Here is a 57,671-nt window from a genome sequence, read left to right as displayed (position 1 = left end):
TATTTTAACAATGCGTCACAGGTTCAGAATATTTTGACGCGGGTGACGGGTAGCTCTGCTTCGGATATTGATGGGACACTCAGGGCGAATGGGAATGCGAATTTATATCTGCTCAACCCAAATGGCATTACGTTTGGGCAAAATGCGAAGTTAGAAATTGGTGGTTCGTTTACGGGCAGTACGGCAAGTAGTTTTAAGTTTTCCGATGGTAGCGAGTTTAGTGCTAAAAATCCGCAAGCACCACCGTTATTAACGATGAGCATTACGCCGGGGTTGCAGTACGGACAGACAGATTCGCGATCTACGCTATCAAATGCAAGTAGTTTGATCGTACGCGAAGGACAAGGAATTACTTTGCAGGGGGGATCTATATCGAGTACGGGGGTGTTAACTGCTCCCGGTGGAACGGTACAAGTATTAGGTAGCCATGTCAGTCTCTTGAATAATGCACTCATTGACGTGTCGGGTGCGAACGGCGGGGGGACTGTCTTGATAGGTGGCGACTATCAAGGCAAGGGAACAGTACCCAATGCTAGCGAAACCCATGTGGATCGAGGTGTTACGATTAGCGCAGATGCGCTCCAAAATGGGAATGGCGGACGAATTATTATTTGGGCAGACAAACTAACGGAGTTTTACGGCACAGTAACGGCAAAGGGAGTAAATCTAACCAATCCAAGTTTTAAGGGAGATGGTGGATTTGTGGAAATATCGGGAAAGCAAAATCTAATCTTTGATGGCAGGGTAGATTTACGTGCAGCAAATGGGAAATTAGGAACGCTGCTACTCGATCCGACAAATGTGATTATTTCCAATGGTTCAACTCTCGGGACAACACTCACTCAGGCATCACTAGAAACTCAATTGAGTAGTGCCAATGTAACTATCGATGCTACTAATGAGATCGTTATTGGAACACTAGATGGAAACACACTGACTTCGAGTTTAGGTTCAATAACCTTTATAGCTGATTCTGATGGGGATAATATTGGTTCGTTTTCAATGAGTCCATTCGATCTCATTCGTGCTTCAGAAAGAAATGTAAGCATCTCAGGGGCGAGTGTGACGGTTGGCAGTATCCAAACCTCCTCATCCATAATTAATGGTAATGCAGGTGATGGGGGGGATATTTCTATTTCTTCTACTGTGGGAAATATCACAACAGGTGCTTTGATAGCATCTTCGTCCACAGTCAATGGCAATGCAGGTAATGGAGGGAATATTACCCTGTCTTCGTTTGGCAATATTTCTACAAATGGGTTTAGTGCCATAGACTCGTCCTCATCGACTAGTAATGGTAGTGCAGGCAATGGAGGAGATATTATGCTCTCCTCATTTACTGGAAATATCTTCACACAAGGACTTTTGAATTCATACTCGCAAACTATCTCTGGAGGCACTACAGGAAATGGAGGGGCGATTTCCTTAATTACCAATACAGGTAATATCTCTACAGATTTTATACAAGCGTACTCGATCGCATACTCATATACCACTGGAGGCAATTCAGGTAATGGGGGGACGATCTCTTTAACGACCAATACAGGTAACATCTCTACGGCTAAGCTAATCTCATGGTCGCGATCTGATAATGGTATTGCGGGAAATGGGGGAGCGATTTCCTTGAGAACTAATGTAGGAAATATTTCTACGAATGATATTCGGTCAATGTCTCAAGGAGTTAATGCAAGTATTGGAGGCACAATCACTTTGGCTACGAATATTGGCGATATTTCTACAGGAAGATTTGAGTCATCAGGCTATGGCACTGGAGGGAATGGAGGCACAATCACCTTGACTGCGAATATTGGCAATATCTCTACGGAGAGTTTAGATGCATCATCCTATGCTATCTATTCCAATGCAAATAATGGAGGAGCGCTCTCTTTGACTACCAATGTTGGTAACATCTCTACTGGAGATCTTTACTCCTACTCGTACGCAAATTCAGCTCAAGGGAACCCGAATGCTGGGGATGGGGGCAATATTTCCCTCAAATCCGATCTAGGCAATATCTTTATAAATGGAAATGTGTTCTCATTTTCTTTTTCGCAAGATAATGCTACTACAAGGAACGGTGGGATTATTTCATTGTCTGCTAGGCAGGGAGATATTATTGCTAGTCCCAATAAATCCATTTCATCTTTTTCTGTTGCTCAGCTTGGTATTGCTGGTAACGCTGGGAATATCTTCATAGAAGCTAAAAACAGCATCGCAAATCTATCAATTTCTACGCTATCTTCCTCTACAGGGGCTGGAACGGTTCAAATAACTGGAACGGGTGATGTATCTATCTTGAACACGAACATTATTACTAGCAATTTTTTGGAGATCCCAGATCCGCTAGCTCCCTCGGCACCAGTAATTCTTCCCATCCCTAATAAACTGGGATCGTCTGGTGCTGTAAGTATTTCGGGGATTGGCAACCTAACATTCAATAATAGTTCTATTCAAAGTGATACCAAAGGAAGCAATCCAGCAGGGAATGTAACGATTATCAGTCAGGGATCGATCTTTTTCGACCGTAGTTTTGTTAACTCCAGCACTAGCAGCACGGGATCTGCTGGCAACATTAGCGTTATGGCAAATCGCGGGATAACAATAACAGGCGCGAATAGCGGACTATTTGCTCAAACGAAGAGTAGTGGAAATGCAGGAAATATTAATGTTACTGCCAATGACCTCACGCTCTTAGGAGGAGCCAGTATTCAAACGACTACGCTTAGCAGTGGTCTTGCTGGGAATATCGAAGTGAGAGTTGCCAATAATTTCTCACTGACGGGCACAGGTACAGGACTATTTTCCGATACCGCCTTTGGCTCATCTGGCAATGGTGGCAATATCTTTGTCGATCCGCAGCTTGTAACCCTGCAAGATGGCGCGAAAATCTCCGTAGGCAGTCTCGGTTCTGGCATCGGTGGCAACATTTTCATCTTTGCCGATCGCCTCATCCTTCTCAATGGCTCCTCCATTACCGCAGAAACCGCCAGTAGCAATGGTGGCAACATCACCCTCAACATCCCCGCATACTTACTCTTACGCAACGGTAGCCAGATCAGCACCACCGCAGGCACAGCCCTCGCAGGTGGCAACGGTGGCAATATCAACATCAATGCAGGTTTCATCATCGGTGTCAAAGGCGAAAACAGCGATATCTTTGCCAATGCGTTTAAAGGGAATGGCGGTAACGTCAATATCACCACCAACGGCATTTACGGACTGGAGTTTCGCCCTCTCTTGACTAGTTTCAGCGACATTACTGCCAGTTCTCAATTTGGTTTAAATGGAACAGTCAGCATTACCACACCCGGACTCGACCCCAGTCGCGGACTGACAAACCTCCCCGTTAACCTTGCCGACCCTTCCAAACAAGTCAGTCAAAGCTGTGCCATTGGCGGCAAATTAGCCAATCGAGACAATCGCTTTACCATATCTGGCAGAGGCGGCTTACCCAAGAGCCCCACCGACGAGCTTTCCAGCATTCACCCTTTAGTAGAACTAGCCGACCTCGTACCCAGTAGCACAAACTCCATCTCTGCAACAGAACAGAAGCAGGAAGTCACTCAACAGGTTCCCAAACGCATCGTCGAAGCAAATACCCTCGTGCGAGACAGCCAAGGCGTTCTGCATTTAGTGGCAGCTTCTAACCCCCTTAGCCCTGCCATCCCCCAACTTTCTTGTCCACAATAACGAATATGACCTAAAATACATTAAAGCGGCTTTTCGGAGCAAAACCTATGACTGCTTACACGATCGACCTCGAACCCATTGTGAAACTGACTAGAGAGCAGTTTTACAAACTCTGTGCGGCAAACCCCGAACTCAAGCTAGAACGCAATGCCAATAACGAACTTGTACTCATGACTCTTTCAGGTGGGGAAACTAGCGCTTGGAATTCTGAAATTAATTACGACTTAGGTTTGTGGAATCGTCAAAGTGCTGCTGGAATAACATTCGGCTCATCCACAGGGTTTTCGCTTCCCAATGGCTCCGATCGCTCCCCCGATGCGGCATGGATTCCGATCGCAAAGTGGAATGCCCTCACCCCAGAGCAGCGTAAAGGATTTCTGCCACTATGTCCAGACTTTGCGATCGAGCTATTATCCCCCACGGACTCGTGGCTCAAAGGCATGGCAAAAATGCAAGAGTACCAAGATAACGGTTGTCGTCTGGGTTGGCTGATCGATCCTAAAAGCAAGCGCGTTGCGATTTATCGTCTAGACAAACCCGTCGAGATCCTCGAAGTTCCAGTCAGTTTGTCAGGAGAAGACGTTCTCGTAGGCTTCGTGCTGAACTTAGAAAACATCTGGTCGTCGTGAAGATTAGTCCATATATTATTTAGAAATTATTTAGAGAGAAGCCATGTTCTTTTGGAATTCCATCTTAAAGCTAAAACCTAAAACCAGTAGATTTCTACGCCACGTCAGTGTCGGAGCCTGTACGACATTACTAGCCCTGCTCTTAGGATGGAATTCTCAACCTAGTATCGCCAACAATCCCGCCCACCGTCCCCAAAGCGCCTCAGTGGATTCCGTTCTGACCCAATCTACCAGCACCAACCCTTCAACGCTCGTCCAGACAGGCAAGCAACACTATCAAGCTGGACAGTATGCTAATGCGATCGCAGTCTGGCAGCAAGCCTCTGACATCTATACTAAACAAGGCGATCGCCTCAATCAAGCTGTGGTATTAGACAACCTTGCCCTCGCCCATCAGCAACTCGGACAGTGGAAAGAAGCCGATCGCTTGATTTCCAAAAGTTTAGAAATTCTAAAATCCGATTCACAACAGACCAAATTACTGGCACAGGCACTCAACATTCAAGGAAACATCCAACTCTCTCAAGGCAAAGCCCAAGCTGCCCTCACAACTTGGCAACAAGCAACAGCAACCTACGAGCAAGCAGGGGACAAAGACGGAGCTATTCGCAGTCGGATTAATCAGAGTCAGGCATTGCGATCGCTCGGCTTATATCCGCGTGCCAAAGAAACCCTCAAACAAGTGCAAGCAGACCTCAATCAACGCCCCGACTCGTCACTCAAAGCTTCTAGCCTGCTGAATTTAGGGGATACTCTGCGCCTGATCGGCGATCTCAAAGAAGCCGAAACCACACTAAAAGAAAGCCTCGCATTGTCGCGGAAACTTAACGATATTCCCATCATGACTGACGCACTTCTGAGTTTGGGTAATACTTCCTCCAGCCAGCAACAACCCACCGCCGCAATTGGTTATTATCAAGAAGCAGCCAACAACGCCACCTCTCCCATCCAAAAAGTGCAGGCACAGTTAAACCAATTGCGGCTTCAGGTGGAAACGAAACAGACCGAGCTAGCCCGAATTTTATTCTCAGACATTCGATCGCAACTTCCCAATCTCCCACCTAGCCGTGCTTCTGTCTATGCAAGGGTAAATTTTGCCCAGAGTCTTATGAAACTCAATTCTGAGAGAAATCCTGAGATAAGCTTAGGAACGAGCGATCGTGAAGTCGCTGCCCAACTCCTTGCCACTGCCGCACAACAGGCAAAAGACATGGGTGACCCTCGCGCGGAGTCCTACGCGATCGGCTATCTGGGCGAACTCTACGAACAAACCCAGCAAATCTCAGAAGCACAGAACCTGACTGAAAAAGCGCTGATCCTTGCCCAAACCAATAATGCATCAGACATCGCCTATCGCTGGCAGTGGCAACTCGGACGCCTCTTGAAATCGAAGGGCGAAAATCCCAAAGCGATCGCTGCCTATGGCGAAGCTGTGAATACCCTTGCTTCCATTCGCACCGATCTCGTATCTAGCAATGCGGATATTCAGTTTTCATTCCGCGATAGTGTTGAACCTGTCTATCGACAGCTTGTCGCTCTACTCTTAACTCCTGAGAATGGTAAACCCGTCAGTCAGGAAAATCTCAAAGCTGCTCGTAAAGCGATCGAATCGTTACAACTGGCAGAATTGGATAATTTCTTTAAGGAAGCTTGCCTGACGGGTCGCTCTACCCAGATTGATGAAGTCGATCGCCAAGCCGCCGTGATTTATCCGATTGTTTTGCCTAACAGTCTAGAAGTTGTGGTTTCCCTGCCAGATCGTTCTTTGCATCACAGCTCGACAAAAATTTCTCAGGACGAACTAGAAAGCCTTATGAGTAAAGTGCGAAGCTCTCTACGCCGTACTGCCCTTGAGTCCGAAACTCAAAGATTCTCTCAAAAGCTTTACGATATCTTGATTGGGAAAGAGATAGAAGCGACTCTAACAGCCAATAAAATTAAAACCTTGGCATTTGTGCTCGATGGTTCTTTGAGAAACTTGCCCATGGCTGTTCTCTATGATGGTCACCAATATTTGATAGAGAGATACAATCTTGCCCTCACCCCTGGACTGCAACTCCTCGATCCCCGTCCCCTCAAACGCCAGCAGCTAGAGGTTTTTGTTGGGGGGGTGAGTAAAGAAACGCAAAATTTCAATGCATTACCAAATGTCGAAAGAGAAATGCAACAAATCGCATCTACGGTGTCAACGCAATCTCTTTTAAATGAGGCTTTCATTAGCGAAGCCATTCAAAAGCAAATCAGTAAGATTCCCTTTCGGGTTGTGCATTTGGCAACTCACGGAGAGTTTAGTTCTGATATCGAAAAAACCTTTGTTTTGACTTGGAATAACCGTCTCAGTGTCCGACAATTGGGAGAACTGTTGCAAAATCGAGAGCAAGAGATTCGGATTCCCATTGAGTTATTGGTACTCAGTGCTTGCAAAACTGCTAAGGGTGATAGTCGCGCCACCTTAGGGCTGGCGGGGATAGCAGTCCGTTCGGGAGCGAGGAGCACGATCGCCACTCTCTGGTCAGTGGAGGACAGCGCTACAGCTACATTTATGGAAGTCTTTTATCAAGAACTGTCAAAACCCGGAACCACAAAAGCGGATGCTTTACGCACCGCCCAAATGAGTCTTCTTAAACAGCCAGCATTTACACACCCCTTTTACTGGTCTCCTTTCGTTTTAGTTGGGAACTGGTTGTAGCCAAAATCCTCAATCTAGTCATTTATCATCGAAAGTAACATCTAAACCGAGAAATTCCTATGTTTTATAAAAAAATCCATCGACACCTTGCACTCTTTGCGATCGCGACATCCTTACAACCCATTGCGTTCTCTATCTTTTCAGCAGATGCTAATGCTCAGAACTTTGAACCTCCTGATGACCAGCCTGCCCCGACTGTAACTCTCGGTGGTGGAAGGCGCAGACTCGATAGCGATGGGAAATGCCCTAAAGATCGCGATATTCAACCTACAGATGTTACCCCTAAACCGAGTGAGTCTTTAGAACAAAGACTGATTCCCTTACTGCCTAGTCATAGCAGGTTTGGGATTACGGTCTTGTCCAACCCGACATTTTTTGTATATGTACCGAAAACCTCAGCGATCGCAGTAGAGTTTACGCTTGAAAATCATCAGGGGCGAGGGATTTATCAGCAACGGGTAAATCTTATAAGTTCCCCAAGTATCGTCAGTTTTCAACTACCTACCACAACATCCTTAGAACTTGGTAAAGACTACAAGTGGTTGGTATCAGTTGTCTGCGAGACTGGCGACCCTGAGGATACCTTCTCCGAAGGCATTGTTCGTCGCATCCAACCCAATACAGCTTTGATGGCACAATTGGATAAAGCTTCAGCAAACGATCGCGTATCTCTTTATAGGAAGTTTGGGATTTGGCACGAAGCACTGACTGATTTAGCAAAATTGCGTCTCGCTCAACCCGGTAGTGCTGAACTACAAGCTACCTGGCAAAACTTGCTCAAAGCTTCTGGTTTGGAATCTCTAGCAAATGCTCCTCTCAAAAACTGATCGGCATAGATAATGCGGGCTAAACCCAGTAAATGTCGATACAATTTTAAAAACCTAGGCTATGGGTGTAACTCAAATCCTGAATTTTCTGCAAATACTCTTGATGCGGGATTTAGGTTGGTAGATTACAGCCATATGTTGAGGAACAAGCTAGGCTTGCTATATTAGACATCAGTCATGTAAGGAAAGCACCATGCAATTTGATTTAAAAGCAGCACTAGATAGCATTCGTTTACCTGCAACCTGGATCGGGCTGAGAGAAGTAACAGAAACTAGTACCACTCGCTATGTAAGGGACAGCAAACCGCAATCTAACAGCAAAAGTCATACCCATGGCGTGATGGTGGAAGTCTTAGCAAACGGGCAGTTTGGCTATGCCAGCACCAATCATCTCGATCTGGCAAATATTCAACTGGCGGCTGAGCGTGCTTATCAACAGGCGATCGCTGCCTCAAAGTGGGCTGTCTATACGTTTACCGAGGCGCAAAGACCCAAAGCGACTGGACAATATTTTTCACCTTTCGTGAAGCCTTCCGATCTGCTTTCAGCCAAGGAAATCAACGAATTACTGATCGAAATCTGCGATACCCTACATACCTCAGATAAGATTGTCAAAACCAGTGCCTATACGGTTGTCACCGAAACTGAAATCAAACTGGCAAGCACCAATGGTTCAGATATTTATCAAAAGTTTCTCTTGGTGAGTACGGACTATGGGGCGACGGCTCAAGAGGGCAATGTCATTCAAAGTCGGGGTGATAATGGGCAGCTAGCCCGTTGCAATCAAGCAGGAATGGAAGTATTTGAAAGAACCGAAGTTTTAAATCGGGCTAGACAAATTGGCGAGCAGGCAGAGGAGCTATTGTCTGCAGAGGAATGCCCAACCACAACCACCAACCTCCTGCTCGCACCCGACCAAATGCTGTTGCAGATTCATGAGAGCGTCGGTCATCCCCTCGAAATCGATCGCATTTTGGGTGACGAACGCAATTATGCAGGTAGCAGTTTTGTGAAGCTCTCTGACTTTGGCAATCTCGTCTATGGTTCAGAGATCATGAATATTACCTTTGACCCGACTGTGAAAGGAGAGTTTGCCAGCTATGGATTTGATGATGTCGGCATGACCGCGACAAGAGAATATCTAATTAAAGATGGCATGTTGTTAAGGGGCTTAGGCAGTTACGAAAGCCAAGTGCGATCGCAAATTCCAGGAGTTGCCAGTGCTAGAGCCTGCTCTTGGAATCGTCCTGCGATCGATCGCATGGCAAATCTCAACCTCGAACCCAGTGAAGCTCCCAGTAGTTTAAACGACATCATTGGCAATGTGGAGCATGGAGTTTATATGCAGTCCAATCGTTCTTGGTCGATCGATGACTATCGCAATAAATTTCAATTTGGTTGCGAGTACGCACAGGCGATCGAAGAAGGGAAACTAACCAAGACGCTTCGCAACCCTAACTATCGGGGCATTACCAATCAGTTTTGGCGGAGTTTGAAACAAATCGGCGATCGCACTACGATGGAAGCCTATGGCTCTCCTTTTTGCGGTAAGGGCGAACCCAACCAAGTAATTCGGGTAGGTCATGCTTCGCCTGTTTGTCTGTTCGAGAATATTGAGGTCTTTGGTGGAGCAAGTTGACACTTAGTTTGTGAAGTCGTTTCCTACTTTAGCCTCAAGTAAAGTGGAAACCGAGGCTAAAGGAGTTTGTGGCAGGCGCATAACCGTTATTGGTTTTGTGTTGATGCTCAAATAATAGAAATTCCCCAGGAACCCATCCTTTTTCTTGACGCGAATCACTTCTGACCAAGGAATTAACAAAGGAGGTAAGAACGGGCTAAAAGGAAAGAACTTACTGAGGTACAGCCCCTGTGGACTCGTGCCAATATTAAGCGTACCTTTAAAGCTAACCCAACCAATTCTTCCATGATTCATCCGAGAAATGTTTGAGGAAGGATCTTGAGTGGTTCGATACTTTTTAAGCATTCGTCCCCAACCACTTAAAATTGGAAGAAGAAAGAGAAAAACAATACTAGAAGAAATGCCTAGTATAATCCAAGTAACAATCGACATTAATACTTAACGAAGAGTGAATAGTGATTCATAATCGAGATCTTAGCATAGCAATCCTAACTCAATAGGAAACCAGCAACTCGTTGTGCAAATATGTCTGAGTTCTCAAAATGAATATTATGACCGCAGTTAGGAATAATTTCCAACTGCATCGAATTCTTGTTAGGGCGTTTATTGCCAGACACACATGTCATTTCAGTATTTAATGACACAAATTTCCGATCTAATCCACCCGCTAACAAAAGCAATGGAACGCTATTTTCTTGTAACTTTTCCCATAGAGATGGCTGCTGCCCAGTACTGAGACTGTACAGAGATTTTGCTAAATTGGTTGGGGAGTTTTGCAATCGCTTTGCCAGCATTCGTTCAAAATCTGGATGTGCTTTCGTGGAGGCAAATAGCGGTTGGTTGTACCATCTGACTAAAAAGGAGAACAGATCGCCAGTTTCCAATTCCCTTGCCAACTTCCGATCGCTTTGCAAACGCTCGATTCTCTCCACCTCCGTTTTGAGCCCAGGAGAGGCTGATTCTAAAACAACTTTACGAAAATATTGTGGAAAGTAAAGTGTGAGGTAGAGAGCCAAACGCCCTCCCATAGAATAGCCCACCAAAAAGCATTGCCTAATATTTAACGCTTCTAAAAGCTGAACGATTCCATTTGCAGTGTGCATCATTGCAAAATTCCGATCGCCACCAGTGACCTGGGTTTCTCCATGTCCCGGCAGATCGATCGCTAGGCAATAGAAGCGATCGCATAAGCTGGCGATTACTTCCTTAAACTCGTAGCGATCGCCCATAAATCCATGCAAAAACAAAATTGCTGGATGACTCGAATTTCCTACCGAATAATAATGGAAAGTATAATTGGTGACTTCGAGCGATCGTTCCATAGTGATTCGTTAGTGCTATCTGAACTATTGGTAAAAACGGTAAGAGGTGTTAATTTAGGTAGGTCAGATGACATGTCAACCCTCAAACTTAGATCGTTGTGAAAATTGGATTTTTGGGAACTGGACTGATGGGTGAGCCCATGGCTCAAAGGTTGCTAGCAGCAAATTTAGCTGTTACAGTCTACAATCGTACACCATCGAAAGTAGAATCTCTAGCAAAGGCAGGGGCAGCGATCGCAAATTCTCCCGTAGAATTAATCCGAACTTCCGACTGCATTATTCTCATGCTTTCAGACGCGATCGCAATTTCTGAAGTCCTGCTCTCTGAGGCTAGTCAAGCTCAACTTGCAGGTCGCACCGTGATTTCCATGAGTACGATTTCTCCGACGCAAAGTCGAGATATCAGCGATCGCATCCTTGCTGCCTCAGCAGAGTATCTGGAAGCCCCCGTATTGGGAAGTATCCCCGAAGCAAAGGCGGGAAATCTAATCGTGATGGTTGGTTCTACGCCCCAACAATTTCAACAATGGCAGGGGCTATTACAGCATCTTGGTTCTGAGCCTCGCTACATTGGAACGGTTGGTATGGCAGCCGCATTGAAACTCGCGCTCAATCAACTGATTGCTTCGCTAACAACCGCTTTTTCCCTGAGTTTAGGCTTAGTCGAACGTTATGGTGTAGATACAGAAGCCTTCATGCAAATTTTGCGAACGAGTGCGCTCTATGCCCCCACATTCGATAAAAAGCTGTCGCGAATGCTCGAAGGGAACTACGACAACCCCAACTTTCCCACCAAGCATTTGCTAAAAGATACCAAGCTATTTCTGTCGGAAGCGGAAACCCTCGGCTTACAGAGTCAGAGCCTTGATGGCGTTCGTCAGATCTTAGAACAAGCGATCGCCCTCGGTTTGGCAGACGCTGATTATTCTGCCCTTTTCGCGGCGGTGAATCCCACTACCTTAAAAGGATAAATTATGCAAAGATAAACAAGATAAGGTGAAATGTAGATACAAATCCTGATAGTACGGATACAAAGTCCTAACATGACTAGATTAATTTTTTTAGGTGCAGCGGGTTCAGGCAAGACCACACAAGCACATCAGCTTTCTGAAATTTTAAAGATGCCTGCGATCTCCTCCGGTGAGATGCTGCGGAGCGCGATCGAGTTTGGTTTGGAGTTAGGTGATGAAGTCCGTCGCTATGTCGAATCTGGAGAGCTAGTACCCGATGAGTTGATGATTAGTTTACTGAGGACAATCCTTACTCATCCCAATTTTGAGCGTTGTTGGGCAATTGAAGGATATCCTCGCACGGCTTTTCAGGCAGAGGAACTCGATTTTTTATTAGAAGAACTAAATCAGCCTCTCGATCTTGCCATTTACTTGAAAGTCTCTGAAGACATCCTGATGCAGCGATCGCTGGCTAGAGGCGATTACGATGACACTCCCGAATTAATTCATAAACGTCTGCAACTATTTCAAGAGCGAACCACACCGATTTTGGACTATTACGAACACAAAAAGAAATTGGTGACGATCGATGGCAGTTTAGAGCCAGCTAGTATCACAGCAAAAATCCAGCAAAAGTTAGCAGGTTAATGGAACGAGCATACTGGTTAGCCTGGTCAACCATTTACGGAATTGGTTCAGTTTTACTGAAGCGCATCTATTTGGGTTTCGGCTCCTTAGAGGCAGCATGGAAAGCCCCGATTGAGGAACTAGCGGAGATCGAAGGCTTAGGGAAACAGGTCTGTGAAGCGATTCAGCGCGATCGCCTCAGCCTCGACCCCCAACAATTGCTAACAGAATACCTAAGCAAAAACCCTGACTTTTGGACGCCCGCCGATCCAGAATATCCCAAACTACTCTGGGAAATTCCCGACCCACCCCCCATTTTGTACTATCGCGGTAATTTAAAGTCTTGGTCAGAACGCTATACCGTGGGAATCGTCGGAACTCGTTCTCCCACAGGCTATGGAAGACGTTGGACGAAAAAGATCGCTCAAGCTCTTGCCGAACGGGGTTTTACAGTTGTTTCTGGACTGGCTGATGGGGTGGATGCAGAGGCCCATCTGGGATGCCTAGGCGTCCAAGGGCAGACGATCGCTGTCGTAGGTACGGGTGTAGATCGGGTCTATCCACCTCGAAACCAATCGCTTTATCAAAAAATTCTTGAGACAGGTTTGGTCTTAAGCGAGTATCCTCAAGGGACGCCGCCCGATCGCGCGCATTTCCCAAAGCGCAATCGCATCATTGCTGGACTGTGTCGCGCCACGATTGTGATCGAAGCCCCAGAGCGATCGGGTGCATTAATTACGGCGCATCAAGCCAATGACTATAATCGCGAGGTCTTCGCACTGCCTGGTTCTCTCGATGTAGAGCAAGCCAAGGGATGCCTGAACTTGATCGATAAAGGAGCACAGATTATTCTCGGCATTGATGAGCTTTTAGCAGCTTTGGGCATGTTACCCCAGTTAGATTCTGGTATTGAACCCGTTCAACTGGCTCTATTAGATCCAACGCAACAAAAGATTTTGGAAGCGATCGGCTTTGATGAAGCTGTGAGTTTCGATCGCATTATCGAACAGGTAAATCTACCGTCAGGAGAAGTATCTGGCGCATTATTGCAAATGGAACTCTTGGGTGCGATCGCTCAGGTTCCAGGTATGCGCTATCAACGCTTAACTTAAGATCTGTTTATTGACACCATAGGCATCAAACTTCTCACCAATACTGATAATTTGCATGTCTTTAAGACCAGCGTCCTACAACTACACGCACCGTGCCATCTGCAAGCGTTGATTGCTCCTCAATGGTAAAGCCTTGTGCTTGAACTGTCGCCAGCAAAGATTTGTGGGCATATCTCTGGCTTACGACATTTACAAAGGACTCAGCGTTAATATTTGCACCCCAAAAATCGGCAACCAACTCATAGCTATCTCCTTGAAGACGAAAACCCAGATCGTAGCCATTAATTTGACGAACTACATACTCTGCATGGGTTTTACCGCCTGCATAGCCTCGCACCATTGTATCTTTTTCGACAGGAAAGCCCAACTCTTGCAAGGTTTGTTGCAAAATCTGACCGTCTTTAATTTGGACTTTGATGGTTGTGAAGTGGGACATGGCAGTAGGCTCCATTAACTATTTTAATTTTACCCTTGATTTTCAATTTCTATACTGGATCGGTTGGATCGATGCCCCTCTCAGTAGCAAATCTTCGCAATTCCTCCAAAAGCCCAGCATCGTTAGAAGCCGTTCTTGCGCCTGCTTCGGCTGCCCAGTATTTCAGTGCCTCGATCTGATCGCGGGCGATCGCTGCCAGTGGAACCGTCTCTTCGATCGCCCGCAAAATATCCTCCGTAGTAAAATCTTCGCGCTTGCCCGTACTGCCGCGCCCAAAGGCACGATGAATGCCATCAATAATCACCTGTTCGATTTCAGCCCCGCTGAAATTCCGAGATTGACGTGCCAAAATTGTTAGATCGAAGTCTCTCATTTTGCTAGGACGCAACTTTTGCAGGTGGACTTTAAAAATTTCCCGCCGCTCTACTTCTGTTGGTAAATTCAAAAAGAAGATTTCATCAAATCTACCTTTACGCAGGAGTTCCGCAGGTAAAATCTGGACGTTGTTCGCAGTTGCGACCATAAACACGGGAGCAGTTTTTTCTTGCATCCAAGTGATCAGCGAACCAAATACTCGCCGACTTGTGCCCGAATCCCCATCAGCGCCACTGGCGAGATTGCCAAAAGCCTTGTCGATTTCATCGATCCACAGCACACAGGGGGCACTGGCTTCCGAGAGGTGAATCATCTGACGCACGCGACTTTCGCTTTCACCGACAATCCCACCAAACAGCCGTCCCGCATCCAGTCGCAGCAGTGGCAGTCGCCATTCGTTTGCAATTGTTTTGGCAGAAAGTGACTTACCCGTCCCTTGAATTCCCACTAACAAAACCCCCTTGGGCGTGGGAATGCCATAGTTCTTTGCCTCTTCCGTAAAGGCATCGCGTCGAATTCTCACCCATTGCTTGAGGTTCTCTAATCCCCCCACATTTTTGAGCGATTCCGAACCCGTAAAAAATTCTAAAATGCCTGTCTGACGGATTGCCTGCTGCTTTTCTGCCAGGATCGCATCGATATCTGATTCGTCAACCTGCTCTTTTGCCGCGATCGCTTTTGCCAAAACCCGCTGTACCCTAATGCGACTCAGCCCTTGACAGGCTTTGACCATCTGTTCCCATGCTAGCCCTGAAATTTTTAACTTATCGGGTGCGACCTTTTGCTTGATTAATGTAGCAATCTCTTTGATCGTCGGTAATGGGAAGTCAATTACCGTAACTTCTTCCATTAACTCTGGTGGAATCTCTAGGGTATAGCTGGTGAGAATGAGCATGCGGCGATCGCTTTTTAAATCGCGTGCCAGATTTTTTAACTCTCTAATCACAGGAAGATTTCGCTCGTGACCGGGATTGCCGAGAATGGCATGAAGATCGCGTAGGACAAAGATTGCATTGTCTTGATCTTTTGCACCAGGGTTGTCTAGTCTACCCACGCGCATTAGGGCTGCCATGATCGAACCCTTATCAGCACCATTATCGCTCCAACCTCGCACGATATCCCAGTAGAGGAGTTTGCGTTTTGGCGTAGCTTGTAAGGCAACCTGTTGTAAAACTTCTTCGATTGGCTCCTCTTCCGCTGCCACAATATACAGTAAGGGAAATTTAGCCCGAATCGCCAGATCGATTTGGTCGATCAATTTCGTATGAATATCTGTTGGACGCATAGATTCGGACTGTTGAGTGCTAAATCGAACTCTACCTCAATGCCAAGCGAATTCAATGATTCTCGACGAGTTGCGACTGAAGGTGCTTGAGGATTGCTTTTACACCCCGATCGCGAATTTCCACAGGCACATTGGTCAAGGGATTTCCGCCAATTTCCAATCTAGTTAAACTGGTGAGCTTACCAATTTCAGGCGGAAGTGCTGTCAGTTGATTGTTTGCTAAATCTAATTCCGTTAAACTTGTAAGATTGCCAATTTCTGATGGCAATGAAGTAAGCTGATTGTCCCCCAAATAGAGTTCGGTTAGACCTGTGAGATTCCCAATTTCTGATGGCAATGAAGTAAGTTGATTGTTTCTTAAATCTAATTCTACTAATTTCCTGAGGTTGCCAATTTCGGAGGGGATTGCAGTGAGTTGATTGTCACAAAGATCGAACCATTTCAACCTCTCTAATTTACCGATTTCAGGGGGTAAGGATTTCAGGAGATTTTCATTAAGATCGAGTCGCGTCAGCTTCTTGAAATTGCCAATTGCAGAGGGGATCGATGTGATTTGATTGGCTCCCAACATGAGTACGGTAAGACAGGCAATTTGGGTCAAGGCGATCGGCAATTTGGTTAAGCGATTTTCACTCAAGTGCAACCACATCAGCTTTTCCAGCAGCCCAATTTCGTCGGGTAGGTCAGAAAGTTCATTTTCACTAAGATACAACCATGTTAGTCCGTGAACTTTCCCAATTTCAGGCGGTAATGCTTTAATCTGATTATCATTAAGATACAGAGAGATCTCCATCTCATTTGCAGCCTTTTCAATCACTTGTAAAAGTTCTCGCTCGTTCATAGGGGCTTCTAGGTAAGGATTTACTTGTATGGGTTAGGACTTACACATGGAGATTTGGTAAGCTTGAATCAAAATTTCATGCTAGAAATTTCACTTCTTTTTAAGTATATTCGCTCAATTTGCCAATAATGCAACAGGATTTGACAAGGCGACGTTTTTTAAACCATATTTCTATCGCGATCGCGACAGCAGGGGGTATTGGGGCATGGCAAGAAGGCTTGCAAAGTACCCAAGCAGCTACGCCCGATCGCGATACACCTATACCTATTAAACCACCCATGCTGCGATCGGGCGATCGGGTCGGGATGGTCGCCCCTGCTAGCAATGCCTACGAGCCAGAGGAGATTCAAATTGCCAAGGAGACCATGGAGCAATATGGTTTCAAGGTGGAACTCGCACCCCATATTGCTGCCCAGAACGGTTATTTGGCAGGGCAAGATCGAGACCGAGCCAGCGATATCAATGAGATGTTTCGCCGCCCAGATATTCGGGGCATTGTGACTTTTTCGGGTGGGTATGGCTGTAGTCGATTGCTGCCCTTTTTAGATTACGACCTGATTCGGCAAAATCCTAAGGTGATTGTCGGACATAGCGATATTACTGCCTTGCTTTTGGGCATTCATCGCCAAACGGGGTTGATTACGTTTCATGGGTCTTCGGGGCTGACGGGGGTGGGGGACTATGCGATCGAGCATTTTCGACGTGCGATCATGTCCAACCAGCGGATTGGGGAAATTGCTAAGCCACCCAAGTATCAAGGTCGAGAAGTTCAAAGAGAGAATCGTCTGATTACGATCGCAGGGGGGCGAGCGACAGGGCAACTGGTGGGTGGCAATTTAACCTTGGTGACAAATCTGTTAGGGACGCCCTATGAGCCTGATACGAGGGGGAAAATCTTTTTTCTTGAAGATATTGGGGAGGAACCCTATCGCATCGATCGCATGTTGACGCAGCTATGGTTGGCAGGAAAGTTTCAGCAGGCAGCAGGGATTGCCTTGGGGCATTTTAAAGACTGCGTTCCTAAAGACTATCAACCTTCCTTTTGGCAAACGATCAGTTTAGAGAATGTCCTCCGCGATCGCTTTGGCGACCTAGGGAAACCAACGCTCTATAACCTGATGTTCGGGCATGTGACTGAGAATGCAGTTTTACCGATTGGGGCGATCGCAACGCTCGATGCCACAGCCAAAACTCTGGTCGTTGATGAGAGTGCTGCGATCTAATATGGTCAACGTTACCATCTGCCAGATGTCAACCAGAAGCCCAAACCCAATCGAGGATGCGATCGCATCACGAATTTCATCAAATGCAGGTTAACACTGATTTCTCAGTTTTTTGGTCATTTGAAGAGCCTCAAACGCACTAACTTCGTACCCCCCTTGCATTAACCGCGAAGCGACTTCCCGCAGGGTAGGGGGGAAACTTAAATTCTTCCCCTTTGCAAGGGGGAGTTAGAGGGGGGGAAGAACTTCTCAAACACACTCTTAAAAACAAAGCCAGCTAAAAATCTGTTCGACTGTTAGTTCCAATTCTAGGTCTGGCAGTATTGGCAGTTGACTAGATCCTTGAAAAATTTGGACGTGGCGATCGCCAAACACAACCAAAATATTCTCATCTTCAGGATCGAGCAGCCAGCCCAACTTTGTACCATGTTCGGCACAGTGCAACAAGTTCGCTAAAACCTTATTTTGTCTTTGTTCTGGAGAGAGAATTTCGATCGCCCAGTCAGGATAAATCTCGAAGCGGTTAGAAATCCTTCCTGATTCATTACGGGGAATTCTATCCCAACGAAATATAGATAGATCGGGAACAATAGAAGCTCCCCCAAAAGTACAGCGTAGCTCTGGGAAAGCGATCGCAAGCTTGTTGGGTTGTGTAGCTTTGTTAATCGTTTGGCAAAGCGTTCCTTGCAATAGGCTATGTTCTCCTTGGGACATCGGCTTTTGGTTGATTTGTCCGTTGAGAAATTCGGAAGCAGGCTTGGTCTCAGGCAGATTGAGAAACGTTTCTAAGCTTGTAGGTTTTGCGGATGTGATTACCATATTTCACCTTCGCTCCATATTGCATTTAACATAACACGCAAAGATTTGTTTTTTGAACGGCACGCGATCGCTTCTTTGCAAAGGGAAATCTAGTGTTAAGAATTCTTGAAAAATTCACCAATTTTTTGAATGGCATCTCGCAAAACTTCTGGAGGGTGAACCAAGGCAAAGCGGACGTAACCTTCGCCATGCTTGCCAAAACCCGCACCGGGGGCGAGGGCAATACCTGTAGCTTGGACTAACTCCGTACAGAACTTGACCGAGTCTGTTGCCCAAGCTTCTGGCAACTTCGCCCATAGGTACATCGTGGCAGTGGGCGTAGGCATCTGCCAGCCGATCGCTGCCAAGGCAGCGATCGCGGCATCGCGGCGTTGCCGAAAAATCTCGACGTTTTGCTCAATTTCAGTGGGAGGCTCCGATAATGCCGCGATCGCGCCGCGTATGATGCCTTGATATTGATTGAAATCCACTACTGCTTTAATTTGACGCAGGGCTTTGATTAGGTGTTGATTTCCCACGGCAAACCCAACGCGAAAGCCACCCATGTTGTAGGACTTAGAGAAGGTAAAGAATTCAATTGACACTGCGCGATCGCGATCGGCTTGCAAAATTGAAGGCTGCGCTGAACCATCAAACACAACATCGACATAGGGAAAGTCATGCGCGAGCACCAAATTATGGGTTTGGCAAAATCGCACCGCCGATTGAAAAAATTCTAAGGATGCAATCGCTGTGGTGGGGTTGTGAGGATAGCTCAACACCATCATCTTGGCTTGAGCCAGCACGGCTTCGGGAATTTCCTCAAGTATAGGTAAAAAGCCACGTTCGGCGCGTAGCGGCATTCCATAGACTTGACCGCTTGCCATATGGACGCCGCCATAATGCGAAGGATAACCAGGATCTTGCAATAGGGCAAAATCTCCTGGATTTAAGATAGCCAAAGGCAAATGGGCTGTACCTTCCTGCGAACCAATTAAGGGCAATACCTCAGTTTCAGGATCGACGGTGATACCAAATTTTCGCTGCATCCAAGCGGCGATCGCTACCCGAAAATCCTGCGTATTCGTAAACAACGAGTAACCATGCGTGCTGGGATCGTTGAGGGCAAGTGCGATCGCGTCTAAAATCAGGGGCGAGGTGGGCAGATCCGAGGATCCCAAAGACAGATCGATCACTTGCTTACCATTTTGACGTGCCAGATTTTTGGCGGTGTCCATATCGGCAAATACGTTAGATCCCAAGGGCTTAAGGCGATCGGCAAACTGCATAAATATCCTGAACTTAAAATAACAAGTAATATAGAGAAAGAAGTTAATGAAATCGAGGAAAAACTTTATGGCATGTTGTAGCAAAAGTTCGGGCTTAGCAAAAGCAGTGAGGCTACATAGAGATTTCCACTTTAAGACAGGATTACTGCTTGATACGGGTGTTAGGCTACTAGGAGTCAATCGCTGCTTTTTGACCAAGCCATTTTATAAAGCCGCAAAAGTAGTTGGCTATAGCAATGTGGCTCTTGCTAGTATAGCCCTCGTCTTATTAGAGGATTAATTTTCCTTAAACAATTCAAAATTGCGATCGCATGTCTAGATAATTATTTTTTGAGGATAAGGGATTTTATGATTACGCTTACAGATTCTGCCATTAGCCGTGTCCGCAATTTGCAAAACCAACGCGGTACAACTTCACCCTTGCGCGTAGGAATTAAGCAGGGCGGTTGCTCTGGTCTGTCCTACGTGATGGACTTTGCCGAGCAGTTACAACCCGAAGATACTGAGTATGACTGTAATGGCGTCAAAATTGTGATTAGCCAAGCCAATCTGCCTCAGTTGCAAGGAATGGAACTTGACTACACCGAAGATCTCATGGGCGGAGGGTTTCGGTTCCGTAACCCCAATGCTAGCAAGTCTTGCAGTTGTGGGACTTCCTTTGCAACACCCAAAGAAATTGGCGCTCCTGTAGCTTGTAGCTAGGGTGAATATTTCCTAGGGGTAGTGCTCTGCTTGCACTAAACGCAGCCGAAGTGTGCCTACCCCTCCTTGAAAAAATCCCCTCTGCTCGAGCAACCTAACGGGAACTTAAATTGTAGACATGAAGTCTTTGACATTAAGTCATCCATTGCATGTAAAGAACTGCCATGAACAAGCTCATCGAAAAAACTAGCCAAAAACTTAGCAAATCGATACTCAGGCTGATCCCGTTGATGAGTCTTGCAGTACCCCTTGCGATCGCGACCGTAGCAAGTCCCGCACTCGCGCAGTTTATCCCTGTCGAAACGGATCCTGCTAGCACTTCTTCACCTAGCACTTCACCCAGCACGACACAGCCATCTAGCCAAACGGCAGCCAACTCAGGCACCCTAGATCAGAGATTTTACTGTCAAAACAATGGCGGACAGTATGTGGTGATGTATCAACCTAAGAGCCAACCAGGAAAGTTTTATGCATGGGCAGCACCTGCGGCAATGGGTGATGGTTGGTCGCCAGAACGTCGATGTGCCGAAATTAGCCGTCGTCTAGAGTCCTATCGTCCTGATGGTTTGGTGGAAATGCGCACCAGTACAGAAAATGGCTATAACGTCATTTGCGCCACCACCGAAAAGAATAGTGCCTGTCGCATTGTACTCACAGTCCCAGTGGGACAAGATCCGATATCTACACGCGATCGCGTATTTGCAAACCTTAGCACTGCCGATACAGGTCAAAGCACTACAGCAGTTAATACCTATGTTGGTGGCAATCGCGGCAGAAGAGCGGTTCATTCTGGTGAGATCGATTTATCCTCGATTAGCAATGTCTTGAGCACTGTGCTATCAACCAATCGCGGTTCTAGTAGCACGCCTAGCTATCCCGCACCCACAAGCTATCGGGATGGCATCTATCTCAAGCCTTTCCTCGATCCTAGTGACGGTGGTACGGGGTCAGCCTTGGTAGGTAATGTTTCGCCTTCCAACGGTCGTCGGTTTAACCGAGGTAATTTTCTGCGTTAATCGACTAGCTGGTTGTGAATCTAGCTTCGATCCCAAAGATTTAGTTTTTGGGGCTAAGCTGATTCGTAATCTCGGTTAGGTATTTAGAGGGGTAGCCTATGGCTTTACCCCTAAAATGGTTCCCCGATTAAATAGCTCGGTAATATCAACCAGAAACCGAAGGCTTTGCTGCGGGTTCATCGAAATTGGCGAAAATTTGTCGGTACTAGAATACTTGAGAATAATATTCCGTACTTCGGGTAGAGTCCCAAGTTCCACAACTTTCATCGACCAAGACCCAAAAGATCTCTGCTCGATTTCTGAAAAATCAATCAACTCGGCGTTAGTATGGCGCTTATCGCCAATGATGCGATTGTAGGTCTGGCTGACAACGCGACGATTCCCTTCTAGAACCTGCAAAAACATGGAGTCCCCAAAGCACAGCATGCCCGTGATCCCAACGGGCAGGTTATTGCGCTCAGATTTTTCAAGAATATTGACAAGGTCAGGATAACCTAAACCTGTTGCGGCTTGGCTAACATAAATTAATCGATGTAGTGCCATAGTTTTCGATCTTACTTTTGCTTTAACCTTTATACGATAAATGACCTTGCGCCCCAAATTTTAGAATTTTAGAGGGGTAACTACGTAAGCCTTAGGTAATATATGCGAATTATGCTTGTGCAGTATGATCGACGTTGTTAACCAGAAGGCTTATTTCTCGATCTATGATTCACATAACTCCAACAGACTTACTGGAACATCTCAACTGGCGCTATGCCACCAAGCAGTTCGATCCATCCAAAACAATTTCCCCAGAGGTCTGGACGGCTTTAGAAGATTCCTTAGTGTTAACTCCTTCTTCCTATGGGCTTCAGCCTTGGAAATTCCTGATTATCACTAGCAAGGAACTCAAAGAAAAGCTCAGACCGCTCTCATGGAATCAAGCTCAGGTAACAGACTGTTCTCATTATGTGGTGTTTACCATTAAAAAGAACCTCACGGCTGAGCATGTAGATCGATTTGTCGCTCGTACTGCTGAGGTGCGTGGTGGTTCGGTCGAAGCGATCGCTGGCTATCGCAACATGATGGTAAGCGACGTGGTATATGGCGCACGTAGTTTTAACGTGAATGAATGGGCAACTCGTCAAGCCTATATTGCACTGGGCAATTTCATGACCAGCGCCGCTTTGCTAGGGGTTGATACCTGCCCTATGGAAGGAATCGAACCTGTTAGTTACGACAAAGTCCTGGAACTGCCTGCTAAAGGCTATGCTACGGTCGTGGCTTGTGCTGCAGGCTATCGTTCTGAAGGTGACAAGTACGCAGCTTTGGCAAAGGTAAGATTTCCTAAGTCTGAGGTACTGGAAACCCTATAGGTAAATGAATCTTAGGGAAATTCCAAAAGAATGAAATGTAGGAATGAGCGCTTGTTCGTTCCTACTATTTTTGGGCGACTTGATATTTGTAAATAACGGGGTGAAAGTCCTTCATCCTACTAAAAATATCCTAAATGCTTTGTCCTCTGGTTATTGATTAGGCAAAAATTGCGATCGCATCCTCATCCAAAATATATCCGAGGGGCTCAGTGGGGTAAAATCCTACTAGATAGTCAAGTAAATATAAATATTATTTAGAATGGAACAAAATCGGAAACCCACTGCGATCGTCACAGGTGCCTCCTCAGGCGTTGGACTATATGGAGCAAAAGCTCTTGTAGACAGGGGATGGCATGTGGTGATGGCATGTCGCAATTTAGAGAAGGCAGATAGCGCCGCTCAAGCTCTTGGAATGCCTAAAGATAGCTACTCATTAATCCATATTGACCTAGGCTCGCTAGAAAGCGTAAGGCGATTTGTCTCAAACTTCAGGGCAAGAGGCCTATCGCTAGATGCATTGGTATGTAATGCCGCAATTTATATGCCTTTGCTCAAAGACCCCTTACGCAGTCCAGAAGGTTACGAACTCAGCGTTGCTACGAATCATCTCGGACATTTTCTTTTGTGCAATCTTTTGCTTGACGATCTCAAAAAAGCGCCTAATGGCGATCCGAGATTGGTAATTTTGGGAACGGTGACCCACAACCCAGATGAGTTGGGTGGCAAAATTCCACCACGCCCAGATCTTGGCAATTTTGAAGGATTTGCCGCAGGGTTTAAAGATCCAATCTCTATGATTGATGGAAAAGCGTTTGAGTCGGTCAAAGCCTACAAAGATAGTAAGGTCTGTAACGTACTGACCATGCGAGAACTGCATCGCCGCTATCACGACTCTACAGGAATTACCTTTACCTCTCTCTATCCAGGTTGTGTGGCTGAAACTCCTCTATTTCGCAATCACTATCCTTTATTTCAAAAGATCTTCCCCTTGTTCCAGAAATATATTACAGGCGGGTATGTATCTCAAGAACTTTCGGGCGAAAGAGTGGCAGCAGTGGTTGCCGATCCTGAGTACAAGCAATCTGGAGCTTACTGGAGTTGGGGAAATCGCCAGAAAAAAGACCGTAAGTCTTTTGTGCAGACCGTCTCTCCTCAAGCTCGGGATGATGAAAAAGCCGATCGCATGTGGAATCTGAGCGCTAAATTGGTTGGACTTGCCTAAGCACTTGTCGAAGTATCGGATCCCTCTGCCCTCATGGGCATTTCCCCCAAAAGGAGGAAACGAGGGATCCTTGACTAGAATGGAAGTATTGAAGGCGATTGAAAAGATTTCAGAGGCAGACGGCACGAAAATCTAGATTTTAAATCAACAGTTGATACTTCTCTTGAGCGAGTCGATAGAGAGGTCGCCAAATCAGTCGATTGGTCGTTACGACTAACAAAGACATGACTATGGTTGCGGCTAAAAGCAAAGGATAATTGCCAGCATCAGAGGCTTGAGTAATCGTTTCACCAAGCCCTGTGGCAGTAAGAACCTTACCTTGAAACTTGATATATTCACCTGCAATACTGGCGTTCCATGCGCCTCCCACAGCAGTGATAATTCCTGTGACCAGATAGGGAAAGATCCCAGGTAAAATTAAAGTTTTCCATCGTTGTACGAGAGAAAGCTTATACACCTCTGCAGCTTCAAACAGTTCCGAGGGAATTGATTGCGCCCCAGCAATCACGTTGAATAAAATGTACCACATGCTTCCTAAAGTCATGAGCAAGACTGCGCCGATATCTAAACCTCCACCCAAATTGGCAAGGAAGAGCAGAAATACAGGGAACAGCGCCGTAGCAGGAACGGAAGCCGCAATTTGTACTAAGGGCTGGAGAAATTGGGCTAAGCGAGGATTGCGACCAATGGTAACGCCAACGGGTACGGTAATCAGTAGGGAAATCACCAGGACAGCCATCACGCGGAAGGCAGTATACATGGCGCCAACCATCACCGTTTTCCAATCGTCAAAACCCAGTTTGCTTAATAGGAGCAAGGCTTCCCATGTTCCCCAAACCACAATCAGTCCAAACCCGCTTAAAAAAATCCAATTGAGCCACTTTACCCAACTGGCAGGATTTGTATTGGCAGTTAGAGCCGTTTGAGACCTGCGATTAAAGCCGCGATCGATCGATTCCTGCAATGGCGCAAATACGCGATCGCTTAAAATCCTGACCGTTGGCGATCGCCGTAAAAAGTCTAGGACTCTAGATTCTGGAGCATTGGTCGCTTCTACCGTTTCTAATTTAAACTTCTCTGCCCAAGCAATTAAGGGTCGCCAAACAAAAAAATCAATAGCAACAATCACGCTCACCAATACAAACAGCCCGCAACCGATCGCGCCAAAATCCCCACGATCGGCTGCTGTTCTTAAATAGGAACCCAACCCTGGTAAGGTAAAGTCACGATTTGATAGGGTAAATGATTCTGTCTGCATCAAAAAGAACCATCCCCCCGCCACGGACATCACGCTATTCCAGACCAAACCTACTGCCCCTGATGGAAACTCCATCGTCCAAAATCTCTGCCATGCACCGAGGCGATACACCTGACTGGCTTGTTTAAGTTCTTTAGGAATGCTAACCAAAGATTGGTAAAAGCTAAAGGTCATGTTCCAAGTCATCCCTGTAAAGATTAAAAGCACTGAAGAAAGCTCTATGCCTATGCGTTGACTGGGAAACACTGCCACCAATGCTAAAACTACCGCAGGCAAAAAAGAGAGCACTGGAATCGACTGCAAGATATCTAATAACGGGATTAAAATCACCGACATGGTAGCAGAGCGGTAGGCTGTATAGGCATAGCCGATCGCAAACAAAAGTGAAAGGAAATAGGCAACGACCATCCTCGCCAAGGTTTGCAATGTGTACCAAGGCAGAGAAGATAGGGAAAGAGAAATTACCAGCTTCTCATTATAAGCACCAGTAAACTCTGATGCAGTCTGTACGATCGCAAAGATGAGCGATACGATCGCCAGAGGCAAGAGTAGGTCTCCGATTCCCCATTTACTGCGAAACTTGGCTTTGGGGTCAATTGTGGGCTGAAACATAAACACCTTTGAAAGCTAGCGACATTGAGATGCGATCGTTTTTTTAGTTGACAGTTGGCAGTTGGCGGTTCAAATGTTAATTCAAATAAATGCCGCTAACCTATTGCTCTTTAACTGATAACCAATCACCGATGACGGATAACCCTATCGAAGATTTAAACAGAAATCGTCTCTTCTATTTCTTCGCTGATTTCCTGCTCAAAAAAGATTTCTCCAGATGGTTCATCATAACTATAGAGTTCGGCATAGCGCCCCCAGTGGATTACTGTTTCTAATTGTGCTCTGGCTTCGCCAGTTGTAAAGTACTTTTCTAAAATATCGAGAACCATCTCTTCGGGAATGCGATGATTGCGCTTTGATTGGATCAGTTGATTAATTTGTTGCGCGAGTCGGATATGAGATAGGATTTGCAACCTGATCAACTGCTTGCGTTCATCAATATTGCCTTGCACAAACTTTTGTCCCAATTCGGTAATCGAAATATCTCCCTCAGATAGAATGATGAGTTCTAATAACTTAGCAGCATCAAGAATTGGCAGAATGTCATCAACTTCTAATAATAATTCCTGCGCCAACCGATAGAGGTCATAGCCCTGACGATCTTCGAGGATTTCGATCAGACCAGCGATCGAGCCAATCCTGACAGATGGCAGAAATTGATACCTTTGATGAGTTTCTGATTTGGCTTGAGAAGTCGTAGTAGAAGTATTAATCGTATCTACATCTAGATCTGGTTGCGTGATGATCTTATATACTTGATCGACGATCGCTTGAAACTCAGGACTTTTGCGATCGCGGTAGTGTGGCAAGGTCACAGGTAAATCGGCACGAATGCGACCGGGGTTACGTCCTAGTACAATAATGCGATCGGCGAGCGTAACGGCTTCTTCGATCCCATGGGTGACAATCAAAATCGATTTTGTAGGAATGCGGCGCTCTAGCCATAAATCGAGCAACTCATACCTTAGGTTCTCAGCCGTTAGGACATCCAAGGCAGAAAAGGGCTCATCCATACACAAAAGTTCTGGTTCCACTGCCAAGGCTCTGGCAAAACCGACCCGCTGGCGCATCCCCCCTGACAATTCTTTAGGATAGGCATTCTCGAAGCCATCTAAGCCAATCACGTCAATCATTTTCAGGGCTTTTTTCTCTCGCGATTCCTTTGCCTCTCCTTTGGCTTTTAGCCCCAATTCCACATTCTCTAATACCGTTAGCCAAGGATAGAGCGCGAAATTCTGAAATACAATTGCTACACCAGGGTTCAGCCCTGTAAGTGGGCGATCGTAATAAAGAACATTCCCGCTAGTTGGGGGAACTAACCCTGCAATCATTCGCATCAAGGTCGATTTGCCCGAACCTGATGGGCCGAGTATGGCAATGATTTGCTCAGTTCGCAACTCTAAATTAATATTCTCGATAATCGTAATCGTTTGGCCATTAGGCTGTAAATAGGACTTACCAATCCCTTGCAAAGCTATAAAGCTTGGGTTATTTGTTTTTTCTAGCACAACTACCCCTGAAATCACTAACGGCAATTATAGACTTGTAGTTGCATCCCTGTATCAACAGGTCGATCGATTGAGAATCAGGCTAGACTATTAGCATGATTTAGACGTATTGTCTGTTGTAGTAATAACCTGTAAGGTTCACGATGATTCCAGCCCAGGAACCTGCTAACGAGATACTCAGGCTTGAGGCTCTACAGCAGTGCAGAATTTTGGATACGCCATCCGAGCAAGAGTTTGATGATATCACTAGCTTAGCTGCATATGTGTGTCAAACTCCAATTGCACTGATCAGCTTATTGGATAAAAATCGGCAATGGTTTAAATCGCGAGTGGGGTTAGATGTGACTCAAACATCTAAGCGCGTGGGCTTTTGCGCTCATGCAATTTTGCAGCCAGACGTAATGATTATCCCCGATGCTTTACTAGACGAACGCTTTGCTGATAATCCTCTCGTTACGGATTCTCCTTACATTAGGTTTTATGCAGGTGCGCCCCTAGTCACGAGTGAGGGATATGCTTTGGGTACGCTCTGCGCGATCGATCGCGTGCCAAGGCAACTGAGTCCAGAACAGATCGACGCGTTAAAAATACTAGCTCGTCAAGTCGTGTATTTGATCGAGCTGCGTCATAACCTTGCTGACTTAGATCGGGTAGTACTGCTACGCAAATCTAACAAAAACAAGAAGAGTTGGTTTCTCAACAAAATAGGCATTAGTTTGGCGATCGCCGCCTGCATTTTTGTGGGTGGGGGCATTATTGCTTACCAAAGTCTAAGCAGTTTAACCAAAACATCTCAGGTATTTATTGGAAAGCGTCAAACCTTAGGAGAATTCAATCAGATTTCCGTTCGCTTACGCGAACTTGATATATTGCAATATCGCTTTTTTCTAACCGGTCAAGAACAAGACTTAGAGAATTACTACAAAGAGGTTGATGAAATTGGTCGAAACATCCAAGAATTGCAAAAGCGATCGATTACAGAGCACCAGCAGCGGGTATTAAATCAACTCAATCAATTTGTTCGGCAGCAAGCGCTCGAAACACAATCTCTGATCTCATTAGTCCAAAATCGGCAGCTTTCGGTTGCACAGCAAAAATTTCTCAATAATAGAAACCCTACAGCATTCAACGAAGTCCGCCAAGAGATCGATCGATTAGCTACCGTAGAAAGTCGCGTACTAGATACTTGGATTGAGGATATTAAAGTTGAAGCCGAGCAGTTAGAGAAGAAGTTTTTGGGTAGAGTGTTTATCAATTTAGCGGCTTTAGGATTCATACTTTATCTCATCAATCAAGAAATGTCTAAACGCAGACACCTAGAAGACAATCTTGAGCAAGAACGTGATTTCATTATGACAATTCTCGATACGACTGACGCTTTAGTGGTCGTACTCGATCCCAAAGGGAGAATCGTTCGCTTTAATCGCAAATGCGAACAAACATCAGGATTTGCGTTTGAGGAAGTTCGCGACAAATATTTTTGGAATATTTTTTTGATTCCCGAAGAAACGAAAGCCGTCAAAGCGATCTTTGCCGATTTAGTCAAAAATGAACTTCCTAGTTCATCTGAGAACTACTGGCTTAATCGAGATGGCGAACGTCGTTTAATTGCTTGGTCAAACACCCAACTTCGCAGTCGAGAAGCTGTGGTGGAATACGTGATTTCTACTGGGATAGACATTACAGAGCGGAAGCAAGCCGAAGAAAATGTCAGACAGCAAAACTGGCGATCGCTTTTACTCTCCACAATTACCCTTCGCATTCGACAATCTCTAAATATTCCTGAAATCCTCAATACAACGGTGACGGAAGTCCGTCAGTTCTTTAAAACCGATCGCGTTCTTATCTTTCAGTTCGATCACAATTGGGATGGCAAGGTTGTGGTCGAATCTCTAGACTCACAATGGTTAGCCTGTGTAGGTCAGTGTATTTCTGACAGTTGCTTTCGTGAAGGTCTATGGCGTGAATACGCTCAGAGGGGCAGAAAACAAGTGATAGATGATGTTGCTACAGCAAATCTTTCACCTTGCTACCAGCAAATGCTGGAACGACTTCAGGTTAAAGCAATTCTGGTTGTACCAATCTTAGAGAATAATCGTCTCTGGGGATTATTGGTTATGCATCATTGTTCTGAGCCCAGACATTGGAAGTCCTTTGAAATTGACTCGCTCAGCGAGCTTGCCAATCAAGTGGGAATCGCTCTCTATCAAGCTAGACTACTCGAACAAGAAACCCTACAGAAAAAGCTATTAACGGAGCAGAATATTGAACTTGAAGATGCACGCAACGAAGCCGAAAAAGCAACGAAACTCAAGAGTACTTTTCTTGCCACAATGAGTCATGAAATTCGGACACCGATGAATGCCGTACTTGGAATGACCAGCCTTTTGATGAATACCGAACTGACAACGGAGCAACAAGACTTTGCCGAGACAATTCGACTTAGTGGCGAGAATCTACTCACCCTGATCAACGAAATTCTCGATATTTCTAAACTAGAAGCCAAAGAAATGAGTTTGGAATTTATAGACTTCAATCTAGCGACCTGCGTCGAAGAAGTGATAAGTCTTTTGGCGGTCTCTGCTCAGACAAAGGGATTAGAGCTTGCTTCTTTGATCTACGCTGAAGTTCCTTTACAACTTAAAGGAGATACGGGTCGGATACGGCAGATTCTCACAAACCTAGTCAGTAATGCGATTAAATTTACATCTGAGGGCTATGTTTTGGTCACTGTCGCACTTCAGTCTGAAACCACAGATACAGCAACCATCGAATTTTTAGTTACAGATACGGGCATTGGCATTCCAGCATCTGCACAACATCGCTTATTTACCCCCTTTACACAGGTTGACACCTCCACCACCCGAAAATTTGGTGGCACAGGATTAGGACTCGCGATCTGCAAGCAGTTTGTCGAATTGATGGGTGGGACGATCTCAGTGGAAAGTCATGAAGGTAAAGGATCTGACTTCAAGTTCGCAATTCCATTGATAAAACAATCCAATAATCGATTAAATCCCCAGTTTGGCATTCAAGAACAGGAAATTTCCACACAAGAGATCTCCAAAGACAACCTCAATAGTAAGCGAATCTTAATTGTAGAGAATCGTCAAATTACTTACCAAGTCTTGTACTACCAAATCTCCACATGGCAGATGCGCGTCGATCGCATTCAATCATCAGAGGCTGTAATTCCTGCTATGTATGAAGCGATCGCTGAAGGACAACCCTATGATATTGCGATCTTGGATCGGCAAATGCTTGGAAGCAATGCTGAAATTTTGGGGCAGAAAATCACGACCGATCCGAATCTAAAATATGTTAAGTTGTTGTTGTTGACCTCTCTACAGGACAGAGGAAGCAAGCAGCAAGTGCAGGAAGCTGGTTTCTCCAACTACCTGATTGCTCCGATCAAACAGTCAGAGCTTTACGATCGTCTCTTAGAAACTATGTCTAGCGCAAAGGATATATCTGAAATAGAACCACAGAAATCTGCTGCTCCTGCCTCTAAAGTAAGGCGATCGCCATTAAAAATTCTGTTAGCTGAGGATAATCTGATTAACCAAAAAGTAGCTGTGAACCTTTTAAAGATCTCTGGCTATCATGCTGATGTGGCAAAGAATGGAGTAGAAGTCTTAAACATGCTTGCTCAAACAAAGTATGACCTTATCCTCATGGACTGCCAGATGCCCGAATTAGATGGATTCGCCACAACCAAAAAAATTCGGGAACTTGATTCACCCGATTGCGATATCGCGATCGTTGCTATGACAGCGAACGCCAGACAAGAAGATCGAGAGGACTGTCTAGCCGCTGGGATGAATGACTATCTCAGTAAGCCAATTCACAAAGCAGTGCTGACAGAAAAGCTGGTGTACTGGGAACAGATAATTCTTGGCGATTCCCTATTACCTTTGGAGTAGACACAGTTTTACTGTAGTGACAATTCATGAATTACCTCCACATCTTGCGCCTTTGCGCAAATCCAATTGAATCTTAGGAATTAGGATTTCTGTAATATACTTTCTAAACTCGGGACATCTAGCCATTTTCTTTGTTGATGCGACTGATGGGTTAAATCCATCAAGAGTTGAGAATAGACTCCTTCACGCAAACTTGGGAGCATAGGAGATTCTGTACGTATTGCATTTACAAACCGATCGCATATAGCAATAAAGGGAGCTAGCCTTCCATCTGGATAGGTTTGCGGTAACTGATATTCAGACGGAATGGGCATTACTTCCATTTCCACCTTACCTACTTCCGCCTGTTGCACCTGAAAGCCATGCACGTAATCAGATTTATTGCCACTGCCCAAGACCAAGGTGGCGCGATCGCCATAGACCGTCACCCAATGCCCACTGCCCTGATAGGAAACTGTACTGATGCAAATATTGCAGGGGGTTCCATCTTCAAGTTCCAATAAAATATTACAGGTGTCATCGGCATCGACTGGACGCATAGTCCCATCCGAATGTGGGCGTTCGGGAATCGCCGTACTGAGTTGCCCACACAAATGCTTTACAGAACCAAACAACCAATTAACATAGTCGAAAGTGTGAGAGCCTAAGGATCCTAGGGCTCCGCCACCACAGGTTTTTTGACTATACCAATTCCACGCCCGTCTTGGATCGGCTCTTCCCTGAACGATCCAATCGATCGTTATCAATCGTTTTTTACCAACAAAGTTCCGATCGAGCAAGTGCTTGAAATAACGCCACTCTGGAACAAACCGAAACTCAAAGTCCATGGCTGCTACGACTTTATGCTTTGCTGCCAGATGATAGAGCGCGATCGCTTCTGCCACACTCAACGTCGTCGGTTTCTCTAGGAGAATATGTTTACCTGAAGCGATCGCCGCTTTGGCAGCGATGTAATGTAAAAACGGGGGTGTAGAAATAGTTACTGCTTCAACCTTGGGAATCGAAAAAAGATCCTCAAGGCGATCGCAAGTATAGGGGATTTGGAACTTCTCGGCTACCTGATTTGCCTTGGCAATGTCGCGATGATAAACGGCAACAACCTCCGTATGTGGATGTTCTCTCAGACCTGGTATATGCACAATCTGTCCAAATCCTGTGCCAATTACCCCAACTCCAACTGCCTTCACAATATAAATTCCTTTTCTCTGAAGTTCTTAATTTAAGTCTTGCTCGAATCTTTGCGAAAATCTCCTCTAAAATTCAATCCCTGCTTGCGCTTTCACACCCTGCTCGCGAAAAGGATGTTTGACTAGCTTCATTTCTGTGACCAAATCGGCAGCAGCAAGTAACTCAGGGGGCGCGCCCCGCCCAGTCAAAATTACATGAGCATCTTCGGGCTTTTCTGATAATCCAGCTAAAACGCGATCGACACTAAGATAACCTAACTTGAGCGCAATATTAATTTCATCCAGCAGAACTAATTTAATCTCAGGGTTTTTGATAAATTCTAAAGCTGATGTCCATGCCTCCTCGGCTTTGGCAATATCGCGATCGCGGTCTTGGGTCTCCCAAGTAAAGCCCTCACCCATCGCTAAAAAAGTAATCTGGTCGCCCCAATGTTGAAATGCCGCTTTTTCAGCAGGTTCCCATGCCCCCTTGATAAATTGCACGATCGCAACTTTATAGCCATGTCCAAGCGATCGTAAAACCATGCCTAAAGCCGCAGTGGTCTTACCTTTTCCCTCCCCCGTGTTAACGATCGTGAGTCCCTTTTCTAGCTGTCGCTCTGCGAGCCGTTCGCGTTGCACCTCCTGACGGCGCTGCATTTTTTGACGATGTTGCTCGGCAGTAATTTCTGACATGATGGCTCGAAACAATTGTTAGGATTACAGACGGAATTTTACTTGATTTTAGCTTATTCCTGAAAGCCTCGTGTATCAAGGCTATTCCTATTTTGAATGAAAACAAATTAAACTTAAATTTATAACGTCAGGAGAGTTTTAAGTATGAAATTAGCTACGGGACTGTATCAGAAGACTTTTTCAGTCGTAGCGATCGCATTACTATGCTCACCCTTAATGGCAGAATCACTCTCAGCCCAAATCATTAACCTATCCCAAAACGGTACAGTCACGATCGTCCTACCCAACGGGAACCAAATTAACATTACGGCTGGAACCCAAACAGGCTCGAATCTCATTCAAAGCATTCAACAACTTGGCTTAACCCAAGGACAAGTTACCAATTTTCTCAGTCAACCTAATGTCCAAAACATTCTAATGGGTGTTGGAGGAATTGTTCCTGCGACCCTAACCACACCTACAGTAAATGGTATTCAAACTGTAATTATTCCTGCGACCCTAACCACACCTACAGCAAATGGGCTTCCAATTGGAAATGGTTGGTCAGACATTAATCATAGTGTAAGCGAGCTCAAACGTCTCACCGATCGTCTCAATCCCTTTTCTTTGGCAAATTCTTCCATCCCATTTTCCCAAACTGGACAAGAGAACTCAGCAAACAATCTATCTGCTTCGCAAGGACAGGGGATCGTACTTGTTGGTGGTATTGTGATTAACACAGGTACGATCTCCACACTTAACGGCAAGATTAACATTATTGCCATTCCTGATGGGAAGTTCGTTCGCATTGCCCCCGAAGGTAACTTACTCAGCCTCGATCTCCCCATCGCTACCGAGCAAAAATTAGGCGATTTAAAACCGATCGCGATCGTGGATTTACCCAAACTGCTTACAGGTTCAGGACTTACTGAAGTAACCCAGACGGGAACCGAGATCGTTAGCGGGCAACTTCAAACCTTAGAGAAAACAGCCTTAGCTACATCTCACCATGTGCAAGCTTCTCTGTTCATTAAGAGTGGCAACTTAGTAGAGGCAATCGTTAGCCTCGAATCTAGCTATATTTCGGAATTAGAAGCTTATCTTGGGGTACCTTTAGCCTCTTCAACTAGCTTACTTCACTCAACTAGTTCAACGAATTCAACTGGCTCAATTAGTTCAACTAGTTCAACGAATTCAACTAGTTCAACGAATTCAACTGGCTCAACTAGTTTAACTAGTTCAACTACTAGGAATACCCCTACTCCCAAAGAGATTATTGTAAATATTCAAAAAGAACTGAATAGAGCCTCAAAAATCACAGGTAGCCCTACGGCTTTAGTTTATCCTGTAATCTTTGACGATCGCCTTGAGATTTTGGTCATATTCCCAAGCGGAAAGATAGTCCAAAAAACGGTCGCGAATAGCTCCAAGCAATCTTTACTACCCATTATTATAGATTTTCGCTCTAACCTGCGCGATCCTGATTCAGATGATTATCTGATCGAAGCCCAGAAATTAAATCATTGGCTGATCGAGCCAATTGAAGCATCCTTACAAGCAGAGAAAATAAGTACTCTAGTTTTCATTATGGATGGAGACTTACGAGTGATTCCACCTGCTGCACTCTATGATGGCAAAAAATTTCTGGTTGAGAAATATGCGATCGCCAGCGTACCAAGCCTTCGCTTAGCGAAATTAGAAGAGCGCAATCACAAAAATAGTCGAGTATTAGCAATGGGTCTAACCGAACCTGTGCGAGGACTTTCAGCATTACCAGCAGTAGATACAGAGATCTCCCATATTGTTGGCAATGGTAATGCTCAATCTTTATTAGTTGGCAATTCTTTTGTCAATCAAACATTTACTGTAAAGAATATGCAGGTACAACGAAAACAACAAGACTATGGCATCATTCATCTAGCCACGCATGCTCGCTTTTTGAGTAATAAAGCTGACGGGGCATTCATTCAGTTTTTTGACGATCGCCTTAGTATTAGGCAAATTCCTAGTCTCAATTTCGACAAGCCTCAAGTTGAAATGCTGACATTGAGTGCTTGTGAAACAGCAGTAGGCAAAAATCTTGGCATTGCAGGAGTATCTGTAATTTCTGGCGTTCGTAGTGTTTTAGCTTCTCTCTGGTCAGTCAGTGATGCTGGCACTGTTCCTTTAATCTTGAGCTTTTACAGTCGTTTTTCTGATGCACCAAGTAAAGCGATCGCTTTACAAAAAGCCCAACTATCGATAATACATGGCGAAGTTAGGATCGAAAACAACAAAATCATCGGTATCCCAGGCTTACCAGCAGTTTCGCTCCCATCAAATAGCCCTAGAAAGATAAAACATCCGTTCTTTTGGGCTTCTTTTGTGATAGTTGGAAGTTGGCTATGACAGTTTCCAGAAAAGGCAAAGATCGCTCGGTCAAATTGCAATCTTACTGCCTGAATATCGACTCTAGTTCGTGGCGTAAGGATTTCAAATTACCTACTCTAGCTACAACGAGGCTTTCACCGCCTGCATCTGATAGTCTTTCGCGCCAAAGCCCCACACGTTCGGGATTATTTACCCAAAAATCGACGATCGCTTGCACGAGGCGATCGAAGTCCCAGCCTCTCTGGGCAGGTACAATTTCTGCCGATTGGATAAAGGCATCTAGAGTACAGCGATGGGCGCCAAGATACTCCACACCCTCATGGGTAGACTTTTGGATTGCTTCTTGTTGATGATTAAAGAAATAAAGAATCGGCGACACACCTAAAATTTCAAATGTGTATTCCATATTTATCTCCTAACAGCTAAAAGGTAAATTGAGAAGGAGTAATTCATAAATTACTCCACTGACAAATCCAATAGGATTGCTTTACCAATAAGACTAAAACGTTGGCACTCTTGGGCTTAGACTGCTAACTTTTAGAATTTATTAGTGCTTAAATCATTCAACATTTAAAACCAAAAATAAGTTCCTATAATTACAATTTTTAACCTTTATCTTTAGCCTTTTACACCCGCACCAGCATCCGTAGGAATTACATAACGTTGTAAAAAGATGAAAAACACAAAAATTGGCAAAATAGAAATCACCGATCCAGCCGCAATCAAACGCCAATCTTCCGAAAAGGCACTGGCTAAATTTGCCACACCCAAAGGTAATGTATAGAATTCTGGCTTGTCTACAATCACCAAGGGCCAGAGAAAATCGCCCCACATTGCCACAAAAGTAAAGACCGCTAAAGTGGTAAGGGCGGGACGGTTTGAGGGCAGCATCACATGCCACCAAATCCCCAAACTAGAGCAACCATCCATGCAAGCCGCTTCTTCTAATTCTTTAGGTACACCTTGAAATGCTTGCCTGAGTAAAAACACACCAAAAGTCGAAACAACATAGGGAAAAATTAAACCCGCATAGGTATTTTTTAAGTTTAGCTGTACTGCCAAAACATAAAGGGGAATCATTGTAATTTGGAATGGGATCATACTTGTCCCCACGATCGCCCAAAAGAAAAATGCTTTGCCTTTAAAGTCATATCTTGCCAATGGAAATGCAGCAAGAGAACAAAACAATAAATTCAAAATAACGGTGACACTTGCGACTAAAACACTGTTCAACAAATAGATATGAAAGGGATTATTTTGCCAAACCTTAATAAAGTTATTAAACGTAGGATTAGCAGGAATTAGTTGCGGTGGAAACCGAAAAATATTTTCATCAGGAGATTTAAAAGCCGTACTAACCAACCAAAGTAAGGGTGCGATCGTGACCACAGCAATCAAACTGAGTAACAAATATCCCCAAAATTTCTCTATATAGGGATTTTTAGTGTTGAAAGATTTTTTCTTACGCAGATATCTATCCATTTAGGCACGAGTACTAGGAGAAAACAAACTTTACGGATCTCTGTAGGATGGGTTAGCGACAGCGTAACCCATGCTGACTAGGGATTTGATGCGTTACGACTACGCCTAACATATCCTACGGTTAATTACTATCCATTTAGGCACGAGTACTAGGAGAAACAAACTTTACAGTCAAAATTGAGATCGTAAAAATAATCAGAAATAAAACGACACCGATCGCGGAAGCATAGCCCATTTCTAAACTGTCAAATCCCTTCTCAAATAGATAATAAACCACTGTTTTGGTACTATTCGCGGGGCCCCCCTTGGACATGATATAGACCTCTTCAAAGATTTTCATCGAAGCGATCGCCGAGAGAATTGCCACAAGAATAATGTAGGGCTTTAGGAGAGGCACGGTGATATCAAAATGCTTTTGCCAACCATCGGAACCATCGATCGCGGCGGCTTCGTATAAATCTTTAGGAATTGCCTGTAGCCCCGCCAGATAGATCACCATGTAATAGCCTAACCCGCGCCAAACCGTCACCGCAATAATCGAAAAAATTGCCGTCCGCGAATCCGTCAGCCAAGCAATTTTGATCGTTTGAAATGAAATCAGCGAAGCGAAGTAATTTAAGATGCCATTTTGCGCGTAAACCCACTTCCAAGCAATCCCAGCCACAACTACAGAAACAACCACAGGGAAATAATAAATCGCCCGAAAAACTTGAATTCCTTTGAGGGCTTGATTTACTAAAATCGCCAAAATCAATGGCAAAACCACCAAAAAAGGCACGGCAAATACTAAATAAACGATCGTGTTATAGAGAACTTGCCAAAATAAGCGATCGCGCCACAACAGATTGTAATTCTTCCATCCAACCCAATTGGGGCTGCCCACAAAGTCATAACTGGTAAAGCTTAAGTAAACCGCTTGAATCACGGGCAAAAACGCAGTAATACCGAGCAGTAGCATAGTTGGCAACAGGAAGAAATAGGGTGTCCAGTTAACATTTCTAAATTTCTGCTTAAAGCTATTTTTCGGTTTGATGGTCATGAGCGGTTGAGATGGGCAAGGCTGACTTCATCTGATAACTGGAGCGATCTTACACTCACAATTCTCTGGCGATCGCGCCATGCGAGGGAATCAAAAATTTTGATTGAAGTTGGGATTAAATGTCCCATAAATATTGCTAATATGTTACATACCGAAACAAAAGTAAATACTAGCAATCATCCATTAAAGGCAGTACGAAAGATATGACAGGTTTTATTAGGGGTTTATTCAATAAAAAGAAAGCAGATAAAACAGAGACAACTGTTTCATCAAGCGTGGAGTCTCAAGATTCAAATGCCTTTTTCTTAGATGCTGATTCGGCTAAGACTTACGGGGATATTGACTACATGCGTACAGCCAAGAGTGTGAAAAAATCCTTCCCTAAAATGGGAAATAGTACCGAAGGGGCTGAAATGATTGAAGCAGTCTCTTCTATGGAGAAATCAGAGCTTACGGGTGGTGAATCGGTTACCTATTCCTCTAAGAAGGAAGCTGAAGCGCCTACAGCAAGCGATCGCCGTACGATCTCTTCGGACACAAGCATGGACATGTTCCGCAATATGGCGAAAGATATCAAGAAAAAGTAATCTAGCCGAGAATTCCTAGCCCCCTCACCTCACCAGTAGGGGGTTTTGTTTTGCTTAGGATTATGAATTAAATTACCTGCAATTCTAGGCACTAAGAGGCATTGGTTAAAGTTCCGATTACTTTCAAAAAATTACACTTTAATCAATCTACGATCCTTAGCCAATTTCGTCCTTACAGCTCCGCAATGCCCTATCCGTAAAATTAACTGGTAACTTGGAATATATAGAACAGCCGATGAGGTCTATATGTCTTTCAGTAATTTCAAAAGTCTGGGCTTAACCGTCAAAGAACTGCAAGTGATTTATTCAGAGGCAAGTTTTGTGTCTGGGGTAAAATTTCCCGTCTCTGACTATTTTCGCCAAGACCTAGAATATGTAATGCGAGAGGGAGTCGTGAACAATTCTGAGTTTGCCATTTGCGAGAACATGATTTATCCCATTCTCAAGGAAACTTGGAAGCCATATAGCAGCATATTTACATTGTGGAGTCATCAGTTGTTAAGTTTCGATGATATTCTCTCTGGATTTCCAGAATATATTTTGGCAAGGCGATCGCCCTTTGGGAAGGTTGTGTTTGACAAGCCTTATTTGCTCCTCGTTGAGGCAAAGCAGGATAATTTTGATTGGGGTTGGGGTCAATGTCTTGCCGAAATGGTTACTGCACAGAAATTGCATAGAGAAACATCGATCGCAATCTTTGGCATTGTCTCTAATGGCATCACGTGGGAATTTGGTAAGTTGGAAGCAAATAGCTTTACGCACCATCCAGAGCCTTACAGTATTTTTGACCTAGAAAAATTGTTTGCTGCTGTCAACTATATTTTCCAACAATGCGAGACTCAATTAGCTGCTTACCTCAACGCGGCTGCTTGATAATGTGCGATCATAACCCGTGCAAACTTCTTAGGGAAATCGATTCACTTGGGGGCTGAGAGCCAGCACCCAATCGCAAAATGTTAAATTTATGGAATATTTACAGGCATTTATCCTTGGAATTGTGCAAGGCATTACAGAATTTTTGCCCATCAGCAGCACCGCCCATTTACTCGTTTTCACAAAAATCTTAGGTTGGGAGCAGGTTGGTGAGAAAACCTTTGTAGACGCAATTCAACTCGGTAGTGTCTTTGCTGTAGTTTTATATTTCTGGCTAGATATTCGCCACATTGTCATGGGCGCGCTTACCGCCTATCGCGAAAAAGATTGGCAAAAAGAAGAGTGGAAGCAGATCGTTGGCATTGCGATCGGTGCTTGTCCAGCCTTGATCGTGGGCTATCTATTTAAAGATGTGCTACCCAAGAGCATTCTAGTCATTGCGATCGCCTCGATAGTGATGGCATTGATCTTAGGGGCAGCAGAAAAGTTTGGCTCTCGCAAGCGGGGCTTTGATTCTTTACAAATTCAAGACGGGCTCCTGATCGGGCTGGGGCAAACCCTAGCATTAGTTCCAGGCGTGTCGCGATCGGGCTCAACCCTGACAACGGCATTATTTTTAGGGCTGAAGCGAGCCACCGCCGCAAGATTTTCGTTTTTACTAGGTATCCCTACGCTCACCGTGGCAACGGTATACGAGTCCTATAAGGTTTTAAAAGATCTCAAATCCTTTGGCCCATTGGTGGTCGGAATTGTTTCATCTTTTATATTTTCATATCTTGCGATCGCCTTTTTGATGCGCTTCCTTAAAACCCAATCTACATGGGTCTTTGTGTTTTATCGCCTCCTGTTTGGAAGCGCGTTGCTTTTATGGGTTGCTTTCGGTAAGGTTTAATTTCAAAAACGCTAAATTTAAAACCATTGCAGTAAGCTAAACCTACATTCGTAGGTGGTATTTGTAGCTGGCATTTTTATTAAGCGTGCAAAAAACTTATAGCAATCCTAAAAGAGTTGTAATTAATTTGTAGCTGGCATCTTGCCTGCCTGTGCCGAAGCCCGTACTACGTTCATAAACAATTTATAGTACTGGGATACATTCATTAGGTAGAAATGCATATTCAGTTTAAGTAAGTCTGAATAATTCTAGGCATTCAATTTAGACCTAGTTACAATGTCTGAAGTTAGTGGGTAGGTAATTAAACTGATTATTTGTAAGTATGCTAAATCTTGAAAATTTTCCTTGGCTGACTTTCACAATTATCTTCCCGATAATTATGGCTCTGCTGATCCCCCTCGTGCCTGACAAGGGGGATGGCAAGATAGTTCGGTGGTATTCATTAGTCGTCGGTCTGATTGACTTTTCGGTGCTGGTTTACGCCTTTTGTACCAAGTACGACTTCTCTAAACCAGGGCTACAGCTATCAGAAACCTATGCTTGGGTGCCACAGATCGGTCTAAATTGGTCGGTGGGCGCTGACGGTCTTTCGATGCCCCTGATCTTACTTACTGGCTTTATCAGCACATTGGCAATCTTGGCTTCTTGGCCCGTAACCCTCAAGCCGAAATTATTTTATTTCTTGATGCTTGCCATGTTTGGTGGACAGATTGGTGTGTTTGCCGTTCAGGATATGCTTCTGTTCTTCTTTATGTGGGAACTAGAACTAATCCCTGTCTATTTGCTACTGTCAATTTGGGGCGGCAAAAAAAGGTTATATGCAGCCACTAAATTTATTCTCTACACCGCAGGTGGCTCTCTCTTCATCTTGGTAGCTGCTTTAGCCATGGCATTTTATGGTGATGTCCCCACCTTTGATATGAGAGCCCTAGCTGCCAAAGACTATCCTCTCACCTTCCAACTCTTTGCCTATGCTGGCTTCTTGATTGCCTATGGGGTGAAGCTACCAATTTTCCCTTTACATACTTGGTTGCCAGATGCTCACGGTGAAGCTACAGCTCCTGTTCACATGTTGCTGGCAGGTATTTTGCTGAAGATGGGCGGTTATGCGCTCATGCGGATGAATGCTGGCATGCTTCCTGATGCCCATGTTTACTTTGCGCCTGTTTTGGTGATTTTGGGGATAATTAATATTATTTATGCGGCCCTCACTTCCTTTGCCCAGCGCAGTTTGAAACGCAAGATTGCCTATTCATCAATCTCACACATGGGATTTGTCTTGATTGGGATTGCTTCCTTTACCGAACTAGGAACCAGTGGCGCAATGCTCCAGATGATCTCCCATGGTCTGATTGGAGCCAGTTTGTTCTTTTTGGTAGGAGCTACCTACGATCGCACCCATACGCTGATTTTGGATGAAATGGGCGGGGTCGGTCAAAAAATGCCCAAGATCTTTGCCATGTTTACGACTTGCTCTCTGGCTTCCCTAGCTTTACCGGGCATGAGTGGATTTGTCGCCGAAGTGATGGTCTTTGTGGGTTTTGCAACCAGCGATGCTTACAGCGATACATTTAAAGTGGTAGCGGTGATCTTGGCAGCCGTAGGTGTAATTCTCACACCCGTGTATTTGCTATCAATGTTGCGTGAAATCTTTTACGGAGCAGAAAACAAGGAACTCATTTCCCATGAAGAACTAATTGATGCAGAGCCACGGGAAGTATTTATTATTGCTTGCTTGCTCGTACCGATTATTGGCATTGGTTTATATCCTAAGCTGATGACACAGGTTTACGATGCAACCACATCAAGTCTGGTAGCAACGCTACGTGCGTCTATTCCAGCTTTAGCCAATAAACCCCAAGGAAGTCCTTTAGGATTTTTGCAACCTAGCTTGACTCATAATGTAACGTCTCTTGTTGCGCCCGATCTCTCGAAAATAGAATAAAGAAAGAAAAGAAGGAAACTAGAGAATAGCTTCTCTTTATACCCCCACATGGGGGTATTTTGCTTTATTTCACATCGATTGATTTAGCCGATTCACTGACAGCATGTAGGGGCACTGCCCCTTGTCTGCCGCTACATGCGAATCAACCTAAATCAATATTGAGCCTGGGGCATAAATTCCCTGAGAGATTGCTCGATCGACCAGAGAATTCGCGCCAATAATCGTGTTTGCTGGAATATTCGCATTTGCGCCGATCTTGACGCGATCGCCAATGTAGCAAGGAGATGCTAATGTCGCTTGAGGGTTGACTTCCGCCGTCTTAGCGATCCAGATTCCCCGTTCGGTGGACTCATTGGATTCGGAAAGTCCAAAAGGCATCGCTCCTTCTAGAATATCCACATGAGCTTGACAGTATTTTTCTGGGGTTCCCAAATCCATCCAGTAACCATCCCAGACAAACCCCATCATCTTCAAACCCTGAGATAATAGATTCGGAAATACCACCCGCTCAAAGCTCAAGGGTTCTCCTACGGGATAGGTATCAAAAATGTGAGGTTCCAAAATGTAAGTTCCCGCATTGATCGTATTGATGCCTTGCGCCAAAAATTCCACCGCTTGTTCTTCGGTTGGCTTCTCTCTAAATGCTTGGACTCGATCGCTTGGGTCTAACTCAACCAAACCAAAGGGGGTGATGTCTGGAACTCTTTTTAGCGTGAGCGTGGCATCAGCTTGATGTGTTTTATGGAACTTAATTGCAGCGTTTAAGTCTAAGTCTGTCAGAATATCAGCGTTAAAAACAATCAGAGACTCGCCTGTCAGGTAAGGTTCTGCCAATTTAATCGCACCTGCTGTATCTAAAGGAGTAGATTCTTCGATGTAGCGAATTTTTACACCAAAGCGATCGCCTGTTTCAAAATAATCTGTGACCTGTTGGGCTTGATAATGCACATTCAGCAAAATGTCGTAGACTCCTGCATCTCGGCAGCGATCGATCATCCATGCTAAAAATGGTCGATCTAAAAGAGGTAGCATTGGTTTAGGACAGCCATAAGTCAAGGGTCTTAGGCGTGTTCCTTTGCCTCCGGCAATAATGATCGCTTGCATAGTTATTGGCTTGCAGTATATGTTACTAGTGTGAATTATAGAATTAGGTTGTGTTGAGTGACGAATAGACCTAGGTCAGAACAGCAAACTGGAGGTCAGGGTATTACGCCCCTGCAAACAGTTCACACCCTCAAGCAGACTCCTCAGTCGCCGATTGAATCCCTATCCTCCCAGTCAATTCAACGACCCATGCCGCAGCCAGCCATAAAGCCTGTTGAGCCATCTACGCAATCAGATTCGGGATTAACCCCCTTTGCTGAGGCGAAAACTGAAGCCGCATTCATCCCTAATTTTTCACCACTAGAACAAAATCCGTCTAATCAAATAAAACCCAAGCAACGCAAGATTCCTTGGGGGAAAATTACACTTACCACCATCACCGCGATCGCAGTCAGTGGGGGCATTCTTTTAGCAAAATTTGTCCCAATCAATAATCTGGACTGGATGGGGCTGCTCAAGGGACGTAACCCCGAAGAAGTCTTTGTTGAAGCATTGGGTCGCAAACTAGATCGCCCCTTGCAAATTTTAGTCTTAGGGATCGATCGCGTCCCTGGGGCTCCCCTCGATTCGCCAGAATCTTTTAACGGTCGCAGCGACACCATGTTATTGATTCGGTTTGACCCCTACGATCGCTCTCTCACCATCCTCTCTATCCCTCGCGATACGCAAGTACCCATCCCCGGCGCAGGACGCACAAAGATCAATGGGGCAAATGTTTATGGTGGGGCAGCTTTAGCCAAATCAACGGTGTCCGAGACACTCAATGATGTCAATATTGACCATTATGTCCGCATTGATACATCAGGCTTGGTCGATCTAGTTGATGTCTTGGGTGGCTTGGAGGTGAACGTTCCCAAGCGCATGCGCTATGTCGATAAGACGCAAAAACTTGACATCGATCTTTACCCTGGCGTGCAAGTGCTGAATGGCAAACAAGCGGAGGGATTTGTGCGATTCCGCCATGACGAAGAAGGGGATATTGGGCGGATTAAGCGACAACAAGTTCTGTTAAAAGCGCTCAAAGCCAAATTAAGTAACCCAACCCTCGTCCTAAAACTCAACGATCTGGTGACAGTGCTGCGGCGACATGTGGATACCGATCTGAGCTTTGATGAAATGTTGGCACTGGGGACTTTTAGTCTCAGCCTCAAACCCAGCCAAGTTCAATCTTTCACCTTGCCCGGTAGACCGAGCGACCCGAATGAGTTTCGCTACAGCTATTGGATTACCACGCCCGAACAGGCTGCCCAAGCGATCGACGGCAAATTTCAGGTCAAGCGTCAAGACAATTCAAATAGCCAGCCAACAAATTAACGTGAATTCGGGATAAGGGTTTTGGAGCAACCTATTGGGTGTATAAGGAATCTGGGCGAGCACTGGGGCATCGCCCCTACAGAAATTGGGTAGGAGTAGCGACCTTATACTGGCTGAATTACGGTTAGTCTCCGATCCCGATCTGCGGCAAAGGCAAAACAGGCTTGGATGTCTGCTTTTTGTCGCATACTAGGTTAGTAATATTCAGTCACAATCCACAGTCATAAATTTGCTATGGCAACGATCAATAGTAACTATCTCAAACTCAAGGCGGGTTATCTTTTTCCAGAAATTGCTCGGCGGGTAAATGCATATGCCGAAGCAAATCCTGATGCCAAAATTATTCGGTTGGGCATTGGCGATGTCACAGAGCCGCTTCCTGAAGCCTGTCGCGCGGCAATGACGCTAGCCGTTCAAGACATGGGCGATCGCGCTAGCTTTAAAGGCTATGGACCAGAGCAAGGCTATGCTTGGTTGCGAGAGAAAATTGCTGCCCATGATTTCCAAGCGCGAGGTTGTGCGATCGATGCTTCGGAAATTTTTATCTCGGATGGCTCTAAGTGCGATTGTGGCAATATTCTCGATATTTTTGGTCATGACAACGCGATCGCGGTAACTGACCCCGTTTACCCCGTGTACGTAGACACGAATGTGATGGCTGGTAATACAGGGGAAATGAATGACAAGGGCGAATATGGTGGCTTAGTCTATTTGCCAATCTCAGCGGAGAATGACTTTGTCGCCGAGATTCCCTCTGAGAAGGTTGATTTGATTTATCTCTGCTTCCCTAACAACCCTACAGGGGCTACCGCTACGAAGGAATATCTCAAGGCGTGGGTTGACTACGCTAAATCACACGGCTCGATTATCTTTTTTGATGCTGCCTACGAAGCCTTTATCACCGATCCAGAGCTGCCCCACTCAATTTATGAGATAGAAGGAGCGCGAGACTGTGCGATCGAGTTTCGTTCCTTCTCAAAAAATGCAGGCTTTACTGGAACTCGTTGCGCGCTCACCGTTGTGCCTAATACACTAACAGCCAAAGCCTCTGATGGTTCGGATGTGGAACTATGGAAACTCTGGAATCGTCGTCAATCCACGAAATTTAACGGAGTCTCTTATATTGTCCAACGAGGCGCTGAAGCGGTCTATTCTGAAGCAGGACAGGCGCAGATTAAGGCATTGATCGGTTTCTATATGGAAAATGCCAAGATTATACGCGAACAACTCACCGCCGCAGGATTGGCAGTCTATGGTGGCATCAATGCCCCCTATGTTTGGGTAAAAACGCCCAATGGCTTATCCAGTTGGGACTTTTTTGATAAGTTGCTGCAAACAGTAAATGTGGTGGGAACTCCCGGTTCTGGTTTTGGCGCCGCAGGGGAAGGCTATTTCCGCATTTCCGCATTCAACAGCCGCGAAAATGTAGAAGAAGCAATGAAGCGAATTCTTGATAAGTTGAAGTAAAGAACTCCATATTTTCTCTAACGTAGCTTCTAAAATTAGTTAAGGGCACCTCTATTAATTAACGTCGGTTCGGGATAAGAAAACCTGAAATGCTATACATTCCAAGGATCCCCCCCAGCCCCCCTTGCAAAAGGGGGGAGAACTCACTTCACAGTAAGCTTGCCGATCTAACAACTTTCTCAGGGGGAAACTGTATCATGGCATGAGCGATCGCAGCCGAAAGACAAACCAAAAATTTGCATTTACTGATAGCAATGCTTAATCGTTGACAGGCAAAATCCATTATCCTTATGCTTAATTTACTCAAGGTCGCAGGGCAGATGCAGGGCATATCCGAACAGTTGCAAAAAGAAGCCAAGCAACTCGCAGATAAGCTCAGTCGTGCTGAAATCTTATTTCAAGCCGCGATCGCGAACCAAGCCAAACTCACCCAACAACGCCAACAATGGAGCGATCGCCTCGCCTTTAACTGTGCGGAGCCAATGGAATCTTTGCAGGAAATTCGAGCAGTTCCACCGATGGCTTCTCCCCATACGGTTCTGGCTACGGATGGTTCTCAGATTGCGCCTAGTCGTCACGAGATTGCCTATTGCTACTTGATTAATGTCGGTCGTGTGGCACTACACTATGGTTCGGGGGCATTTCCTTTGCTGGATAGTGTGCCTGAAGTCTATTACAAGCCTGAAGACCTTTATGGTGCAAGGAAGTGGGGAATTCAAACGGAAGAATGGATGACATTCAAACGTACTGTTGCCGAAGCGATCGCTCTGGCAGAGCTGGCGGAAGCCTCACTGCCAACACCAACAGAATCAACCCATGAAGTATATCCCACATTGGCTTTGAGCGATGGTTCGTTAATTCATTGGGAACTCGATCCCCTCCCCAAAGAAGCAAGATCTAAGATTCTACCTGACATTCTCTCCTCATGGGAGCGATTGCGAAACGCTGGTATTCCACTCGCTAGTTATATCAGTTCGCCTCGCACCGTAGAATCGATCAATTTCCTGCGGCTTCAGGCTTGTACCTTTGCACAGCCAGACTGTGCTACCCATTGTGCCAACAAGCTTTTAGATAACGTGCCCTGCAGTCAAGTTCAGCCCCTGCGAGATGCGACCTTATGGAACAAACTGCTCCAGCCAGGAGAATGCAGTCCTCTCTGGCACAGTCACGCACCGATTTTGCAGGAATATGGCGACCACGACATCTATTTTTGCTACCTCCATGTCGGTTCTGAGGTGGCAAGAATCGAAATGCCTGCTTGGACAGCCTTAGACGAACAACTCAGACTGCGATCGCTTTCGCTGATTTTGGCACAGGTACAAAAGGGTTATGGCTATCCTGTAGCCTTGGCAGAAGCTCACAATCAGGCGGTGGTGACGGGAAGCGATCGGCATCGGTTCTTTACGCTGCTCGAAAAAAAGATGATCGAGGCAGGGTTGCGCAATGTTTGTACTTCTTACAAGGAGGCTCGCAAGCGGGGAAGCATTGCTTAAGAACAAGGTAAATAATTGCTACAATCTTTATGTATGGAGCTAGGTCGTCTTGGAGGGAGTTCCCGATGGTACAAGCACAATCTGAAACAATTACACTACAGCAGTTTTTATCCCAACCTGAAACAAAACCTGCGAGTGAGTTTATTGATGGTCGGGTGATTCAAAAAAATATGCCGCAAGGGAAACATAGTAAGTTGCAAGCAGAACTTGTTTTTCTGCTTAACACGATATTGAAGCCAAAAGCGATCGCTTTGGCTTTTCCAGAACTGCAGTGTACGTTTGGTGGGCGCTCTATCGTGCCTGATGTTGCGGTTTTTATTTGGGAACAAATTCCTAGTGACGAAAACGGAGAAATCTCTAATTCTTTCTATCTTGCCCCAGATTGGACAATTGAGATTCTTTCTCCCGACCAGAGTCAAGCAAAAGTCACAAAGAATATTCTGCATTGCTTAAAGCACGGAACTCAGATGGGCTGGCTAATCGATCCCGATGAAAAAGCAGTGTTTGTCTATCGTCCAAAGCAAGAAATTGAGGTATTAGACGAGCCTGAGACAGTTCTTCCCGTACCACAATTTGCCAGCGATCTAAACTTGCTGATCGCAGATTTATTTGCTTATTTGCGGAAGTAAAACCGAGAGTCTAGCCTTGGCTTTTTAGAAAAATTATTGCGATTATTCTCAATAGCACTACTTCGTTTTGGCTTTGCGATCGCGATCGCAGGTAGAGGACACTATGATTCCTCTTTTGGATAATCTCTCGAATTGGAGCAACACAAACTGAGAAAGATTTATTCTCTCAAATTTGAAGGTGAGGTTAGATCGTATTGGTTAAGCTAGCCAAATACTACGGATCGCGTCTGCGATTTTCTTAACAGGTTCTAAAAGCGTAGCAGCTTTGCTGATTACACCTTGAAAAGCATCCAGCAAAATTGGGAGCATTCCCTTTTTTTGTGTGGGTTCTTTCGCTGACATTTCACCAATTTGATTGAGGTAATCAAGGGCTTTCTGCTTTTCTACTTCGCTCAATTCTGATGAAGTCTCCACCGCCTTTTGCAGTTGCTCTAGGAGATCGGATAGTTGCGGCGCTTCGGGTTGGTTGGTTTCGCGCAGTTGTTGAATTGTATTGGTGACAGTGCCGCTAATGTCGCGACCAGCTACACCTTGTTGATCTTTGCCAATAACGCCTTGGTTATTATCGCCAACAACAAAAACATCACCGCCTGCTTGATTTTGTTTATTTGTCATGGTGTCACTAAAAGTAGAGTTGGGTGCGTAAAGTAATCTTTGCTGTCCGAGTTGATTAGCTTGATGATAAACCAAATTTTGCAGATATTGAGAAGTAGGTCGTTCTTCAAGTTTTGCCATCGCTACAGCTAATTGTTTTTCTAGTTCAGCTCTTTCTAGTTTGTTTTCTAAATCGATGCGATCGAGTTTTTGCTGAAGTTCCCATACTTGATGGCGCGAAGCCTCTAATTGCTGATGTATTGCCTCATAGTCTTGGGTAAACTGAGCGTGCATGGCTGCTTTGGGAGCATTTGGAACTGTATTTAAGCGAACCAGTCGATCTCCATCACCAAGATCTTCTACTGCTTTAAGGGAAATTTCCATGTCACCATACTCGTCCTTCAAGTTATTGAGAGCAAAGTCGAAGGCTTGCGAATCGATGCCATTGCGAAAGAAAAAATCTAAGCTTTTGGTAGACTGAGTGACAAGCTTGGCGAAATCACCTTGCTCAAAAGAACCGCTTGCTGGTTTGCGTTCTCTTTTGAACATGTCAAGAAAGATATAGCTACAGAAAACATTTGTAAAGATTGTTTCGGAGGTAATTGCCCAATTTTCGATACAAACTCCCGTCAGATTAGCACTTGTAAAATCGGTTCTAACTGCTTGGACATTGCTAAGGTCTGCATTTTCTAAGTCTGCTTGACTTAGATTAGTTCCATTGAGGTTTGCAGCGGTTAGATCTGCCCCGCAAAGGCTAACTCCTGTTAAGTTCATACGAGAAAGATCGTTAAAACTAAAATTTTGATTGTTGCCTATTCGGGAAACGCATAGTTCTCTCACGAGCTGATTGTCAAGATAGCCTGAAACCTTACACTGCATAAAACATGCATATGTCCAGTCTGTTTGAATCAGGTTAGCACCCCTAAGGTCACAGTTTTTTAAGGTTGCACCTATAAATTTAGCATTGGTAAGTGTTGCTCTTCTGAAAGAAGTCCCAGTTAACTTTTGAATCCTTTTAAACTTTTCTCCGAAAGCAAAATATGTAGCTCCAAAAAGCCAAAATGTATATATAGAATAAGTAAGTCCCCATGTGACATTTCCTTTAGTAAATTCTTGTCCAGCAGATCTCAAGTAAATTGAACCGAAAAATGCGCTTAACAGTCCCAATAACCCTTCCCATGAAATCTCAGACTCATCTTTATAGCCCACTGTATATAAAGTTACCACCCCCATAACCATGCCGAAAATCCCATACATAATAGTAAAAACTACAAAACCTGAATCTGGATTATTGTTGGTCAAACTTAAAGAGACAATATAACCCGATACTACAATCGTAATAATAAGAAATACAAGCTCACCATCAAACGCCATAAGTAGCTGTTTACGGCTTTTTCCTGCTGTTACTCTAGAGAAATCTGCACCTTCTAAATTAGCGTTGCTAAAGTCGCAACCCCGTATATCAGCTTTCCGAAAATCTGCGCCAGCAAGGTCACACCCCTTAAATGAACGATTTCGCAAATCTTGATTAGAATAATCTCGCGGCTGGGTCATAGGTTCAAAAGCTTGACACTAAATGAAAGCCAAAGATTCACTCCTGAGTGAGTAGTTGATTGAGGATTGGAAGTTGACGATCTCGTTTTATGTGGGAAAGAAAAGCTATCTATTTGCTAGGACATTCAGTTACAGCTTTTTGAATCCAAGGGCTGATTTCTTGGCTAAAAGCCGTGAACGAAGGTTTAAAATATTGCGATTTGAGGGGTTGATGGTCGGGGTGTTCTGCACCAATTTCTTTGACGACCTGTGCTAAGTTTGCGATCGCTTTCACATAGCCCGATCGCACCGATTGCAACACTGGGTTTGAGAGGTTCGCATTCTCAAGATCTCGCACAGAAACATTGAGAATTTCTACCATCTGATCGGCATTTTTAAAATTTGAGGCTTTCACCAAGGTCTGAAGCGAAGTTTGCAGAACTTTGCACTCTTCCGCCGTATCCGCAGAGGGAGTTGTTTGGGCATAACTGGGAGTAATGCCAATCAGAAGCGCCGACAACGCACTCAAAACAAACACAAAAAAAGCAGCGAGACATGGATTTAGAGATTTCATTTTTAGTTATTTAGGTAGTTTATTTAGGTTAAGAGCACCGCAGTAGGGGCAATTCATGAATTGCCCCTACTGCGGCATCAGAATCAAGCACTAAAATATCGGGCTTCAGGATGGTAGGCAATCAGAGCCGTCGTCGATTCTTCAGGGCTGAGCTGTTCGCTTTCATCCATCAACATGCCAATCCGACTGGCATCGAGTAAATCGAGCAACTTGTACTGATCCTGCATATTCGGACAGGCGGGATAGCCAAAACTATAACGAGAACCGCGATAGCGTTGGGCAAGCACATCACGAATATTATCAGGATCTTCCGCACCAAAGCCTAACTCTCGGCGAATTCTCGCGTGCGTCCACTCGGCAAGAGCTTCCGCCATTTGCACTGCCATGCCGTGGAAATAGAGATAGTCCGTGTACTGATTGGAGGTAAAGAGACTTTGGGCGAATTCCCTCGCTTTATGTCCCATCGTCACAGCTTGCAGCGGCATCACATCGATCGCACCCGTAGACTTGTCAGCATAAAAATCCGCAATACAGAGACGACGCAGCGATCGCTGTCTGGGGAATTTAAACGAAGCGATCGGCTGAAGATTTTCGTGCGTCCCTTGCTGCGAATGAGTTTGGGCTTCCTTGAAGTCATAGAAATAAACGTGCTTGCCATCGGCTTGCACGGGGAAGTAGCCATAAACCAGCGCTGGCTCCAACAAATTCTCGTTAAGAATGCGTTGTTTCCAAGTTTCTAAAACGGGATAGACTTTCTCAGCAAGGAAGGCATCATATTCCTCTCGCGATTGGTCTTGGGGCTTGCGGAATTGCCACTGCCCAGCGATCAGGGCTTGCAGATCGAGATACCAAAATACCTCTTCTAAAGGAATTTCCGCCGCCGTGAGAATCTGCGTTCCCCAGAAAGGCGGTGTGGGACGAGGAATGTCTAAAGCGATCGCTTCGGAACGATTCGTATCTTCAGGAATATCCTCCTTGATTTTGGGAGCAACCTCTGCAATCTCTTCACGTTCCTGTACTTTAGGGAGAGATTTATGCCCATTTCCATCTAAAAACCCTTGGTGATGATCCCATTTGCCTGCGGCTTTGGCTGGCATATATTCATCCAAGAAGTGCAGATCGGAGAAGGCATCTTTGCCATAGACCACCTGACCGTGATAGGCACTTTGGCAATCCTCATAGACAAATTTGGGTGTGAGCGCTGCCCCACCAAGAATCACAGGAACGGTAATCCCTTTTTGATTAAAGGCAACGAGGTTCTCTTTCATAAACGCAGTAGACTTCACCAGCAATCCGCTCATGGCGATGCAGTCAGCCTGATGCTCCTCATAGGCAGCAATGATATTATCCACAGACTGCTTAATGCCGATATTCACGACCTTGTAACCATTGTTCGAGAGAATGATATCGACGAGGTTCTTACCGATGTCATGCACGTCACCCTTAACCGTGGCAATTACCACCACCCCTTTATTAGAGCCTTCCACCTTCTCCATAAACTTCTCTAGATGGGCGACCGCCGCCTTCATCGTCTCCGCCGATTGCAGCACAAAGGGCAATTGCATCTGTCCCGAACCAAACAGATCGCCCACCACCTTCATGCCATCCAAGAGGAAGTTGTTGATGATATCGAGGGGAGCGTAGAGTTTCCGCGCTTCATCTAGACGTTCTTCTAAATTGACGCGATCGCCATCGATAATATGCCGTTTTAATCGCTCTTCGATCGGTAAGTTAACATCTTCGCTCTTGTCGCGTTTGGTCGTGACTCCCTCAAATAGCGTGGTGAATTCGCCCAAGGGGTCATAGGTGCAGATATCGCCATCAAATTTACGTTCGTCATAAACCAACTGTCGGGCGACTTCCAATTCCCTTGGCTCGATGCGACTGAGAGGCAAAATCTTGCTGGCATTGACGATCGCGGCATCCATTCCTGCTTTTTGCGCCTCGTGTAGAAATACGGAATTTAATACCACCCGTGAGGCGGGATTCAAGCCAAATGAGATATTCGAGACACCAAGAATGATGTGACACTCTGGCATTGCCTCTTTGATTCTGCGGTTGGCTGCGATCGTCTCCGCCGCATTGCGCCGATCTTCGGCAATCCCCGTGGAAATTGGCAAGGCTAGCGTATCAAAAAAGATTTCATAGGGTGGAATGCCATACTCTTTAGTTGCCTTGTCATAGGCGCGTTTGGCAATGGCAAACTTGCGATCGGCCGTCCGCGCCATGCCCTCTTCGTCAATTGTACCGATCACCACGCCCGCCCCGTAGGTCTTGGCAAGTTCTAGCACCTTACAAAAACGAGGTTCGCCATCTTCGTAGTTGGTTGAATTCAACAAACACTTACCACCCGCCAGTTTCAAGCCCGCCTCCATCTTCTCCCATTCCGTCGAGTCCAACATCAGAGGAATCGTCACATTCGTAACGAGTCGAGATACCAACTCATGCATGTCCCTCACGCCATCTCGTCCCACATAGTCAACGTTGACATCGAGAATATGTGCGCCTTCTTTAACCTGCGATCGCGCTAGGGCAACCAAACCATCCCAATCCTCGGCATTCAATAAATCTCGACATTTCTTGGAGCCACTCGCATTCAGTCTCTCTCCCACAATCAAGAAGGAATTATCTTGTTCGTAAGTTTGAGAACTGTAAATCGACGCTGCCGAAGGTGTGTAGTGATTCTGTCGTTGTTTGGGTTTAAATTCTGCCGCAAGGGAGGCAAGTTCTTGGATGTGATCGGGTCTCGTACCGCAGCATCCGCCAATCACCTGTACGCCTAAATCTTCGACAAAATGCTTGAGATGTTCTCTGAGGTCAGCCGGAGTAAGTTTGTAATGGGCTTTGCCTCCCACATTCTCAGGTAAACCCGCATTGGGAACACAAGACACGACAAAGGGGGAATGTTCTGCCAAATAGCGAATATGCTCGGTCATTTTGTCGGGGCCCGTGGCACAATTCAGACCCAAGACATCAATTTTATAGGGTTCCAAAATCGTTAGAACGGCACTGATATCCGTACCCACGAGCATGGTTCCCGTCGTTTCCATCGTCACCGATACAACCAGGGGTAGCCGTTCGCCCCGCCGCTGGAATACTTCCTCGATCGCATTGAGCGCGATCTTGATCTGAAGTACGTCCTGACAGGTTTCCACAATGAGCAGGTCTACGCCACCATCGCAAAGCCCCTCGATCTGCTCGATAAAGGACTGCTTCATCGTCTCGAAATCAATGTGCAAGAGCGTAGGAAGCTTGGTTGTCGGCCCAATCGAACCTGCGACAAAACGAGGCTTCTCAGGAGTAGAAAATTCGGCTGTGACAGATTTTGCTAATTCTGCGGCTTTTTTGCTCAGCTCATATGCCCGATCCGCCAAGTCGTACTCAGCCAACACGATCGACGTACCGCCAAAGGTATCGGTCTCGATCACGTCAGCCCCCGCCGCCAAAAAGTCCCGATGCACCTTCGCCACGGCAGCAGGATTGGTTATTACCAGATATTCATTGCACCCCTCATACTCTGCCCCACCAAAGTCCTCTGCTGTAAGGTTTTGAGTTTGCAGATTTGTTCCCATTGCCCCATCAAATACAAGTACGGGGCGATCGCTGCTATGAAGACGTTCCAGAAACAGGTTACTCATGGTGACAGTATGCAAGGTAGTAGGTAAGCAAAAAGCGTGAAATCACTGAGTTTCATTATATATTTTGATATGTTTTATTTGGTGAAATCAATAATTTGGCGGGTTTTGGAATTTAAACCTTGATTTTCATATTCGTAAAAACAGCGATAAGACTGGCTGGATAGGAGCTAACAGGATGGCAACATTAGTACAAATCTCACAAATTGAGACTTTGCCTGGACAGAGCACAATTTTGCATGACATTAATTGGCAGCAATTTGAGGCAATTCTAGAAGATTTAGGAGAAAAACGCGCAGCAAGGGTTGCCTATTTTGATGGAGTCTTGGAGATTGAGATGCCTTTACCCGAACACGAAAAAGTCAAGGTACTTATAGGAGACTTTATTAAAGCGCTCCTCGATGAGATGGAAGTTGACTTTGAGCCTTTTGGCTCTTCGACATTCAAGCGTATGGACAAACAAGCAGGCTTAGAACCTGATGACTGTTTCTACATCCAAAACAATGTCGTCATGCGCGGAGCTAGAAAATTAGATTTATCCATCGATCCTCCTCCAGATTTGGCGATCGAAGTCGATGTGACTTCCAAAACAAAACTTGAGGTTTATCAAGCGATCGCTGTCCCCGAGCTTTGGATCTATCTAGACCGTAGCTTAAAGATTTACTTGCTTCGTAATGGCGAATATATTGAGTCTTCCTTAAGTCCAACCTTTGGCAATCTTCCCGTTCGTGAGGTAATTCCACAATTTATAGAGCGCACGTTTCAAGAAGGTCGAGGTGCGGCATTTCGAGCATTTCGGGCTTGGGCAAAACAAAATTTGGCAAAATTATAGATTGTGACAGAGTTTCGTTTCGTAATTGATGAGGTGCAAAACATCAAGAATCCCAAAGCTGCCCAGACCAAAGCAATTCTCAAATTAGAGGCAAAGCATCGCCGTTCGCCTCGCCTCGACAGCGTATACGGCGATCGTTCAACAGTAGTGGCATGAGTTAGCGCAGCGTAACGCATGAATCACAGATATCAATAAATCAAAAACCTGCGTTACATTTCATTAGCGAAGCCTATAAAACAGGCGATCGCAGGGCTTTATTATTATTTGCTAAAATCAACGTGACCAAGCTGTGAGCAGAAATATCATGCAAGCAACTGTAACTGAAACAGAACAAGAACTAGAACCTCAAATTCATCTTTGGTCGATCTCTGACTATCACCTAATGCTCGAGGCGGGAGTTTTGGATGAGGACGATCGCGTAGAACTGTTGGAAGGCAAAATTGTTTGTATGAGTCCACAACGACCATTTCATGCGGCAAGCGTGCAACGCAGTGCTAATTATCTTTACGAAATGTTGATGGATAGGGCTTATATTCGCGCACAGTTACCTGTGACATTAGGCAATGATTCTGAACCAGAACCAGATATTGCTGTTGTTAGGCTTGATGAGAATGAATATTCCTTTAGACATCCTGAAGCCCCTGATATTTATCTGTTGATAGAAGTTGCCGATTGGACTATCTCAAAAGATCGCAAGCAAAAAGCGCGTATTTATGGCAAAAATCAAGTTTTAGAATATTGGATTCTCGATTTGCAAAAGCGACAAGTTTACATTTTTCGTCAACCAGAGGATGGAAGCTATCGTGAAGAATTGATTTTGAATAGCAATGATACTGTGACTATGCAAGCTTTTCCCGATGTGGCGATCGCTTTAGATGGTTTGTTTGCGATCGCACAAATCTGAGTGCAGTCGCTTGTTAGGCAGGCTATGAGGACTTAAACGCTAAACTGAAACCAAGCTCAATACATACTGCTTTCTCGATTTCTTCCCAATAAATTTCTTCTAAAATACCTTGCTTGTTCTTGATTCTCTGAGCATCTACAGCTCTCATTTGACTTAAGTTTAAGTTTCCGTTAGGCATTTAAACCATCGCCCACCGCAATATCCCAAACAGAAATTTCTTCTTGGAACTCTGGGTCACTAGCCTGATCTTTATAAGCATCTTCTAGCTCTTTCATGAAAATCCTTCTCTTCTCTTGCAAGAGGATATCATTTATAAAGCTGCTACGATTTTTTGCTAACCGATCTACAAAATCTAGAACCTCGTCATCCAAGGTTATACTGACTTTCTTACTCATGGCTGTAAGTTGCCTGCGACAGTCTGGTGGGATTATTTTATCGTACTATCTTATCCTACATTGACTGTCAATGACGCTGCCGCTGAGAGTGGTAGTCCCCGATCAAACAACAGTTTCATGGCGATTAGGGAGTTTAATGATGCGATCGTCCAAGTAGGAGGAGACAAAAATTAGGGCTTGTCGGAGATCTTCTTCCTCTAGTTCTGGGAACTCCTGATGTAATTCTTCCCGCTCAGTATAAGTTGCCAATAGTTCTATCACCCGACGAACAGTAAGGCGAAGATTACGAATGCAGGGTTGCCCATTCATTCGCTTCGGATTGGTTGTAATACGATCTAGTTTCATTGGAGTAATTCTATTGCTTCATTATCATTTTAACCTTTGGCAAGGGTAAGCAAAGATGTCTGTGGACTCGATCTAAAGAAATTCTTGTGGCAACTTCAAGATAAGCTGCCATATCTTCTTGCGTTTCTAGAGGCTCTGCTGTATCCCAAAGATAGGTTGGAACTTTGTTCAATAGACAACCAATGATTTAAACCACTGCGAATAGAGTTCAGTCTCGCGAATTTCAATCATATTTTAAGTGTTTCCCATAGGATACGGAAAAAAAGCAATAAGAAAACCTGCTTAACTACTTTCATTCATACAAAAACAAGGTGTGTTACATTTCATTAACGCACCCTACAAGATCGGCTCCCACCGACAACCTCTATTCCGTCCGCTCCAATGATGTTATGGGGAGACGAAAACAATCAAGCCGAGGAGACGACCATGCAACGAGTGATAGATTCATGTCCACTAATATATCGCATCGCTCCTTACATCAGACAAAGTATA

At 45.1% G+C, this 57,671-nt stretch carries 49 protein-coding genes and 1 pseudogene (1 of these 50 running past the window's edge); 27 read left to right on the top strand and 23 right to left on the bottom strand.

Annotated elements, in window-relative coordinates; genetic code table 11:
• The 5 genes from ACP2WE_RS21390 to ACP2WE_RS21370 all read left to right on the top strand — a co-directional run.
• A protein-coding gene (locus tag ACP2WE_RS21390; RefSeq protein WP_425217560.1) for a two-partner secretion domain-containing protein crosses the window boundary here: on the top strand, positions 1-3,690 show its 3' portion. It extends 225 nt beyond the left edge of the window; 3,690 of the gene's 3,915 nt are visible here — the last part of the coding sequence; its start codon lies beyond the left edge, outside the window; it ends in the stop codon at positions 3,688-3,690.
• 47 nt (positions 3,691-3,737) lie between these two features.
• On the top strand, positions 3,738-4,319 hold the full coding sequence (locus ACP2WE_RS21385; RefSeq protein ID WP_425217559.1) for a Uma2 family endonuclease: 582 nt from the start codon (positions 3,738-3,740) through the stop codon (positions 4,317-4,319).
• 43 nt (positions 4,320-4,362) lie between these two features.
• Complete coding sequence (locus ACP2WE_RS21380; RefSeq protein ID WP_425217558.1) at positions 4,363-7,008, top strand: CHAT domain-containing protein; 2,646 nt, start codon at positions 4,363-4,365, stop codon at positions 7,006-7,008.
• A 59-nt stretch (positions 7,009-7,067) separates the two neighbouring features.
• On the top strand, positions 7,068-7,835 hold the full coding sequence (locus ACP2WE_RS21375) for a DUF928 domain-containing protein (RefSeq protein WP_425217557.1): 768 nt from the start codon (positions 7,068-7,070) through the stop codon (positions 7,833-7,835).
• Between the two features lie 193 nt (positions 7,836-8,028).
• Positions 8,029-9,474: a TldD/PmbA family protein gene (locus ACP2WE_RS21370; protein WP_425217556.1), complete on the top strand. Its 1,446-nt coding sequence runs from the start codon at positions 8,029-8,031 to the stop codon at positions 9,472-9,474.
• A 3-nt stretch (positions 9,475-9,477) separates the two neighbouring features.
• On the opposite strand, the gene ACP2WE_RS21365 is transcribed toward ACP2WE_RS21370, so the two are convergent.
• Both ACP2WE_RS21365 and menH read right to left on the bottom strand, forming a co-directional pair.
• On the bottom strand, positions 9,478-9,819 hold the full coding sequence (locus ACP2WE_RS21365) for a hypothetical protein (RefSeq protein ID WP_425217555.1): 342 nt from the start codon (positions 9,817-9,819) through the stop codon (positions 9,478-9,480).
• Positions 9,820-9,962: 143 nt separating this feature from the next.
• A complete protein-coding gene (menH, locus tag ACP2WE_RS21360; protein WP_425217554.1) occupies positions 9,963-10,796 on the bottom strand; it encodes a 2-succinyl-6-hydroxy-2,4-cyclohexadiene-1-carboxylate synthase in 834 nt (277 codons plus the stop codon).
• Positions 10,797-10,894: 98 nt separating this feature from the next.
• Between menH and ACP2WE_RS21355 the strand changes: the two genes are divergently transcribed.
• The 3 genes from ACP2WE_RS21355 (at position 10,895) to dprA (ending at position 13,485) form a co-directional block, all read left to right on the top strand.
• The gene (locus ACP2WE_RS21355) at positions 10,895-11,767 is read left to right on the top strand and encodes an NAD(P)-dependent oxidoreductase (RefSeq protein ID WP_425217553.1); all 873 of its coding nucleotides are present in this window, start codon (positions 10,895-10,897) and stop codon (positions 11,765-11,767) included.
• Between the two features lie 72 nt (positions 11,768-11,839).
• A complete protein-coding gene (locus ACP2WE_RS21350; RefSeq protein ID WP_425217552.1) occupies positions 11,840-12,394 on the top strand; it encodes an adenylate kinase family protein in 555 nt (184 codons plus the stop codon).
• Entirely contained in the window at positions 12,394-13,485 is a 1,092-nt protein-coding gene (gene dprA, locus ACP2WE_RS21345; RefSeq protein ID WP_425217551.1) for a DNA-processing protein DprA, read from the top strand. Before ACP2WE_RS21350 ends, dprA begins: the two co-directional genes overlap by 1 nt.
• A 61-nt stretch (positions 13,486-13,546) precedes the next feature.
• Here the strand turns inward: dprA and ACP2WE_RS21340 are convergent, their stop codons facing one another.
• From ACP2WE_RS21340 to ACP2WE_RS21330, 3 genes are read right to left on the bottom strand one after another with little or no spacing between them, the layout of a single operon-like run.
• The gene (locus tag ACP2WE_RS21340; RefSeq protein WP_425217550.1) at positions 13,547-13,921 is read right to left on the bottom strand and encodes a DUF1257 domain-containing protein; all 375 of its coding nucleotides are present in this window, start codon (positions 13,919-13,921) and stop codon (positions 13,547-13,549) included.
• Between the two features lie 49 nt (positions 13,922-13,970).
• Entirely contained in the window at positions 13,971-15,581 is a 1,611-nt protein-coding gene (locus ACP2WE_RS21335; protein WP_425217549.1) for a Ycf46 family AAA ATPase, read from the bottom strand.
• 52 nt (positions 15,582-15,633) lie between these two features.
• On the bottom strand, positions 15,634-16,422 hold the full coding sequence (locus ACP2WE_RS21330; RefSeq protein ID WP_425217548.1) for a leucine-rich repeat domain-containing protein: 789 nt from the start codon (positions 16,420-16,422) through the stop codon (positions 15,634-15,636).
• 128 nt (positions 16,423-16,550) lie between these two features.
• Between ACP2WE_RS21330 and ACP2WE_RS21325 the strand changes: the two genes are divergently transcribed.
• Entirely contained in the window at positions 16,551-17,645 is a 1,095-nt protein-coding gene (locus ACP2WE_RS21325; RefSeq protein ID WP_425217547.1) for a S66 peptidase family protein, read from the top strand.
• A gap of 261 nt (positions 17,646-17,906) precedes the next feature.
• Here the strand turns inward: ACP2WE_RS21325 and ACP2WE_RS21320 are convergent, their stop codons facing one another.
• Positions 17,907-18,464, bottom strand: a complete 558-nt coding sequence (locus ACP2WE_RS21320; protein ID WP_425217546.1) for a Uma2 family endonuclease — start codon at positions 18,462-18,464, stop codon at positions 17,907-17,909.
• 95 nt (positions 18,465-18,559) lie between these two features.
• Positions 18,560-19,732, bottom strand: a complete 1,173-nt coding sequence (locus ACP2WE_RS21315; protein WP_425217545.1) for an LL-diaminopimelate aminotransferase — start codon at positions 19,730-19,732, stop codon at positions 18,560-18,562.
• 67 nt (positions 19,733-19,799) lie between these two features.
• Here ACP2WE_RS21315 and ACP2WE_RS21310 point away from each other — a divergent pair, with 67 nt between their 5' ends.
• The 3 genes from ACP2WE_RS21310 to ACP2WE_RS21300 all read left to right on the top strand — a co-directional run bounded on the left by ACP2WE_RS21310 (position 19,800) and on the right by ACP2WE_RS21300 (position 21,450).
• Positions 19,800-20,012 carry a hypothetical protein gene (locus ACP2WE_RS21310; RefSeq protein ID WP_425217544.1) on the top strand — a complete coding sequence of 71 codons (213 nt, stop codon included), beginning with the start codon at positions 19,800-19,802 and terminating at the stop codon, positions 20,010-20,012.
• 68 nt (positions 20,013-20,080) lie between these two features.
• Entirely contained in the window at positions 20,081-20,434 is a 354-nt protein-coding gene (locus ACP2WE_RS21305; RefSeq protein ID WP_425217543.1) for a HesB/IscA family protein, read from the top strand.
• Between the two features lie 164 nt (positions 20,435-20,598).
• Positions 20,599-21,450: a COP23 domain-containing protein gene (locus ACP2WE_RS21300; protein ID WP_425217542.1), complete on the top strand. Its 852-nt coding sequence runs from the start codon at positions 20,599-20,601 to the stop codon at positions 21,448-21,450.
• Between the two features lie 96 nt (positions 21,451-21,546).
• On the opposite strand, the gene ACP2WE_RS21295 is transcribed toward ACP2WE_RS21300, so the two are convergent.
• Positions 21,547-21,993 (bottom strand): BLUF domain-containing protein, encoded by a 447-nt coding sequence (locus tag ACP2WE_RS21295; RefSeq protein WP_425217541.1) that lies wholly within the window; start codon positions 21,991-21,993, stop codon positions 21,547-21,549.
• Positions 21,994-22,157: 164 nt separating this feature from the next.
• On the opposite strand from ACP2WE_RS21295, the gene ACP2WE_RS21290 reads away from it, so the two are divergent.
• Positions 22,158-22,808, top strand: coding sequence for an NAD(P)H-dependent oxidoreductase (locus tag ACP2WE_RS21290; protein WP_425217540.1), 651 nt, complete (start codon positions 22,158-22,160; stop codon positions 22,806-22,808).
• A gap of 259 nt (positions 22,809-23,067) precedes the next feature.
• Positions 23,068-24,030, top strand: coding sequence for a protochlorophyllide reductase (locus ACP2WE_RS21285; protein WP_425217539.1), 963 nt, complete (start codon positions 23,068-23,070; stop codon positions 24,028-24,030).
• 139 nt (positions 24,031-24,169) lie between these two features.
• Here the strand turns inward: ACP2WE_RS21285 and ACP2WE_RS21280 are convergent, their stop codons facing one another.
• The gene (locus tag ACP2WE_RS21280; RefSeq protein ID WP_425217538.1) at positions 24,170-25,900 is read right to left on the bottom strand and encodes an ABC transporter permease; all 1,731 of its coding nucleotides are present in this window, start codon (positions 25,898-25,900) and stop codon (positions 24,170-24,172) included.
• A 155-nt stretch (positions 25,901-26,055) separates the two neighbouring features.
• Positions 26,056-27,408, bottom strand: a complete 1,353-nt coding sequence (locus tag ACP2WE_RS21275; protein WP_425217537.1) for an ABC transporter ATP-binding protein — start codon at positions 27,406-27,408, stop codon at positions 26,056-26,058.
• 143 nt (positions 27,409-27,551) lie between these two features.
• Between ACP2WE_RS21275 and ACP2WE_RS21270 the strand changes: the two genes are divergently transcribed.
• Positions 27,552-31,331, top strand: a complete 3,780-nt coding sequence (locus tag ACP2WE_RS21270) for a GAF domain-containing protein (protein ID WP_425217536.1) — start codon at positions 27,552-27,554, stop codon at positions 31,329-31,331.
• Positions 31,332-31,411: 80 nt separating this feature from the next.
• Here ACP2WE_RS21270 and ACP2WE_RS21265 read toward each other — a convergent pair whose 3' ends face one another.
• Together ACP2WE_RS21265 and cobO are read right to left on the bottom strand one after the other, a co-directional pair.
• Positions 31,412-32,518 carry a Gfo/Idh/MocA family protein gene (locus ACP2WE_RS21265; RefSeq protein WP_425217535.1) on the bottom strand — a complete coding sequence of 369 codons (1,107 nt, stop codon included), beginning with the start codon at positions 32,516-32,518 and terminating at the stop codon, positions 31,412-31,414.
• Positions 32,519-32,584: 66 nt separating this feature from the next.
• Positions 32,585-33,193, bottom strand: coding sequence for a cob(I)yrinic acid a,c-diamide adenosyltransferase (gene cobO / locus ACP2WE_RS21260; protein ID WP_425217534.1), 609 nt, complete (start codon positions 33,191-33,193; stop codon positions 32,585-32,587).
• A gap of 144 nt (positions 33,194-33,337) precedes the next feature.
• On the opposite strand from cobO, the gene ACP2WE_RS21255 reads away from it, so the two are divergent.
• The gene (locus tag ACP2WE_RS21255) at positions 33,338-35,560 is read left to right on the top strand and encodes a CHAT domain-containing protein (RefSeq protein WP_425217533.1); all 2,223 of its coding nucleotides are present in this window, start codon (positions 33,338-33,340) and stop codon (positions 35,558-35,560) included.
• Positions 35,561-35,603: 43 nt separating this feature from the next.
• On the opposite strand, the gene ACP2WE_RS21250 is transcribed toward ACP2WE_RS21255, so the two are convergent.
• The 4 genes from ACP2WE_RS21250 to ACP2WE_RS21235 form a co-directional block, all read right to left on the bottom strand.
• Positions 35,604-35,948 (bottom strand): hypothetical protein, encoded by a 345-nt coding sequence (locus tag ACP2WE_RS21250; protein WP_425217532.1) that lies wholly within the window; start codon positions 35,946-35,948, stop codon positions 35,604-35,606.
• Between the two features lie 212 nt (positions 35,949-36,160).
• Positions 36,161-37,024, bottom strand: coding sequence for a carbohydrate ABC transporter permease (locus ACP2WE_RS21245; RefSeq protein WP_425217531.1), 864 nt, complete (start codon positions 37,022-37,024; stop codon positions 36,161-36,163).
• A gap of 136 nt (positions 37,025-37,160) precedes the next feature.
• Positions 37,161-38,063, bottom strand: coding sequence for a carbohydrate ABC transporter permease (locus ACP2WE_RS21240; RefSeq protein ID WP_425217530.1), 903 nt, complete (start codon positions 38,061-38,063; stop codon positions 37,161-37,163).
• On the bottom strand, positions 38,060-38,191 hold the full coding sequence (locus tag ACP2WE_RS21235; protein ID WP_425217529.1) for a hypothetical protein: 132 nt from the start codon (positions 38,189-38,191) through the stop codon (positions 38,060-38,062). Before ACP2WE_RS21235 ends, ACP2WE_RS21240 begins: the two co-directional genes overlap by 4 nt.
• Positions 38,192-38,266: 75 nt before the next feature.
• On the opposite strand from ACP2WE_RS21235, the gene ACP2WE_RS21230 reads away from it, so the two are divergent.
• The 4 genes from ACP2WE_RS21230 (at position 38,267) to ACP2WE_RS21215 (ending at position 42,360) form a co-directional block, all read left to right on the top strand.
• Entirely contained in the window at positions 38,267-38,650 is a 384-nt protein-coding gene (locus ACP2WE_RS21230; protein ID WP_425217528.1) for a hypothetical protein, read from the top strand.
• 246 nt (positions 38,651-38,896) lie between these two features.
• Complete coding sequence (locus tag ACP2WE_RS21225) at positions 38,897-39,523, top strand: hypothetical protein (protein ID WP_425217527.1); 627 nt, start codon at positions 38,897-38,899, stop codon at positions 39,521-39,523.
• Positions 39,524-39,614: 91 nt separating this feature from the next.
• Entirely contained in the window at positions 39,615-40,415 is an 801-nt protein-coding gene (locus ACP2WE_RS21220) for an undecaprenyl-diphosphate phosphatase (protein WP_425217526.1), read from the top strand.
• A gap of 322 nt (positions 40,416-40,737) precedes the next feature.
• The gene (locus ACP2WE_RS21215; protein ID WP_425217525.1) at positions 40,738-42,360 is read left to right on the top strand and encodes an NAD(P)H-quinone oxidoreductase subunit 4; all 1,623 of its coding nucleotides are present in this window, start codon (positions 40,738-40,740) and stop codon (positions 42,358-42,360) included.
• Positions 42,361-42,507: 147 nt separating this feature from the next.
• On the opposite strand, the gene ACP2WE_RS21210 is transcribed toward ACP2WE_RS21215, so the two are convergent.
• Complete coding sequence (locus ACP2WE_RS21210) at positions 42,508-43,464, bottom strand: nucleotidyltransferase family protein (RefSeq protein WP_425217524.1); 957 nt, start codon at positions 43,462-43,464, stop codon at positions 42,508-42,510.
• Between the two features lie 57 nt (positions 43,465-43,521).
• On the opposite strand from ACP2WE_RS21210, the gene ACP2WE_RS21205 reads away from it, so the two are divergent.
• The 4 genes from ACP2WE_RS21205 (at position 43,522) to ACP2WE_RS21190 (ending at position 48,367) form a co-directional block, all read left to right on the top strand.
• Positions 43,522-44,778 (top strand): LCP family protein, encoded by a 1,257-nt coding sequence (locus ACP2WE_RS21205; RefSeq protein WP_425217523.1) that lies wholly within the window; start codon positions 43,522-43,524, stop codon positions 44,776-44,778.
• Between the two features lie 234 nt (positions 44,779-45,012).
• Positions 45,013-46,245: an LL-diaminopimelate aminotransferase gene (locus ACP2WE_RS21200; protein WP_425217522.1), complete on the top strand. Its 1,233-nt coding sequence runs from the start codon at positions 45,013-45,015 to the stop codon at positions 46,243-46,245.
• 290 nt (positions 46,246-46,535) lie between these two features.
• On the top strand, positions 46,536-47,738 hold the full coding sequence (locus ACP2WE_RS21195; RefSeq protein WP_425217521.1) for a DNA double-strand break repair nuclease NurA: 1,203 nt from the start codon (positions 46,536-46,538) through the stop codon (positions 47,736-47,738).
• A 65-nt stretch (positions 47,739-47,803) separates the two neighbouring features.
• A complete protein-coding gene (locus ACP2WE_RS21190) occupies positions 47,804-48,367 on the top strand; it encodes a Uma2 family endonuclease (RefSeq protein ID WP_425217520.1) in 564 nt (187 codons plus the stop codon).
• A 198-nt stretch (positions 48,368-48,565) separates the two neighbouring features.
• Here the strand turns inward: ACP2WE_RS21190 and ACP2WE_RS21185 are convergent, their stop codons facing one another.
• The 3 genes from ACP2WE_RS21185 to metH all read right to left on the bottom strand — a co-directional run bounded on the left by ACP2WE_RS21185 (position 48,566) and on the right by metH (position 54,706).
• Positions 48,566-50,515, bottom strand: coding sequence for a pentapeptide repeat-containing protein (locus tag ACP2WE_RS21185; protein ID WP_425217519.1), 1,950 nt, complete (start codon positions 50,513-50,515; stop codon positions 48,566-48,568).
• 109 nt (positions 50,516-50,624) lie between these two features.
• On the bottom strand, positions 50,625-51,068 hold the full coding sequence (locus ACP2WE_RS21180) for a hypothetical protein (RefSeq protein WP_425217518.1): 444 nt from the start codon (positions 51,066-51,068) through the stop codon (positions 50,625-50,627).
• Between the two features lie 83 nt (positions 51,069-51,151).
• Positions 51,152-54,706: a methionine synthase gene (gene metH / locus ACP2WE_RS21175; RefSeq protein WP_425217517.1), complete on the bottom strand. Its 3,555-nt coding sequence runs from the start codon at positions 54,704-54,706 to the stop codon at positions 51,152-51,154.
• Positions 54,707-54,881: 175 nt separating this feature from the next.
• Between metH and ACP2WE_RS21170 the strand changes: the two genes are divergently transcribed.
• The 3 genes from ACP2WE_RS21170 (at position 54,882) to ACP2WE_RS21160 (ending at position 56,439) form a co-directional block, all read left to right on the top strand.
• Complete coding sequence (locus ACP2WE_RS21170) at positions 54,882-55,535, top strand: Uma2 family endonuclease (RefSeq protein WP_425217516.1); 654 nt, start codon at positions 54,882-54,884, stop codon at positions 55,533-55,535.
• 3 nt (positions 55,536-55,538) lie between these two features.
• Positions 55,539-55,691 (top strand): hypothetical protein, encoded by a 153-nt coding sequence (locus tag ACP2WE_RS21165; protein ID WP_425217565.1) that lies wholly within the window; start codon positions 55,539-55,541, stop codon positions 55,689-55,691.
• A 148-nt stretch (positions 55,692-55,839) separates the two neighbouring features.
• Positions 55,840-56,439, top strand: coding sequence for a Uma2 family endonuclease (locus tag ACP2WE_RS21160; RefSeq protein ID WP_425217515.1), 600 nt, complete (start codon positions 55,840-55,842; stop codon positions 56,437-56,439).
• A gap of 22 nt (positions 56,440-56,461) precedes the next feature.
• Here ACP2WE_RS21160 and ACP2WE_RS21155 read toward each other — a convergent pair.
• From ACP2WE_RS21155 to ACP2WE_RS21145, 3 genes and pseudogenes are all read right to left on the bottom strand, one after another.
• Positions 56,462-56,605 (bottom strand): annotated as a pseudogene (locus ACP2WE_RS21155) (type II toxin-antitoxin system PemK/MazF family toxin); the annotation flags it as partial.
• A gap of 4 nt (positions 56,606-56,609) precedes the next feature.
• On the bottom strand, positions 56,610-56,834 hold the full coding sequence (mazE, locus tag ACP2WE_RS21150) for a type II toxin-antitoxin system MazE family antitoxin (RefSeq protein ID WP_425217514.1): 225 nt from the start codon (positions 56,832-56,834) through the stop codon (positions 56,610-56,612).
• A gap of 102 nt (positions 56,835-56,936) precedes the next feature.
• Positions 56,937-57,179, bottom strand: a complete 243-nt coding sequence (locus ACP2WE_RS21145; protein WP_425217513.1) for a DUF433 domain-containing protein — start codon at positions 57,177-57,179, stop codon at positions 56,937-56,939.
• Positions 57,180-57,671 lie beyond the last annotated feature (492 nt).

The sequence above is a fragment of the Tumidithrix helvetica PCC 7403 genome, assembly GCF_965232925.1.
GTDB lineage: Bacteria > Cyanobacteriota > Cyanobacteriia > Pseudanabaenales > Pseudanabaenaceae > Tumidithrix > Tumidithrix helvetica.
This window is presented reverse-complemented; position numbering and strand designations above follow the sequence as displayed.

Bases quoted from the DNA above. Each gene is read 5' to 3' on its own strand.
- ACP2WE_RS21300 (WP_425217542.1), top strand. From the start codon at position 20,599: ATGAACAAGCTCATCGAAAAAACTAGCCAAAAACTTAGCAAATCGATA.
- menH (WP_425217554.1), bottom strand. From the start codon at position 10,796: ATGGAACGATCGCTCGAAGTCACCAATTATACTTTCCATTATTATTCG.
- cobO (WP_425217534.1), bottom strand. From the start codon at position 33,193: ATGTCAGAAATTACTGCCGAGCAACATCGTCAAAAAATGCAGCGCCGT.
- ACP2WE_RS21305 (WP_425217543.1), top strand. From the start codon at position 20,081: ATGATTACGCTTACAGATTCTGCCATTAGCCGTGTCCGCAATTTGCAA.
- ACP2WE_RS21230 (WP_425217528.1), top strand. From the start codon at position 38,267: ATGACAGGTTTTATTAGGGGTTTATTCAATAAAAAGAAAGCAGATAAA.
- ACP2WE_RS21310 (WP_425217544.1), top strand. From the start codon at position 19,800: ATGGCATGTTGTAGCAAAAGTTCGGGCTTAGCAAAAGCAGTGAGGCTA.
- ACP2WE_RS21350 (WP_425217552.1), top strand. From the start codon at position 11,840: ATGACTAGATTAATTTTTTTAGGTGCAGCGGGTTCAGGCAAGACCACA.
- ACP2WE_RS21250 (WP_425217532.1), bottom strand. From the start codon at position 35,948: ATGGAATACACATTTGAAATTTTAGGTGTGTCGCCGATTCTTTATTTC.
- ACP2WE_RS21170 (WP_425217516.1), top strand. From the start codon at position 54,882: ATGGCAACATTAGTACAAATCTCACAAATTGAGACTTTGCCTGGACAG.
- ACP2WE_RS21380 (WP_425217558.1), top strand. From the start codon at position 4,363: ATGTTCTTTTGGAATTCCATCTTAAAGCTAAAACCTAAAACCAGTAGA.
- ACP2WE_RS21280 (WP_425217538.1), bottom strand. From the start codon at position 25,900: ATGTTTCAGCCCACAATTGACCCCAAAGCCAAGTTTCGCAGTAAATGG.
- ACP2WE_RS21365 (WP_425217555.1), bottom strand. From the start codon at position 9,819: ATGCTTAAAAAGTATCGAACCACTCAAGATCCTTCCTCAAACATTTCT.
- ACP2WE_RS21385 (WP_425217559.1), top strand. From the start codon at position 3,738: ATGACTGCTTACACGATCGACCTCGAACCCATTGTGAAACTGACTAGA.
- ACP2WE_RS21285 (WP_425217539.1), top strand. From the start codon at position 23,068: ATGGAACAAAATCGGAAACCCACTGCGATCGTCACAGGTGCCTCCTCA.
- ACP2WE_RS21190 (WP_425217520.1), top strand. From the start codon at position 47,804: ATGGTACAAGCACAATCTGAAACAATTACACTACAGCAGTTTTTATCC.
- ACP2WE_RS21315 (WP_425217545.1), bottom strand. From the start codon at position 19,732: ATGCAGTTTGCCGATCGCCTTAAGCCCTTGGGATCTAACGTATTTGCC.
- ACP2WE_RS21255 (WP_425217533.1), top strand. From the start codon at position 33,338: ATGAAATTAGCTACGGGACTGTATCAGAAGACTTTTTCAGTCGTAGCG.
- ACP2WE_RS21200 (WP_425217522.1), top strand. From the start codon at position 45,013: ATGGCAACGATCAATAGTAACTATCTCAAACTCAAGGCGGGTTATCTT.
- ACP2WE_RS21210 (WP_425217524.1), bottom strand. From the start codon at position 43,464: ATGCAAGCGATCATTATTGCCGGAGGCAAAGGAACACGCCTAAGACCC.
- ACP2WE_RS21245 (WP_425217531.1), bottom strand. From the start codon at position 37,024: ATGGATAGATATCTGCGTAAGAAAAAATCTTTCAACACTAAAAATCCC.
- ACP2WE_RS21295 (WP_425217541.1), bottom strand. From the start codon at position 21,993: ATGGCACTACATCGATTAATTTATGTTAGCCAAGCCGCAACAGGTTTA.
- ACP2WE_RS21160 (WP_425217515.1), top strand. From the start codon at position 55,840: ATGCAAGCAACTGTAACTGAAACAGAACAAGAACTAGAACCTCAAATT.
- dprA (WP_425217551.1), top strand. From the start codon at position 12,394: ATGGAACGAGCATACTGGTTAGCCTGGTCAACCATTTACGGAATTGGT.
- ACP2WE_RS21215 (WP_425217525.1), top strand. From the start codon at position 40,738: ATGCTAAATCTTGAAAATTTTCCTTGGCTGACTTTCACAATTATCTTC.
- ACP2WE_RS21320 (WP_425217546.1), bottom strand. From the start codon at position 18,464: ATGGTAATCACATCCGCAAAACCTACAAGCTTAGAAACGTTTCTCAAT.
- metH (WP_425217517.1), bottom strand. From the start codon at position 54,706: ATGAGTAACCTGTTTCTGGAACGTCTTCATAGCAGCGATCGCCCCGTA.
- ACP2WE_RS21235 (WP_425217529.1), bottom strand. From the start codon at position 38,191: ATGGGACATTTAATCCCAACTTCAATCAAAATTTTTGATTCCCTCGCA.
- ACP2WE_RS21180 (WP_425217518.1), bottom strand. From the start codon at position 51,068: ATGAAATCTCTAAATCCATGTCTCGCTGCTTTTTTTGTGTTTGTTTTG.
- ACP2WE_RS21340 (WP_425217550.1), bottom strand. From the start codon at position 13,921: ATGTCCCACTTCACAACCATCAAAGTCCAAATTAAAGACGGTCAGATT.
- ACP2WE_RS21335 (WP_425217549.1), bottom strand. From the start codon at position 15,581: ATGCGTCCAACAGATATTCATACGAAATTGATCGACCAAATCGATCTG.
- ACP2WE_RS21290 (WP_425217540.1), top strand. From the start codon at position 22,158: ATGATTCACATAACTCCAACAGACTTACTGGAACATCTCAACTGGCGC.
- ACP2WE_RS21375 (WP_425217557.1), top strand. From the start codon at position 7,068: ATGTTTTATAAAAAAATCCATCGACACCTTGCACTCTTTGCGATCGCG.
- ACP2WE_RS21240 (WP_425217530.1), bottom strand. From the start codon at position 38,063: ATGACCATCAAACCGAAAAATAGCTTTAAGCAGAAATTTAGAAATGTT.
- ACP2WE_RS21225 (WP_425217527.1), top strand. From the start codon at position 38,897: ATGTCTTTCAGTAATTTCAAAAGTCTGGGCTTAACCGTCAAAGAACTG.
- ACP2WE_RS21270 (WP_425217536.1), top strand. From the start codon at position 27,552: ATGATTCCAGCCCAGGAACCTGCTAACGAGATACTCAGGCTTGAGGCT.
- ACP2WE_RS21325 (WP_425217547.1), top strand. From the start codon at position 16,551: ATGCAACAGGATTTGACAAGGCGACGTTTTTTAAACCATATTTCTATC.
- mazE (WP_425217514.1), bottom strand. From the start codon at position 56,834: ATGAGTAAGAAAGTCAGTATAACCTTGGATGACGAGGTTCTAGATTTT.
- ACP2WE_RS21370 (WP_425217556.1), top strand. From the start codon at position 8,029: ATGCAATTTGATTTAAAAGCAGCACTAGATAGCATTCGTTTACCTGCA.
- ACP2WE_RS21330 (WP_425217548.1), bottom strand. From the start codon at position 16,422: ATGAACGAGCGAGAACTTTTACAAGTGATTGAAAAGGCTGCAAATGAG.
- ACP2WE_RS21220 (WP_425217526.1), top strand. From the start codon at position 39,615: ATGGAATATTTACAGGCATTTATCCTTGGAATTGTGCAAGGCATTACA.
- ACP2WE_RS21195 (WP_425217521.1), top strand. From the start codon at position 46,536: ATGCTTAATTTACTCAAGGTCGCAGGGCAGATGCAGGGCATATCCGAA.
- ACP2WE_RS21145 (WP_425217513.1), bottom strand. From the start codon at position 57,179: ATGAAACTAGATCGTATTACAACCAATCCGAAGCGAATGAATGGGCAA.
- ACP2WE_RS21185 (WP_425217519.1), bottom strand. From the start codon at position 50,515: ATGACCCAGCCGCGAGATTATTCTAATCAAGATTTGCGAAATCGTTCA.